A 57,466-nucleotide genomic window follows, 5' to 3' on the forward strand; every position below is an offset into this window, starting at 1 on the left:
ACTCATGATGGTCTCGGATGATTCACTTTTACCCCCTCAATCTGCCTATGTGCCAGTTGGGGTGCGGAATGTGGGTTGATACATGGGTGAATATTGAAAGTTACAGGCGAGCTAAATACGAATGGTTAAATAAAATTTTATAATTACCGAATGGCATACCTTCACATGGCACAATTGCGCGAGGATTTTTTCGCCTAAAACCGGAGCAATTTCAGAAATATTTTTTGAGCTGGATTCAATGTATTAGTTGCTTCAATCCAGGAGAAGTAATCGCAATTGATGGCAAAAGTCTTCGCCATTCTTACGAGCGGGGAGGAGATAAAAAAGCAATTTATGTGCTCCTGGGGGGGTGACGAAGAGGTCTACGAGATAGAGTTTATAAGGGTTGCAGCCCGCATACCTTGTTGATAAAAGCGGCGTTTAGAAGGAGTTAACTTCATTAACTGTTCCACCTCTAAAGAATATTGTTCTAGATAATTAACCCACTTTTTTCCATCCTTACCAACACCAAATGTACTCCGTCTGCGATATTTTTTCTTGGGTTCTTTGCGACGAGATACATATTTTTGTACCTGCTTTTTCTTCAGTTCAGTGCCTTGAAATATTGCCCAAGTGTACGCCAGTGTCATGAGCAGAATCATGTTAATAAGTCGGTTCCCTTTGAGGCTTGTTCCTTCCAGATCGTAGCCTCCTGTTTTACAATGTCGAAACATTTCTTCGATACCCATCCGCTGCTTATAAGCATTGAGCGCTGCTCGCAATGAGCTTAAGTCCGTGAGAATAAACCAGGCTTCTTTAACTTGATATTTCCCATAGTTCCTTTTCCACTTACAAGCAAGCTCAAACCCGGTAGTAGGCAGAGTTTTCCTCACTCTTTTCCCTTGCACATACAAACAAGTTCCGGGTACTATTCCTAATTCATCCAACCGTTGCCAAACTAAATGTTCTGTTTCGATACAAAGATTCTTTTTCAGTCTTAAGCAAAAAGACACACCCTTTTCCTTAAGCCAGTTTGCCAAATCAACAGAACAAAATTCACGGTCTCCTAAAACGATGAGTTTATATTGTGAAAATAATGGTAAAACTTGCTGTAAATTGGTAGTCTGTGACTCGAAGCTACTGTTTCCCAATTTGGGCAACAGTGACCAGTATAATGGAATTGCTCTTCGCTCCCAGATCAGGCTAACCATAAAGAGATTTATGCACCCCCATTGACTGCGGTCGATGGCGATTGATAAACGAGTACCAATGGGGCAATAAGTGGTCAACCAATAAGTAATTAATGGGAACCAAATTAATGAGATAGTTAAATTCGGTAAATCCAGAAATCTTTGTAGTTTTCTGCGCCGACTTTCCGTTGTAATTGGATAAGGGAATACCCGTGCCAGTCGTTCTAATCTCACTTGTTTTTCTGATTGCATCACCGATAGCAAAGTTGTCATTACAAGAAACTGAGCTGATGTTAGTTGTTTTTTTAAATGAGTCTGGTAAAATGTTGGTATCATTATTTTTTGGATAGGCAAGCGTGTAACAATTATGCTGCCTATCTTTTTTGAGCAGCGGATTGGCTCAATCCTCACCACCTCTCGGTTTCAGGCTGGTTGCCACCCCCCCAGGCGATCGATCTTGTTTCTAATTTAGCCTCGCTCCGCCTCGCATCCCCCTTAAGTCGGAGATGGCATAAATCGCTCTCTTGCGTTTCGTGATTCACGCAGACACCAGACAATCTAGGATAGCCTACAAAGCTTAATTCGCCTTTTTTTGCATCGATTTTTGTATCGTTCGTGTTCCTTGGGCAGTTTCAAATTGCGGCGCAAAGAAAAGAGTTGTTACTTATTGACTAAAGTTGATTTTTGGGATATCATTTAAATAATGGGAGTGGTGACAGAAATTTAAATTTTGCTATAATTCCCATTATTAAATAATACATTATCAAAATAGCCAAGTCAAGCTTTTTACCCAAAAAAAAGGGGAATCTTTAATATTTTATTAAAAAATAATTTGTTGGAGGCAGGGAGAAATTCACAGAGGGGATGACGCGGGTGAATAGTATCAGAAATCAGAAATGCGAGCGATCGGGTAATGGGGAAGAATTAATGAATTGAAATTAGTTGAACATCAGAATGATATCTTTTTGCGAGCGAGACGCTCGATCGCACTCGCAAAGAGATACTCGCCCTGCACTGAGAAAAATATGCTTCCGAGTGCAGTGCAGAAACAATATAATTACATAATCGCAGCCGCTGCTTTCATCGCCAAAATGCGATCGATCGCATCTTCAACAACCTTATCCGGGGTAGAAGCACCCGAAGTCACGCCGACTACAATTTTACCATCCGGTAGCCAACCTTCAGTTACGATCAAATCTCCCCCCAAAGGCTTGTGTTCGATCCGATTTCCCGGTAAAATGCGCTCCGCACAATCAATGTGATAAGAAGGAACAGTTTTGTCGATCGCAATTTCCTGCAAATGCGTAGTATTAGAAGAATTAAAACCCCCAATCACCAGCATCAAATCCAGCTTTTCCTCAACCAAACTCAACATAGCATCTTGCCGTTCCTGAGTCGCATCGCAGATAGTATTAAAACTCAGAAAATGCTCGCTCAAATTCTCCGGCCCGAACTTCCGCATCATCGTTTTTTCAAACAACTTGCCAATATTCTCCGTCTCAGTTTTGAGCATAGTAGTTTGGTTAGCAATACCAACGCTTTCCAAATCCACATCTGGGTCAAAACCAGCAGAATAAGCCTTGCTAAATTTAGCAAGAAACTCAGCGCGATCGCCCCCATGCAAGATATAATTGCTGACATATTCAGCTTCTTGCCAATTCAGCACAATCAAATACTTATCAGCAAAAGAACTCGTCGCTACAGTTTCCTCATGCTTATACTGACCGTGAATAATCGAAGTGTAATCCTTTTTTTTGTGCTTTTCAACAGTATTCCAGACCTTAGAAACCCAAGGACAAGTAGTATCAACAATCTTGCAGCCCTTATCATTAAGCAACTGCATTTCTTGGACACTGGCCCCAAAAGCCGGTAAAATTACCACATCGCCGCTATCAACAACCGAAAAATCTTTCTGCCCCTTCTCAACAGCAATAAAACCAACTTCCATATCGCGCAAATGCTGATTGACAGACGGATTATGAATAATCTCATTAGTAATCCAAATCCGTTCCGAGGGGAAATGCTGGCGAGTCTCGTAAGCAATAGCTACAGCACGTTCCACCCCCCAGCAAAACCCAAAAGCCTGAGCCAGCCGGATCGTAACTGCGCCGCGTTCCAGTCTGTAATTATTGTCACGAATTTGCTGGATCAGACTGCTTTGATAAGCCGTCTGCATCACCCCAGCTACCTCAGCTTCGTGTCCGAAACCCTTGCGGTGGTAGTTTTCCGATTGTTGGAGCGATCTTTTAAAAGCTTTAGTATCCATGCGGTATCGAGTAGAAATCTAGGTTAATTACCTTTGATTTTAGAATGCCTGGGGTGCGATCGGGCTTATTGGCTCAGTAGGGAAGAGGGGATATGCTATTTATACGATTTATACGATCGACACCTTGAATTGAGAGCCAAGAAAGAATGAACGCGCCTTCGCGGTTCGTTAAAAAAAAACTTAAAAAAAGCCGAGAGACCCAGATAGCTGAGTCTCTGCACGATCGAACTTATTCAAATAATCAGCTTCAAATCTTCTTAGGCGCAAAAGGAGAACTCGATTCAAACGAACTGAAACCGCCGGCAAAATCCTCACCGTAAGCTTCTTCCCCGTGCAGGTCAATATCCAAACCTTTGTCTTCAGCAGATGACGGCACTCGCAGTTCCATAAACTGTTCCAAAATTTTCAGGATCACAAAAGTGCCGACAGCCGCAAACACGTAAGTAGCTAGAATGCCTACCAACTGGGTGACGATTAGCCCCGGATTCCCGGCAAACAGCCCATCATTTCCGGCAGCGTTAACCGCTTTAGTCGCAAACACGCCAGTCAGAATCGCACCCACAGTTCCGCCTAAGCCGTGAATCGGGAAGGTATCCAAAGAGTCGTCAAATCCCAGCTTAGCCCGGAAACTAACGCCAAAGAAGCAGCAAACCGAAGTGATCGATCCGATCAAAAGCGCCCCCACTGGCAGCACGAATCCAGCCGCAGGTGTGATGCCCACCAATCCCGCTAGGAAACCGCTAGCAATTCCCACTGCTGTCGGTTTGCCTCTGAGCACCCATTCGAGGATTGTCCAAGTTAAACCGCCTGCTGCTGTTGAAATCATGGTGGTGACAAAAGCCACTGTTGCTAAAGAACCAGAGCCCAAAGCACTACCACCGTTGAAGCCAAACCAGCCGAACCACAGCAGCCCAATTCCCAGCAAGACGTAGGGTACGTTGTGGGGGGTGTGGGGCTTGTTCAAGTGGTCTTTGCGGGGCCCGATTACCCAAGCTGCGACAACCGCAGAAACACCGGAACTGATGTGCACGACTGTGCCGCCGGCAAAGTCTAAAGCTCCCATCGCCCCCAGCCAGCCTCTACCCCAAACCCAGTGGGCTAAAGGAGAGTAGATGAAGGTAGACCACAGCAGTACGAACCAGAAATAGGTTTTAAATGTTACCCGTTCGACGATCGCCCCTGAAATCAAGGCCGGAGTGATGATGGCGAACATCATCTGGTAAACCATGAAGACTTGGTGGGGTATGGTCGGTGCGTAGCCGATCGGATCTGGTTTGTCGGCCGTGACGTTGTTCAAGAACATCCAGTCGAAACCGCCGATGAAGGTTTCGATCCCTTTGCCAAAGCCTTCGGACGCTGGAGTGGAAACATCAAAGGCTAAACTGTAGCCCCACAGCGTCCAGGTGACGCCGATCAGTCCCATCATGACTAAGCTCATCATCATGGTGTTGAGGACGTTGCGCGATCGCACCAGTCCCCCGTAGAAAAACGCCAACCCCGGTGTCATCAGTAATACCAGTGCTGAGGAGATTAACATCCAGGCCGTATCGCCGCTGTCGATCGGATTCGGCGCCACCGCAGTAGCGGCACCAGCATCTTGAGCTATGGCATTGCCTGTCAGCGGTACGCTTAACAGCCAGAGTGCAATGATGCCGATCGTTAAACTTTTTTTGATCACGTTAGTTGTACCTTTTCATACTCACCAATTTTCAGGGAAGACCGAGCCGATTTTAGATGTGAGGATTTTAGATGCAATAGTTATTTGGTTTTAAGTCCCTGTTTTAGCGGAACAAATCTTCAATAGATAATTCCCCAATCCTCAACCCCCCGACTTCGTATAGCCGGACTCATCTAAATTCGTCAACTATCAATCTAATGGTCTATGCCTTTTGGATTGCACCATTTGTACAAACAGTTATTCTGTATCACCCTATACTAAATAGCTAAGTATCATATTTCTTAATCTATCACTGGATACTTGACATAGCCAGTGATCGCAGAGTAATCAAAGAGGGGGAGTTGAGGAGAGGGCGGGAGTTTTGAGTTGGGGAGAGTCGGAGGAGGAGAGTTGGGGAGAATGTTACTTTATCCTTTATCTTTCTAACTAATGACTAATAACTAATGACTAATAACTAATGACTCATGACTCATTTTTCAACTGCATCTGATCGAACAGTTGCAGGGCTGATCGCCAAACCAGATAACCTTGATCGTTAAGGTGCAAGCCGTCTGTGCTGAGTTCTGTTGGCAAATTGCCGTCAGCATCCGCAAACAGCGGGTACAAATCCAGATACAAAACATTTTCCGAACTAGCAATTTCTTTCAGCCGTCGATTTATTGCCCTAATCCGACTGTTAGGAATCGCCAACAGGCGATCGCGATTTTCCCAAGTAGCTTGTTCCCCGCTATGGGGCAAAATCGACTGCACAACCACTTGTGCTTTGGGGTGAGCCCACCGCAAATCGCGAATAATCTGCCGCTGGTTGTCCAAAATCCCTTCGTCGGTGCTTCCCCGTAACAAATCGTTAATCCCAATCATCACAAACACAGTATCCGGGGCAGTTCTATCGAACAACTGCAACCGCTTCAGCAAACCCAGGGAAGTCTCCCCCGAAATCCCTTGATTCAGCCAAATTCGATCGACTGGTAACAGCTTAGTCGGGAACCACATACTTAGAGAATCCCCAGCCAAAACACTCAGTCTTGAGGGTCGATTCGCCGCCGCCGCCTCAGCTTCGCGACCTAACTGCGTCACCCACTGCTGGTAAGTCCATTTATGTCGCGGTCCTGGAACGGGCACGTCTAGCACTGCCTTTGCAGAGATCACCGGTTGGCCCATTTGTTCCTGGGCCGCTTCTGCCGTCACCGCATCATTCGCCTGGAAGCTTTCTGTCAAGTTGTGTCCCCGCAGCAGTAGTTGAGCGACTGTAAGTATCAGTACCCCGTTCGTCACCAAAGATAGCAAAGCCCAAACCGGAACAGCTTTCGATCGGCTAACTTCCATCCCTAAGAGGGATTTATGAGTTCTACTTCTGCTACCTCCTCCAAACTTCTCCATAAACTCAAGCTATTTGCAGGCTTCACACCGAATAATTTGCACTGATTGCTGCATCAAATTTTACCGCTCAATTCAAGCCTCAATTCTTGTAGTAATCAAGCACTGTGCTGTGTTGGGCAAGGGCGGCGATGCAGAAGTTTGCTTTTTCGCACTACTTTACCATAAAAAATCTGCCTACCAAACTTTCTGGCACCGGAATCGGATTTGTCAAAGCCGCTGCTGTGCACAAAAATATATCTAAAACTTACCGAAATTACCCATTTCTGATGCTAAAATCCAAAAATGAAAAAATTAACCATAACTGAAGCAGCCAAAATTAAAGGTGTGAGTGCTTCCACCTTACGCAGGTGGGAAGCCGAAGGCAAGCTAATACCGGAACGCACCGCTAACGGTCACAGACGCTATGACCTAGCTCATCTTCTGGGCTTAAAACGCGAGGGCGCTTTAACCGTTGCTTACGCTCGGGTTAGCAGTCACAACCAAAAAGATGATTTAGACAGACAAAAACAAGTTTTGGAATTGTTTTGTGCATCTCAGGGGTGGCAATTCCAAATCATTGAGGATATAGGTTCTGGAGTTAATTACAGTAAGGGGGGTTTACAACATCTAATTCGGGCGATCGCAGACAATCAAGTAGAAAGGTTGGTATTAACTCACAAAGACAGACTGCTGAGATTTGGTTCTGAACTAATTTTTAATTTGTGCGAACAATTTGGGACAGAGGTAGTGATTATAAATCAAACCGAAAATACTAGCTGTGACGAGGAGTTAGCTAAAGATCTACTAGAAATAATCACTGTTGTCTCCGCCCGCCTTAATGGTAGCAGGGATCCCAAGAACAAGCGCATCGTTGAAGAACTGAAAGCAATTGCCGGTAAACTCTAATCAATACACCAGCTTGCAAAGTTCGTTAGTTACAGATTCTCAATTCCCAATTATCAATTATCGGCGCACATCTCATGCAATCGGAAAATACTATATGTAAGGCGCTGCATAATAGCGGCATAATTTTGATTTTTTTGTCAGATGGGATCTCTTCGCCCGAAGGCGTGTATTTTCACAGCAGGCGGGACACCCCACAATAATCATCATCAAATTGTGCAACGCCATATGTCAGCCATTAAAGGTCAACTAAACATAAAATTATGCCCGCGTTCGCATGGAAGATTGAAACGCGAGCACAACGATAGACAGCAATAAGTAGGCGGATTTCAGATTGTGGTTTTTCTGAATAAAGGCGTGAATTAGCTGATAAATAGCTAATGTAGGACACGAAAGCTGAATTGGTCGCTCTCTTTGCACGCTCTACAGTTTGGTAGTCTTGCCTCCAGAACCCCCACCATAACCGCCGTAGCTGGTCTCACTTCTGTTATCCAAGCTCGTTTCCTTCACAAACCCAGTGTAAGCTTCCATCCCGTGTTCGCCGATATCCAAACCTTCAGCCTCCTCTAAAGCAGAAACGCGGATACCCAGCAAAGCTTTGAGTGCCAGCCAAAAAATCGTACTCAGCAGCACGGTCATCCCACCTACAGAGATAATGCCGACCAACTGCGCCCAGAGTTGACCGAAACCTCCGCCCACAAGCAATCCGGCTGCCGGGCCTGCGGTATAAATTCCCGTTCCAGGCCCGTCAGCAAACAAGCCCACTGCCAGAGTTCCCCAGATGCCACAGACTAAGTGAACTGAAGTTGCCCCTACAGGGTCGTCAATTTTCAAGTTGTCGAAGAAAGTTACGGCGAAAACTACCAGGATGCCCGCGATCGTGCCAATAATGGCAGAGTTGGGCACGTTGATCCAAGCGCAGCTAGCTGTTACGCCGACTAAGCCGGCGAGGATGCCGTTGATAATCATCGAAAGGTCGGGTTTGCCCAGGTACAGCCAAGCAGTAATGGTTGCAGCAATTCCCCCGAAGGCGCCGCCGGTGTTGGTGGTGATCGCAATGTGGGCGATCGCATTTGGATCGAGTGCCATTGTCGAACCGGGATTAAACCCGAACCAACCCAACCACAAAATCAAACAGCCCAGAGTGGCAATGCTCATATTGTGTCCCGGCATCGCCACAGTATCGCCGTCGCGGTACTTGCCGATCCGCGGCCCCAACAATGCCGCTCCCATCAAAGCAGCCCAACCGCCTACCGAGTGAACCACTGTCGAACCGGCAAAATCCCAGAAGCCTGCTTTTGCCAGCCAGCCACCGCCCCAAATCCAGTGTCCGGTAATCGGGTAAGCAATTCCTACTAGCAGCAAGCTGAAAATTAAGAATTCAAGGAATTTAATTCGCTCTGCAACGGCTCCAGAAACGATCGTCGCAGCAGTTCCCGCAAAAACTAATTGGAAAAAGAATTTAGCGTTAAGAGGCACTCCCGTCCAGTTTAATGAGCTGAAAATGCCTTGATAAGCGTCTCCTGTGGCGGGGCTGTTGTCGGCTACATTCCACAGAAAAAATCCGCTGCTGCCGATAAAATCGTTGCCGTCGCTGAACATTAAGGCAAAGCCGATCGCCCAAAATGCGATCGTAGAAAGCGCAAAAACAATCAAGTTTTTGGACAACACGTTAACCGCATTTTTCTGACGGCAAAAACCGGTTTCCAACATACCGAAACCGGCGTTCATAAAGAACACTAGCATCCCCGCCACCATGACCCACATCGTATCCAGCCCCACCTTAAGGCTTGCTAATTGTTCCTCGGTGGTTGGCGTGGCAGGGGTTTGGGCTACCGCCGCATATCCCCACACCAAGACGATGATTACAGCTAAAGGTATGCAGGCTTGCCAACTTGGAGTGAGGCGGGCGATCGCCCGTGGTAACTTCTTCAACCTGTTGACTTTCGTAAAAAATTTAGCTGCTGGCAAATTTAAAGCCTCGCGCCTGACTTGTTTCGACTTTTTCTTTCCGACAGTCATTTTAATCACTTTTACCCTCTTTACGGCTAGTAAGCTCAGCAATATTCGGAAAACTTTCCAATCTTACTACAAAAGTTTATGGATTATTTGTTGAGATTGAGATAGTTATGATAGCCTAGCTCTTCTAGTTGATTTTGTTTTTTCAGTACAGATTCGGACAAAGTTTTGCGGTAATGCAAAACTCGCTCTAGCAATTCTGGCTGATGAGCTGCCAGTATCTGAACTGCCAGCAAGCCAGCATTCTTAGCGTTGCCGATCCCCACTGTTGCTACGGGTATCCCGGCTGGCATTTGCACGATCGAGTACAGCGAATCTACCCCTTGCAGGTGGCGGCTCGGTACAGGCACCCCAATTACGGGCAAGGGGGTTAAAGATGCTACCATACCCGGAAGGTGCGCCGCTCCCCCTGCTCCTGCAATAATGACTTTCAAGCCTCGTTGGTGCGCGGTTTGGGCGTATTCCACCATGCGCTCAGGGGTGCGGTGCGCCGAGACGATCGCCACGGAGCAAGCAACACTGAATTCTTCGCAAACTGCGATCGCATCTTTCATTGTTGGCAAATCCGAATCGCTACCCATGATAATTCCAACTGTCGCTTGATTCATAAAATTTTCAGATTTGAGATTTCAGATAAATGCTAATTTTAAATGATTGCGTTAACTCAAATTTAGATATTTTGTACCAAAACTGACCCTTCAAAGCAATTTTGCCACAAGCCCCCGTCTGAGCAGCCCTGGAGCCAGCAAAAAGCAAAAAGCTCCCCATCCTCATCGCCAGCCACCGGATTTATCCGTAGCGAATATTAAATCTAAAATCTAAAATCTAAAATCTAAAATCGGATGACTGAAGCCACAACCCCAACTGCCACACCCACAGATATTCTCAATGCTCGCCTCCCCGGTTGCAAGGATTTGCAGATGCTTGCTGTTGACGAAACGGGAATAATTCAAGAAGTTTTACCGATGGACGCCGTATTTAAACGGATTTGTCCTCCCCATTTGCACGTGCTTGATATAGCAGGCGATTGGCTTTCTCTGGGCGGTGTTGACTTGCAGATTAACGGGGCCCTCGGTTTTGCTTTTCCCGATTTAGAAAGCAAGCATATTGAAATTTTGCCAAAAATTTGTCAATTTCTGTGGAATCAGGGAGTGGATGCTTTTTTGCCGACTTTGGTGACAACTTCGGTGGATAAGTTTAGGCGATCGCTCTCGACTATAGCTGATTATATCCGTACTGCAAAAACTACTGTTGCCGCAACCAATAAAGCCAAAACAGCGGAAATTATCGGCGTTCACCTCGAAGGCCCTTTTCTCAACCCCCAGAAGCGAGGCGCTCACCCAGTTGAGTTTTTGCTACCGCTAACTATAGAAAATGTCAAGCAAGTTTTAGGAGATTGTGCCGATATTGTCAAAATAATTACTTTAGCGCCGGAGTTAGACAGCACTGGCGAAGTCATTTCCTATTTGCAAAGTTTGGGAATTTCCGTCAGTCTCGGACACTCCCAAGCGACTGCAGATCAAGCCCAACAAGCATTTGAGCGGGGAGCTTCAATGGTAACTCACGCTTTTAATGCGATGCCGAGTTTGCACCACAGAGAACCGGGTTTGTTGGGAGCGGCGATTGTTTATCCGGGCGTAAAATGCGGTTTAATTGCCGACGGGAAGCACGTTTGTCCGACAATGATAGATTTTTTGCTGCGCGCTGGTAGGTATCAAAAAGGCGTTTTTTTAGTGAGCGATGCTTTGGCTCCTTTGGGTTTGCCTGACGGTGTTTATCCTTGGGATTCCCGACAAATTGAAGTCAGAAAAGGTACAGCTTGGGTAAGATTAGACTACCACTCGCCCCTGGAATCTGCTACTTTGGCAGGTACAACTCTGCCGCTGTTGGCGGGAGTTCAGAATTTGGTAGAGTGGGGAATTTGCGATGCCGAAAGTGCGATCGCCCTGGCAACTGAATCTCCGAGAAGGGCGATAGGAATTTCGGGAATTATTGGCAAATCGGCAGCTCAATTGTTGCGCTGGAATTTAAATGTGGCGACAAAGGAATTGACTTGGCATCGACTCTTTTAGCCTGTTATCCCATTTTAGATTAAAGAACCTAAAATGGGGGAATGGGAGAACTGGTATTATCACATCGATTTGAGATTTTAGATGTGCCATTTTAATCTAAAATCTCAAATCGCAAATTTAAAATCGGTTGTGGCAAGTTCCACATTTTCCGAACCGAATTGCTATATAATATCTAACCGTTGGCAATAACTCAGCAGCAGGCAGATCGATGAATTTGGTAGACGACAAGACTATAGTTAGACAGTATTTTAACTCGACGGGATTCGATCGCTGGCAGCGAATTTACGGCGAGGGCCAAGTCAATAAAGTTCAGCTAGACATCCGCACCGGGCACCAGCAAACGGTGGATACAGTCATCAAATGGCTGCAAGCTGACGGCAATTTGCCTGGGCTTTGTGTTTGCGATGCTGGCTGCGGTGTAGGCTCTCTGAGCATTCCTCTGGCTGACGCTGGGGCAATTGTTTGCGCTAGCGATATCTCTGAAAAGATGGTAGCAGAAGCTTATGATCGATCGACAGCAGTTCCCGGCAAGCTCTACAACATCTCCTTCGCCGCCCAAGATTTGGAAGCTTTAACCGGCAAATTCCACACAGTGATTTGTTTGGACGTGCTAATCCACTATCCTCAAAATAAGGCGGCAGAAATGATCGCACACCTAAGTTCGATCGCCGAATCGCGACTAATTCTTAGTTTTGCACCCAAAACTTTAGCACTCACCGCCCTCAAAAAAATTGGTGAACTTTTCCCCGGCCCCAGCAAAACTACCCGGGCTTACCAGCACCGCGAAGCTGATATTATCAAAATCTTAGAAAACAATGGTTTTGTTATTAACAGAACAGCGATGACTAGCACTAGCTTTTACTATTCTCGCTTGCTAGAAGCTGTGCGGAAATAGGTTAAAAATATCTGCAAAAAAGCTAATTTCTCATCAGCATAGGGTGCGCCCCGCGCACCTTCCCTTCCCAGAGTTAGGCCAGTGAACCTCCATACTATGCGATTGCTTTGCGGACGTTCGCAATTACAAGTAAAACACGCACCGCGCACCTTCGACATCAAAAATCAGATGTTTTTCTATCTTCCTTCTTCCTCCTTCCTTCTTGCCTCTTCCTGACATCCGTTACATCCGTTACATAATCCGTTGCCGAACTTCCTTCTTCCCAATTGAATAAATATTATGTCAACGCTAATTTTAATCCGCATTTTCATAGCAGCCGCGGCCCTCTTTGGAGGTTTATCCGTTGCAGGCGGTGCTTTCGCCTCCCACGCTTTGAAAAATCAATTGAGCGATCGAGCTTTAACCATTTTTGAGACTGGCGCCCGATATCAAATGTACCATGCCCTGGCTTTATTACTCGTCGCTTTACTCTTGAGCCGCGCCCAAGAGTCTCAAACCTTTTTTGCAGTGGCTGGATGGGCTTTTATTGCCGGCACAATCATCTTTTCAGGCAGTTTGTACGCCCTGAGTTTGAGCGACATCAAATGGCTGGGTGCAATTACGCCGCTGGGGGGAGTGGCTTTTATTATTGGTTGGGGATGTTTGGCAGTTGCAGCTTGGAGTTTTAAATAGAGATTGGCAATTCCCAATGCCAAATCCCTCGGCGATAGTTCCGCTTTTTGACCCCATGCCCTATGCCCTATGCCCAATTCCCTATGCCCTATGCCCAATTCCCTAATTATCAAACACATCCCTGGAAAACATCTCTGTCAAAGTACGCAAGTAAGGTACAAATACCGTTAAATCTTCAGCAGGAAGCCGCTCACATATTTCCCAAAACAAAATCAGTAGCATATCCTGCACTAGCTCCCAACTTACATGAAGTTTCGGGTACAACATCACGCAAATTGGAAACAATTCTTGCTGTACCGGGTGAATGCTACCTTCCAAAACGCACCAGCACAAATAGCTTTGAAAAATCTCGACATCTCGAATACCAGAAATTTTTACCTCGTGATCGCTCAAATACCCGCTGCTGCTGCGGTATCCTTGATGCTGGGCACTAGCTCGATCGTACACTGCACTAGCAATTTGAGTCGTGTGCTGCAACAAATGCTGAACCGCTAATAGAGCTCTTGAATTCGGGGGCTGATTCGCCGCAGCCTCGTTAATCTCTCCGTAGGGAATGTGCAGGTAGTCGTCTACAACTTTTAAGTAGGGCGCAAATTCGGCTCTCTCTGACTCCGAAAGACATCCTAACAAGATTTTGCTAGTGTATTGAAATTCCATTGTCACAAATCCCAGCACTAACGGATCTGTCTCTGAGTATTTTCGCCTCACTTTGATAATATCTTTTCCCACCAGCACTGACAAGCGGAAAACAGGTTCTCTATCCGCATAAGCGTCTATTGCTTTCCGATATAAGGTGCGAGCATCGGCGGAAATTTCTAAAGAATTAATTAAGCTCTTATCGATCGCGTGCCGCTGTATTTGTTTCCCTAAAAGAGCTTCTACTCTACTCCAAGCTATCTCGCTGGCTAATTTCAGGGTATCTGTCAATTTGTCAACTATTGGGGCTCTATTTCCCTCAAAATTAATTAAATCGAGGCTTGGGAGAATTTGGCGTGGCGCTTGGTTCTCTCGTGCCGCAACTGTACTGTAATATTTTTTTGCCCAGCTAACTGCGAAGGAAGAAACGCTGACACATTTAGCTTTTAGGAGTTGGTCAGTGTCCGATCCGGTAACACCTTGAGACGCCTGACTTGCGGTCTGTTGAAGTTGCTCTGCTGCTGGTAAAGATTTTGAAGATATTTGTGAAATACCCATCATGATAAACCTCGTTTTTTTATTAAGTCGCACCCGATCGATTCCCCTAATTTTTAACGTTGTTAACTACAATTTTCTGCATTTGTACGCTGACAGTCATCAGCCATTACGCTTAAAGCTATAAGCTATTTGGCTCGACTGCCTGCATCTTTTATAAACTGCACGTTAATAACATTATTGATTGTGCGCTCGATCACCATCACCCTGTGATCGCGACAGTTATTTATTTTTTTGACCTATAAAGAGGACGGGAAATAAATTTAATTTGTCTTAAAACCTGATAATTAAAGTCAAATCTGCCTCTAAAAAACTGTTGCTTGAAATACTTTATCTTTCTTTTGGATCGCTTTGGTTTAGCGCCCTAATCTCTTAAAGAAGCTAGGCTACAGCACGATCTAGCGATGACTTTGGTTAATTTATTTCTATAGGTGAATTAAAAATGTATTTTGAGCCTGACGATTGTTATGAAACCCTAACAAATTTAACGCTCGGCTTTTCTAAATAAAAAATTAAATTTGAGATGAGAATCAGATTTATGTGCATTTAGTTAATGCCATTGCCAGGGCAGTTTTTTGTGATCAGTTGTTTAGCCGTGAAGCGAAGCTATCCCGTAGGGAATCGCCCGCAATAGATCGTCGTCCATTCGATCGACAAACTACCCTTCAAAACCGGAATGAGCGAGTGACTCGCCCGGTAGCCCGCACATTTTGCCAAATCTGGCGGGATCGAGTCCTGCCGGAGGCGGAACCCTGTCCCTACAACGATAGGATTAGGTTGATTGGACACCACGGGCGATCAATCCTCACAAACAGCACGGCCAGTACGTCTTTAAGGCTATGGCTTCGGGTAGGATTAGTAGGACGAGAGGAAGTGGATAAAATGAGCGCTAGCAGCAATTCAACAGAAATTAAGTTCGGAACCGATGGGTGGCGGGGATTGATTGCCCATGACTTTACTTTTGCCAACGTGCGAAAAGTCACCCGGGCGATCGCCAGTTACCTAGAAACCGCTTACACCAAAGACCGACCAGTTCTAGTCTCCTACGATACCCGCTTTCTGGCAGACGAGTTCGCCCGCACCTCGGCGGAAGTATTGGCAGATTTGGGATGGACTGTGAAAGTGGTCGATCGAGATTGCCCCACACCAGTCATCGCCTACAGCGCCAAGCATCTCAACTCCGCAGGAGCCCTGATGTTCACGGCTTCGCACAATCCCGCACCTTACTGCGGCATCAAATACATTCCCGACTACGCGGGCCCGGCTACCCCGGAAATTACCGATACAATTGTGGCAAATATTGCTGGTGCTTCTGATGCCCCAGCCAAAGGCAGCCACAACGATAAAATATCCAGTTTTGACCCGAAACCCGAATATCTGAAGTTTCTTTATACTTTGATCGATGTGGAGCGGATTCGCTCTGCTAAGTTGAAGGTGAAGTACGACGCTCTCTACTCGACTTCTCGCGGCTATCTCGACGGCGTTTTGGAACACTGCGGCTGCGATGTCGAAAGTTTTCACACCTACCGCGACGTGCTGTTTGGTGGCGGAATGCCCGAACCCAAGGGGGAACAGTTAGTTGAGTTGGTGGAAGCTGTTAAGAAGGATTCGGCGGATTTGGGTTTAGCTACCGATGGCGACAGTGATCGCTTTGGTATTGTTGACGAGTTGGGAAATGTCTTGACTCCAAATACTGTACTGTTGCTGCTGGCGCGTCACTTGGTTAAGAATAAAGGATTGACTGGGGCGATCGTCCGTACAGTCGCAACTACCCACTTGCTGGACAATTTGGCCGCCAAGTATGGTTTAACAATCTACGAAACCGCAGTCGGTTTTAAATACATCGGCGAAAAAATGCGGGAAACTGCAGTACTCATCGGTGGCGAAGAGTCGGGCGGTTTGAGCGTTTTGGGTCACATTCCCGAAAAAGACGGGATTTTGGCTGATATGCTAGTTGCTGAGGCGATCGCCTATGAAGGCAAACCGCTTTCTCAGCTAGTCGAAGAAGCCATTAAAGAAGCCGACGGCCCCCTGTACAACAAACGTTTGGACTTGCACCTAGAAGAAGCCCACAAAGCAGCCGTTTTGGAATCTTTTACCAAGAATCCCCCCACAGAAATAGCAGGTATCGGCGTTAAGGAAATCGGCCGCAAAGACGGGATTAAACTTTATCTTGAAGACGGTGGCTGGGTACTGCTGCGACCTTCGGGAACCGAACCCTTGATGCGCGTTTACATGGAAACCAATTCTGTGGAAAAAGAAAGCCAAGTTGCCCAACACATGGAAAAAGTAATTTCCCAGTTAGAACCTGTTTAAGTTTCTACCTATTCCAACGGGGGTTTTTCCCCTAGCGCTTGGGATTGTGAGGTGCGCCGAAGCGCACCTTACGTATTTTTGATAACTGCTGGGTCAGTTATAGATTTGCAATACACTTGGATTTGTTTAAGTTTGGGAAGTGTCAATTTGTTTATGTTTGTTAAATTTTTAATTAATTAAAAAAATCCTCTATTTTTCCGCATCTACTTGACTTTTCCCCTAATCGTATTTTAGACTATTATATAATGGGATGGTTGCAAAAATAAAAATTTTACACGTATTGGAATTATAAAAAAAGTATACAAGTTAAATTACTAGCCTGTCAACCGGTTTATGAAAACAATTCCTCTGCTCGCCATTAGTTTTTTAGTAGCAATTTTAGTAAGCGCGATCGGCATTATTTCAGTGCAGAACGCTGCCCCCGTATCCTTAAACTTTATCTTTTTTCAATCGATACAAATGCCCGTAGGAGTAGTATTGGCAATGAGCCTGAGTGCAGGACTTATCGGAGGTGCGCTACTGCAACCGCTGTGGAACCTTTCAGATTCCCAAAACTCGCGTCCTAAATTTCAGGCAAATCCAGAAGAATCCGACACCGCACAATATTAAATAAATTTGATCCCTTAGAGGGAATATACGTGACCGTCAATCAGCAATCGAGTAATTCCCTTAGCTCGCAAATAAGGCGCTGCTTTTTGCAGCATACTGCTGTCAGGAATCTTGAAAACTCTTTGATTGCGAGTAGCAAATCGGCGGGCCACTCGGTGATTGTCAAACACTGCCAGGGTTTTCTCGCGAATTTCCGCCGCCGGAATTTGACCGAGTTCGCCAAAAGCTTTTAGAGGTCTAGTGATTAACTCTGCCGCACGATCGACCACCAAATAACAAATTTTGGGCAGAGATGCTTCGCTTAAAGGCAAAACTTGAATCAGTCCTGTACCCCGAAGCTCGTTAGCGAAGCCCTCGAAGAGGATCGACTCGCCCGACGATAGTGAACCCAGGAGACTGCCTTCAAACAGAGAGTCTTCATCCTCTACATCTTCGTCGAAGTCGTCATCTAAATCGTCTTCATCCTCATCATCATCCTCATCATCCTCGTCGTCGTCCTCGAAATCCCTAAAGTCTTCACCTGCCAGCAGCCCTTCTGCTGGCAGCATTGCCTTTAGTTCACCAGTCACAACAGCGCGGTGGCTTCGATCGGCAATATTGGCTGCTTGGGCATCTGGCAAATCAGAAACATCTAAATCAGACTCTACATTGCCTCGAATTTCTGGTTCTGCAACTGGTTCAGGGACTGAGTTAGAACGCTTTCGGATTGTCGGTCTCGAATTTGAGGCTGACGGCAGGACAGGGACTGACTCCGACAGGGGGACAGCTACAGGATCGGTTTCGCCATCTGCCGGCGACTCAGTAGTCGCCTCTGTCGGTTCAGAAACACTGCTGCGATCGGACAAACGCTTTTGTTTTTGCTGCACTAGAAATTCGTATTCCGGCTCCGACAAAGCCCCCTGAATGATGCGCCTCACAGTCGAACTGCTCACTCCGTAGCGCTTTGCCAGAGTGATAGTATTCTCGTTAGACTGTCGGTACAGCCTGATGAGTTCGCGTTTATCGGAATCGGAGAGTTTTGTAGGCGTCATGCCAAGTTTTCCAGCAAAAAGACGTGAAAAGACGCAGGCTAGCAGTCAGCGAACTATGATTTTTGATTTTCGATTTCAAGCCCAGAGATGCCGACAAGGGCAAAAAAGCTGTCGCGTCGCCATCGCTTGCCAAAGCAACCCTAATCTCAAATCGCTAGGCTGCGCGACGACTGCGTCTGCTCTGGCGAGAACGGGTTGAGATGTCATGTTCCAAGATAGCTCCAATGCCGAACAGGATGGCGCTGAAAACAAAAAAGACTTCCAGCAAACTGCCGCTTTGATAACTACCCTCAGCCTGAGTATCGCGCCATTTAAAGTACATATCTGCGATGTAAAGCGAAAAAGTTGCAGCCGCAATCATTCTCCAAGATTGGGAAAAACGTCCTCCCCAAAACGCCAGCAGCAATGCAGTAGCAATAATCAGCAGAAAAACATCCCCAACGATGTAAAACAAATTGATTGCGTTTTTGTGAGGCGCCAGTTGCTTATCAAGTGCCATCACCCATGCGGGAGCTTTGATTTCTGCTTCTTCTTCGGGTGCTGATGCAGCATCATCGGTCGCGGCTGCTTTTGCCTGTAACTTAGACGAATTTTCCAAAGCAGGCGCTCTTCCTGTGGCAGCGGTTGCTGGTGCAGATGTCACTACTTCTTCTTGAGTGGCTGCCGGAGCCATTCCTAGCTGGGCCCTCCAAGAGTCAGGTGCAGCAACCCAAATAGCTACAGCTATCCCGAAGGCTGCAATTCCCGCTAACAAAGCCCACTGCCAAATTTCTAGATTCAGCCGCTTGGAAGTCACAGCTACAACCATGCCCCCGATAAGTACCACATAGCTGGCCAGATAAAACGCATCTGCTGGAGACACGTCCGGGTCTAACCCGAAATAGAGTTCCCAAATCCCGAACAGCACGCCGGCTATGAAATAGAACAGCATCCCCAGACCTATGCCCAGCCAGACGTTGCGCCCACTGACCATGTGGGGGCTTTGCCAGTTTCTAAAACAGACTAAAGCCGCTCCCAAGTATGCTCCGCATTCAAAAATATAAGTGCCGATCGAGTACCACAGAGGTAAACCCTCTTCTGCAGAGAGGGGGACGCTGAACAGCAAAAAAAACAGCAGCGCCATGACAGCCCAGACAATGCCTGCAATCACTAGGGTCTGAGCTGACAGTAAAGATGAAGATGTAGATGACTTTTCTGAAGTGCTACTCATAGGGATTCCACGAGACCTAACTAGCGGTTGAACGGACCCCATCTCAATCTTTGATTGTAGATGAGGATTCTTTCGCCAAAAAAACTTAAAAAACCTAGATCTGACGCTTCCGGAATAACTGGCGTCCTCAGTGTGTCGTCGGGACTTTTGCCCTCGTACACTATAGAAAGACTAAGCAAGAATAATCTCTATTTACTAATTCAATAAATTAGTCGTTAGTCGATCTTTTACCCGGAAATATAATGATAGATATACGGTAGATGTCTCCACCATTAAGGTTTTTACAGTACCAAATCTATCTCTGAAATTATACCCTCAAAGGTTGAGGGAGCTGTTTTTTTGCTTTCACTCTTCCCCACTCGTATCAATGATTGTGAGTGGGAAATGCGATCAAAACTGAGTTAAATTGCCAGACCATAGGTGGCATCCAAACCGAATCAACAATTTGGTTGTCAATACAAGTTGGCAATCCAACTTGTATATCGCGTACCCCCTACAGTGCAATTATCTAAGCTGAATTATCTGGACCCAATTGTCTGAGAAATTGTCACAGATTTTCTATCCTGCGATCCACAACTTGTTGAGGGCTGATTGTTTCAGCCAATCTAGAAACTGAGTCCGATCCGGTGCTGGCATATCTTGCAGCACATCGCTCACTCCCTCCGCGAAGTCCGTATTGCCAAAATATGATTTGCCCAAGCGGTGGAGTTCTTGCAATAAGGTTTTGAGATGCTGCTCTTGCCAAGGAGGCACCTTGTGAGTTTGCAAGGGACTAACGGTTAGCCAGTTTTTTATCGCATCAGGGGAGTCTGCCTGGGGGAAGTTTCCCTGCTGAAATACCTTGGCGATATCTTTCTGAAACGATGTGGCTTGCCTTGCGCCTAAGAGGTCTTCTACATCGAAGTAAACAGCTTGGAGTAGCAGCAGACAAGCCTGCGCGAACAGTGGCGCTTTGGCTGCTTCATTCCCTGCCGGTTCTTCACCGGCAAGCTGATCTAAACGGACTTTTCCCCAGACGCTATATCGATCCGGCTCTTCTAGCAGAACACAGGCTTTGCCTCGGTTGTCGGTTAAGTCCCGCCACAAGGCTCTGGCGTCTTCTGCTTGTTTGCCGTTGAAGGCGCTGATCAGGCGAAAAGTCTGCCCCTGATAATTGAGAATGGGAATTTGTTGATCCCGTTTTGGGTGTTGAAAATTGGTTATTTCAACATCCTGCCGTTTCAGAATAAACATGACACTGCGATTTGACTCCTGTCATGGCCGAGGTGCTGTGCTTTTGACACTCCCGATGCCTAGAGGCGAGGGGATTCTTGATTCAGCGAGTCCACTTAAATTAGCAGGATTGCTCCCGATCACCCAGAGATGGTTCTCTTCTCAAGCGTTCCGATACTTTTTTGCTAACAAATGTTAACAATTATCTAAGCTGAGATTGTCTCTCAGCCTTGGCGTATAAATCAATGCACGAAGGAAAATCCCCCGCGCACAATTTACGACTGCTGTACTGGCAACGCTTGATTTTCGCGCTCGTGCCGAGCAGGCGATTGACTGTTTTGCTTTGATGCCGTAGAGGAAGCTTATATAGAGGCTCCGTACCATCAGGGATTTTCACCTGAGTCTTTCAATCCTAGTTCTACCACATTTTTATCAAATATCAAGTCGAGCAGAATGTTAGCCAACATAACTCAATATCAGCAAATTAGTCATTCTGACTCAGCTCATACCTCAAATCAGGGGACGAGTTCTGGTTTTTCGGTAATGCGGTCAGCGTTTTAGGCTTTGCCACTAGGCGAGGTTAACATAACCCATAGACATCTGGGAAAAAGCACCTGTGACTCTTTTGCTGTCTGAGTTCCATCTTAATTTGGGGAGAGATATCCGATCGACCAAATATTGGGGTTTCAACTCGACCTCTAAATACTTTACCCGAGTTTACGTCCTACCTAGTTTTGATTGTAAATTGACAATTATGCGGTTTGCAGGTGAGTCCCTCCAGCTTTTGTCAGATACAGTCTTGAAGGCAAAGGCACTCTCATCATCTTGGTTTTTTTCCCGAACCATCGCGCTGCAAGCCATATTTTTCTAGATAAAAGCGGTTTCTGCGTAAGTCATCAAATAATTTACTTGCTCGATCGCACACTGCACCGATACAATAATGTTGTTAGCAATTTTTGAGTTGGGTGCGTAACTCAGTTGGATAGAGTAGCTGCCTTCTAAGCAGCGAGCCGCAGGTTCAAGTCCTGCCGTACCCGTTACACAAATTTAATGATATCAAGGGTTTCAGCAGTTTTCTCCTGCCAAGAAAAGAGAGGCTGAGATATTATTTGCTTCGGATTTGTTTTGGATGACCGAAATCCAAAACAAATCCGAAGCAAAAGCCCCACCTGCCAAACTGGGCGAATCTTCCTGCTTCTGAGCGATCGACACTGCTACCTTTCTGAGTATAGGTTTGACACAGCCGATGCTTTATCATAAAAAGTCTATTGTGTCAATAGACTAGATCCTGCGAGGTTCAAACAGCACCAGCAGCAGGTTGTGGGCCGAGTAGCCCTCAGAGGTTATCCTTAGTAATCAGGCTAGTTTCCGACAGGTTTGGATATGTTCCCAACAACTCTATTTAATGTTCCCCAAAATTTAATGCTATTACTCGACCGCAGCGCGATCGACCGATTAAAGCCCCTATTGGCGCAAACAACCGGAATGCCTATAGTTGCATCGGAAAATACGGCAACAATTGCGCTCGTATTGGTTGCTCTGGGAATTCTGGGTTGGGGATTTTATCGCGCCAGACCTTTTGGCAAACTGGGAATTTTGGCTTGGTTGCAGTCTGTTGCCCTGATGAGTCCCTGGCTGTTGTTCTTTGGTTTGTTCGCTGCCGGAATTTACCTCAATCTAGTTGCGGTATTGTTGCTGCTGGTGGCATCCACGGGATTATACATTTATCTGGGCCGGCAATTGCGTAAGGCTGCATCTGAGACAGTGCTGCCGCGACCGGATGCTGCTGAGGTAAAGTCCCAAAGCGATGCTTTCTCGGACCCTGACTCGCAGCCGACACCAGCCAAAGAAACCATAAAGATCGTCACCTCCTCGCCTGGGAATAATGAATCAGAAATAATTCCCGTTCCGGTGGAAGATCTCAAGGCAATTAAAGGCATCTTTGGAATTGATACTTTCTTTGCCACAGAGACGATTCCCTATCAAGATGGGGTAATTCTCAAAGGCAATCTTCGAGGAGACCCAGAACAAGTACACTCACGTTTGACGGCAAGTTTGAAAGAAAAATTAAACGATCGCTACCGTCTATTTTTAGTAGAAAATCAGGACGAGAAGCCCGTAGTTATTATCTTGCCCAGCACCAACGACCCGCAGCCCACAACCGTGTCTCAAAAAATCCTAGCAGTCGTCCTGCTGCTGACAACAATTGCTACTAGCTTAGAGACAGGCGGTTTGCTGCTAAGTTTCGATTTCTTTAACTCGCCGGCTAGATATCTAGAAGTTCTGCCAATTGCAGCGGGAATTTGGGCGGTTTTAGGATCTGGGGAAATTGCTCGCCGAGTGCTGGCAAATCGGTACAAGGTTGGCTTGAGTTGGCCGTTTTTTATACCAACTTTGCAGATAGGTTGTTTTGGAGCGATCGACCGTTTTGAGTCGCTGCTACCCAACCGTAAAGTTTTGTTTGACATCGCTTTTGCCGGGTCAGCGGCTGGGGGAATAGTTTCTGTGCTAATGCTGGTAACGGGTTTGCTGCTGTCTCACCCCGGCAGTTTGTTCCAAATTCCCGCAGAATTTTTCAAGGGCTCGGTTTTGGTGGGAACTTTGGCCAAAGTGGTTTTGGGTTCGGAGTTGCAGCAGCAGATTGTTGACGTTCACCCGCTGGTAGTTATCGGTTGGTTGGGCTTGGTAATAACGGCGATTAATTTGATGCCGGCGGGACAGTTGGACGGGGGTAGAATCGTGCAAGCCATCTACGGTCGGAAAATAGCCAGTCGCACTACTTTGGCGACTTTTGTGGTGCTGGCTATCGTTTCTTTAGTTAATCCTTTGGCTCTGTATTGGGCGATCGTGATTCTGATTTTACAGCGGAATCTGGAGCGGCCGAGCCTCAACGAGCTGACTGAGCCTGACGACGCTCGCGCGGCTTTGGGTTTGCTAGCTTTGTTCTTGATGATTGCTGCCCTGTTGCCTTTGACTCCGGCTTTGGCTGGCCGTCTGGGAATAGGGAATTAGCAGTAGTCGGGCATCTTTGGTAATAGGCTCTTGGGTTGCGGTAAATTAGTGGAATATAGGAATTGAGCGATCGAACTGGGAACTGAAGGGCGATCGGGTTCCTAACTACTAATTTCCCATTAATACCCGCGCCCAGGGCAATTTATCTACTACCAAAAGTTGATTTTTTTACAACCCAAAATTTGTTTAAACTCGATCAATTAAGTTTAAATAAGTTATCTGAGCCTATAGGATACAGTCATGGCTAATCAACTTCCTCCTGTATTGGTAACTTTTGATGCAGATGTTTTAATGACTGGCCGAACCCAAGTTTGGCAAGAATATGCGAAGGTGGGAACTTGCTATATCCCAGAAGTAGTGTACGACGAAATAGATCGTCTGACAGGGCAAGCGGTGGAAAAAGCTCAAGAGCAAGTAGCTAGAGAGTTTATGCGATTTTTTGCCGACAGCGGCTGGATTGCAACTGACGCTCAGGAAACACACCGCGCTCTCGAACCTTCGATCAAAAATCAAAGCAAGCCAGCAATGCTGGTGGTGGCGACGGCTCAGTGCGTTTACGGTTTGGCTCAAGAACACCCGGACGCATTGGTGATTTTTGTGTCCAACAGCCAGCCTCTGCTGAAGCGGCTGGCTTCTGTAGGCGCTACGAATCTCTGCGGGATTACCGGGGCGATGCTGTTAAATTGGGCGAGGAAAGGGGAACGCCCGCCGGCGGCGACTCAGCAATTGCAAAGTTTGATGCGTACCCTCGCCGAACGCAAATCGACTCAGCGCCATAACAGCAGAATTCAGGATGCTGCTGTTGGCCACACGGGGGCTTCTGCTAGTAAGTTAACGGGAACCCGCGGCGCTTCTGAGCTAAACTCGCCCAGCAGTTTTACTAAAACTAATAAAACGGGTTTGACTGAGAGCCGCAGTGCGAGTTCGCGGCCCAAAACACCGCGGCGTAATCGCGAGGAGGCGAGAGATTACGAGCCGGCTGTATATCGCATGAAACATATTACACCTCCGAAAAAAAGGGACAGCGGTTTTCTGTCTACTGTGTTCAATTTTTTGGGAGCGTTATTTTTCTTGACGGTAGCGGTAGGTATTTTGTGGCGAGTGTTCGATGTTAGGGGTTTTAGAAAGACTTTTGTGCCGGCTCTACCACAGCCTGTGCAACAATTTGTTAAGTCGATCGACCCTAAATAATCTGGTTTTCTGAAAATTTCACCTTCTGATGTGGCTGATTGGTGCTTTCGATCATCGTTAATCCTGCACCTTGGGAAACTGGAATAGCACGCTTGGTTCAAAAATGAGTTCCCTCCCCTAAATATAGCGGTAAGGTTTTTGTGGCGCACCCTACGGTTAGAATGTCTGGCATTAGTCCGCTGGGAATTTTCAACGGCTACTATCACAACAGAAGGCGAACGCTTCAATTTAGTGCTCTAAAAATTCCTTGCCATGCTGAACGGGAACGAAATAATTAGTGGATTAGCATTGGCTTTTGGGGGTTTTGCGTATGCTTTAGTATTTTTTGTTCTTCTTCCCTTCAGACAGTACGATTATGCAGCACCACTTGGGGCAATAGCAATGGCGATCGCCCTTACTGTAGCAATGAATTGGCTACTATCTGCATCGTTGCTAACCGGCTGGAGTTGGGTGGCTGCATTATTTGGTTTTCAGGTAGCCCTCATATTTTTTGGTAGCGTGTTTTTGGAAGATGGGCTGTACCTGCCAAATTTGTTGTTTTTGGGAACTATGATCGTAGGATATGTGAGCGTTTATACCAGTTTTTCACAACAAAAAACACTGGTAATTGTGGGTTTATGTACAGTATTTTTCCTAGCTTTAATGTACTTCTCTTTCATTGGTGGCTATGTGATCAAAGGCAAAAATCCGTTTCAGGGTTCTTCTACCCAGATGCTGCCACTGTTGAATCAAAGGGTAGAAATTATCACCGACAATCCCAAACAATTTTATTTGAATGGTAAAACTGGCGAACTCACGCATATTTACCGTTATGAGGTGACTGTGAAACTAGATTCGGGAGGAGACGAGAGATTGATGTGGCCCTATGTTGATGTTTGGTGGCAGGATATTAAGGCTGCTAGCGAACAGAAATCGCAGTAATTTATATCATTTCCGGTGGCACCGAAATTGATATCATTCACTATTTAAAGCTGGTGCTGTTCCTTCTACAGGTCGAATAATGACCGATTTATTAGTAGATTGTTGCTGAAAAAGTGCCTTGAGTGCCAATTCAAGATTTTCTGCCATGACTATGCGGTTTTCGTAGACAGCAATAACTCTGACTAAAGTTGGCAAACTATTGCGCTCTGCTTCTAGGTAAAGAGGTTCCACATACAGTAAAGATTGTTCAATGGGAATTACTAATAAGTTTCCTTGAATTGCTTTTGAACCCTGGCGATTCCAGAGAGATATTTGTTCGGAAATAACTGGATCTTGGTTAATTAAAGCTTCTATTTGTTCTGGACCGTAAACTAATCGCTGTTTGGGAAACAAGTACAAAAGCAATTTTCCGTAATTGCCACCATCAGATCTACCTGCAATCCAAGCAATTAAATTGTTGCGACTGACTGGTGTAAATGGAAGCAGCAAAATAAATTCTTCTGCTGTTTCCGTTGGCAGCTTCATAATCAAATAATACGGTGCTACGGGCTGCTGTTCGCTGCCATAAATTTCATTGGGAACTCGCCACAAATCCTCTCGATTGTAAAATACTTGCGGGTCTTCCATATGATAAGTTAGCAAGCGTTCGGATTGAATGCTGAACAAATCTACTGGATATCGGATGTGTTTTCTGAGAGCCGGAGGCATTTTGTCAAGGGGTTTGAAGAGTCCTGGAAAGATAGCCATCCAACTGTTAATAATCGGATCGGAGGGATAGGCAACGTAGAAGTCAACAGAGCCGTTGTAGGCATCAATTACTACTTTGACAGAGTTACGGATGTAGTTAAACTCATGCTTTCCTGGGTCAGAATATGGATAGCGATCGCTCGCTGTATAGGCATCGATAATCCAGTAAAGATAGTTGGGAGATTTATCAGTAGCCGAGGGTGAAGGTTTAATCTTGTTGCTAGTTTTATCTTTTTGTTTTTCTATATCATCATGGCTAAGATTGGCGTTAGCTACTACTAAATACGGGTCAGAATCGTAGCGCAAAAAAGGAGCGATCGCCCGGACTCTTTTATTAATATTTCGGCGGTACAGTAATTTAGTTTCTGGGGTAAAATTGCGCGTCAGCGCCATTTGCCAATTTTTGAGATAATTAGCAAACAGCCAGCGCCGCCACAGAGAACCGATCGCAATTCCGCCCCTACCGCTGTAAGTATTGTAAACATTGTCTTCGCCGCTAGGATAGTCGAATTCTTTGACTTTCGTGGGCGTCATCGCGTCTGTATCGGTGATTTCGCCGTAGTAAATGCGCGGGTAGCCGATCGGAATACTAGCCCGAATTCGATCGCTAGTGACTTCCAAAGCAGTCTCTCCTTTCTGGGCTGCAACTCCAATATCTTTGACAAAATAATCCGGTAAACCGCCGACACCGACTCTGTTTACGGGAGAAAGAGTAAAGCCGTAACCGTGAGTGTAAACTAGGTGTTCGTTCACCCAAGTTTGAGCATCCGGGGCAACTGCTGTGTAATCTAATTCTCGCGCTGCCAGAAAAACTTGTTGGCTTTCTGAATCTCCCTTTTGTGCTTTTTCATTTCTGATTGTGTAGCGATCGATATCGGCATCAGGAAATGTATAATATGGTCTAATTTGCTGTAACTGTCGGGTGGTTTGCAGCAGCGGCCTCTTGTCCCATAGCCGGATGTTGCTAATAGTAAGTTGATTTTTTTCTAAGTCGGCATAAGTAAGTTTTCCGGCGGGATCGAATGTTTTTATTTCGATTGTGTTGAGGTCAAAGGCTTCTTTAGTAAAGGCAATACTGCGCTGAATATACGGCTGTTCTCGTGCTAGTTCGTTGGGTTGAACTATGAGTTGCTGCACAATTTGTGGCAGCAGCCAACCTCCCACAAGAGTTAAAGTCACCCATGCTAAAATAATTTTTTTTAGTAGTTCATTTTTAATTTTGAATTGGTAAACCTGGCACAGCATCAAAACGGCGATCGCCCCCGCCAAAATACTCAAAAATCCATAGACGGGTAGTCGCACTGTCACGTCAGCATAATTTGCCCCGTAAGTAACGTCTCCCCGCGCATACAGCAATGCGTAGCGCCCCAGCCAATAGCGGAAAGCAACGGCTAGCATGGAAGCTGCACCCAACCCGTACAAGTGCCGCTGCTGCGATCGAGAAAACCCCAAAAATCTCCCTTGACTCAGGCTATTTCCCGACAGCAAATATGTTAAAGCACAAGATACTAAACTGTACCAAAATAAAACTGTCAGCCAGAATCCTAGCAAATCTAAAATTGGCCAAATAAATACATAAAAGCTAATATTGTGATTGAAAATAGGGTCTGTTTTATTAAAATTAGTAGGGTTAAAATATTGCAAAACATTTGTCCAGCGACTGGTGGCAATAAGCCCGATCGCTAAACTGATAAAAATGGCGATCGCCCGCAGCCACAAATCAGGCTTAATTACCACAGCTAACATTGTCCCCAGCAACAAGCCTAACTGCCACCAGCGAGAAAATAGCTGCACCGCCCCATGCTGGATTGACTCAATTCCCAACTGCACGGGCGGTGGAGGTAAATTCCCCGCTATACCGAAATAGGTGAGGCTATTTGCAGCTAACAGCCCGCAGTGAATTATTATAAAAGTTGTGAGCGAACTCAATCCGAATACTGCTAACAGCAGCCAGGAAAAGGTAATTTGGGATTTAGCAACAGGTATTTCGTAATTCCTCCCGATATTCTTCCCCGTTTTGTTCGCCCCCAGTGAAGTGAATAGCGCCTCCACAACCGGCGATTTCATTTCCTCTGCGGGATGTTGCAGGCGGCGGGCTAAAGCCAAATTTCCCAGCAAAAAGACAGAAGAAACAGCAATTGCGATCGTCCCCAACAACCCTTGAGTTTTCAGCTTTAACAGAAAAACCTGAAGATATCCAACTTCCTGAAACCAGAGAATTTCTGCTGCAATGCGGGAGGCTAATTCAAAAACCAGCCATAGCCCCGCAATCAGTAGGATTATTTGACAAATTCGCCTATTAGTCATTAGTTATTAGTCATTAGTTATTGGTTGAATGATAACTGATATCAGGTTCGAGCAATTTACCCTCCCGAATGATGCTTTAGCCGCAAGGGTTGGAGGCATTTTTATTCATGGTAATTGACCGGGCATAATATGACTCCTGCTTTCCAGTCAACGGCTAACTGCTTTCCTGTCAACTGACTAATGACTAATGACCAATAACTAATGACAAACTAGCTGTACTGCTGATTGACATCCACATCCAAATTAAACAGTGTTTGCAAAGTTTGCATCGCTTGCCGCCGCGCCTCAATATCCTGCTGAGCGCGCAACTGTACCATCGGATCGTGCAAAATCTTATTCACAATCCCCCTTGTTAAAGATTCAATCACGTCTTGATGTTTCTCCGAAAATTCCGAACCCAGACGCGATAAAGCTTTTTCTAACTCTTGTTCCCGAATCAATTCTATCTTATCCCGCAAACAGCTAATAGTAGGAACCGTTTCCAGACTGCGCCACCAGAGATCAAAAGCCTCTACTTCCTGTTCCAGCAAGCCTTGAGCTTCCATTGCCATTTTGCGACGGCTTTCGTGATTTTGAGCTACCACTGCTTTCAAGTCGTCCACATTAAACGATCGCACATTAGCGAGTTCGTTCGCATCCGAGTCAATGTTGCGTGGCACAGAAATATCCACCAACATCAAAGGGCGATTCGTATCTAAAACCGCTTCCAATTTAGCTTTATTTAACAGTGGCTCGGTAGCTGCCGTACTGGTAAAAACCAAGTCAGAACTGGCAATTACCTGCATCATTTCCGAGAGCTGATACAGGTGCAATTGAGCATCTTTAAACTGACCGGCCAACTCTAGAGCGCCCCGCACAGAACGGTTGACGATCGAAATATGGCTAGCTCCTTTTGAGAGCAAATGCTGTACCAAAAGCCGCGACATTTTGCCAGCACCGATAATTGCAATTTTGCTGCTTGCTAAATGCTGACCCTTCATTTGAGCCAATTCTGCCGCCGCCGAACTTATCGAAACTGCACCGGTACCGATGCTAGTTTCCGTGCGAACTCGCTTCCCCGCTGTGAGAGCTTGCTTGAACAAGCGCTCTAAAATTCTGCCTACACCTTTGTACTGCTGGGCGAGTTTGTGAGTTTGTTTCACCTGAGCCAAAATTTGTCCTTCTCCGAGCACCAAACTGTCGAGGCCAGAAGCCACTCGCATCAAGTGCATCACCGCATCTTCGTGCAGCAAAATAAACAGGTGAGGGCGCAAAGACTGCAAAGGAACTTTACTGCATTCTGAAAGGAACTGAATAACCTCTCGCACACCAGGCTCGGATTCGCTGGTAACAATATAAATCTCTAAGCGGTTGCAAGTGCTGAGGATGGCAACCTCTTGAATGTGCGGGTAGCCGCGCAATTGGGCGATCGCTGCTTCAACTTTCTGTTCTGGAATGCTCAGTTTTTCGCGAACTTCTACCGGCGCTGTTTTGTGGCTGAGACCTACGACTGCAATATTCATATCTGTGATTTGTCACTATTTCTTTCTTAGTTGTTAACAGTCACCTGTTATTAGTTCTTAGTTTATCGCTAATTGCTAATCATCGGTGACTGTTAACCGTTAACTGTTAATTGTTAACATTTAACTGTTAACCACTAACTAATCACTAATTCAATTGCAGAGATTTCGGCTGGTCAAACATATGGATTGTATCCACAAAGCGAGCTGTTTTCGACTGAGAAGAAATTACCAAACTTTCAGTGCGAGCGCCGCCGCCAAAGAAGCGAACTCCATCCATCAGCGTTCCGGGAGTAATCCCGCAAGCTGCAAACAGAACTGTTTCTCCCGATGCCAACTCTTCAGCATTGTAAATCTTGTCAGGGTCTGTGATGCCCATGTCTTTAAGGCGAGCGATATTGCTCTCTCTGCTTTCACCGATCAAACCAGTTTTTACAACAGCCGGATCGTAAATTAACTGCCCTTGGAAGTGACCGCCCAAGCAGCGCATTGCTGCTGCGGAAATCACACCTTCGGGTGCAGCGCCAATACCCATAAGTGCGTGGATGTTGGAACCAGAAAACGCGCAAGAAATTGCTGCAGAAACGTCGCCGTCGCTGATCAGCCGAACTCTTGCACCCGCTTGCCGAATTTCATTAATTAAATCTTTGTGTCGGGGGCGATCCATGACCACCACCACCAAATCTTCAATACTGCGGCCGAGGCAATCAGAGATAATTTTGAGGTTTTGAGTGGGCGTTTTGCGAATATCTACATGATTCTTAGCAGCCGCAGGAGCAGCCAATTTGTTCATGTAGAAATCCGGTGCCGCAAACAAACCACCTTTTTCAGAGATTGCCAAAACTGCCATCGAACCGTTTTGACCGTAAGCAACCAGGTTAGTACCTTCGCAGGGGTCAACAGCGATGTCAATTTCGATCAATTCATCTATGTTGCAGACATCTTTGGCATCTTCGCGGGTACAAATACCTACTTGTTCACCGATGTAAAGCATGGGTGCGTCATCGCGTTCGCCTTCGCCGATCACGATGCGGCCGCGCATATGAATTTTGTTCATGCGCTCCCGCATGGCTTCTACAGCCACTCTGTCGGCTTCATCTTTCTCGCCTTTGCCCATCAAGCGAGCGGAGGCGATGGCTGCCTGCTCAACTACTTCGATAATCTCTAAACCGATTACATTGTCCACGAACTAGATCCTCCCAACTGCTGATGCGTGCCTTGTGCTCTTTTGCACTCCCAGCCATCAAGTTTATCAGAGGCGGGGATCTGTGCGAGCGCAAGCAGTTGCTTAGTTTGTGTTAACTTTTGCTTCTTTGATACTGGGGCTGGAAAATCTGATCCCAACAAGCTCAAAGATGGATCGCCCCAATACTTCACTCTTGCTCGATCGATTGCACGCGGGCCCCCAGGGAGCGCTAAATCGCGGACTCCAGAGGTTCCGGGGGAGCGAGTGGCTGTTTCAGGCAACTTGTCATTCCGAGTGCCGTTAAAGGTTTTATGATTAGTTTGCGATGCACGATTTCTCAGAAACCTGGTTGCTAACCCGGAATTTATCGTTACTAAACCCAAAATTTTGGTAGAAACCGGGTTTGTGAGGGTAAGTCCTAATGATGATCGCAAATCAAATGGACAGCCCCAAATCGGGACGTAGTAGAGTTTATCAGCAGGAAGGAATAAAAAATGATGATGAAAGCCCAAGATATTATGACCACAGATGTTGTTACTATTCGCGGTTCGGCAACTGTGGCTGAAGCGGTGGCGATGATGAACGATTTGTGTTTGCGCGCTTTAATTGTGGAACGTCGCCACGAACAAGACGCCTACGGGATTGTCACCGAAACGGATATTGTCTATAAAGTAGCAGCTTACGGAGTAGACCCCAAAAAAGTCCGCGTCTTCGAGATTATGACCAAACCGTGCATCACGGTGAATCCAGACTTGGGCGTGGAATACGTGGCTAGGTTGTTCGCGAATACCCGCATCCGCCGGGCGCCGGTGATTAAGGACGAGCTAGTGGGCATTATTTCGGTCACGGATATCTTGACAAAAAGCGATTTTCTTGAGAAGCCGAAGAGTATTTTATTTGACGAACAAATCGAACAGGCGATCGCGGATGCCAGAACTATCTGTGCCGAGAAAGGCGCTACCTCTAGAGAGTGCGCGGTAGCGTGGGATATTGTAGAGGAAATGCAGGCTGAGGCTTCTCACCAGCGATCGATGAAGCTTGAAAAAACGGCTTTTGACGAGTATTGCGAGGAAAATCCCGAGGCGGCTGAAGCGCGGATGTACGACAGCTAATTTAGTCATTAGTCATCAGTCATTAGTTATTAGTTATCAACTCTTATGTATGGATTGATAACTAATAGCTAACGATCGGAAATAGCTTTTTTTAGGCGAACGTCACGAAAAATAAAAATCTTAAGTGTTTGGCTCAGTCATACAAAACACGTTCAGCTTATTCCCATCTAGATCCCGAAAATATCCCACATAAAACCCCGGTAACGTGCCTCTTGACCCCACTGCTCCTTCATCCTTAGCGCCAAGTTCGATCGCTTTGTTATAAACTAAGTTGACTTTTTCTGGACTGTCAACTTGAAGTGCGATCATTACGCCATTACCAACAGTTGCTTCGTTGCCATCAAAGGGTTTTGCAACAGCAAATCCTGGCATCTCTGGAGAAACGCTCCATGCGATAAATCGGTCGAATTCCATGAATCGTTGAGCGCCAATTTCCGCAAGCAAAGTATCATAAAACTTGGCTGCACGTTCAAGATTGTTGGTGCCGACTGTAACGTATCCAATCATATTTTTTGTCCTCTAACTGATGTTAAGATAAAAAAATGTTTGAGCAAATAACAACTGAGTTAAACTGATCCTTAGAAAACCAAAGCTACAACTCAAACATCATTTTACATCATAACTGACACTATCTCGGTGTTGTCCGCTCCCATCATTTATTGCCGATCGCTAATACATTCGGGACTGTCTCTAGTTGGACTGTTGACGATCGCACTTACCGCCTTTGCTTTCATCACTTCGGAAGCATACGGTTTTAACAATGGCAAAACTTCCTGAGCATTTTTAACAGCAGGATCGAGCCACTGTTCCCAATCGCTGTCGGGGAGAATCACAGGCATTCGATCGTGCATCGGCTGCACTGTTTCGTTAGCAGCGGTAGTAATTATACAGCAAGATACAATGTTTTCATTTTCTGGAGATTCCCAATTTTCCCACAAACCGGCAAAAGCAAAAGGTTCGCCGTCTACCTTTTGAAAATAGTAAGGCTGTTTGTTCTTTCCCTGCTGTTGCCATTCGTAGAAACCGTCAGCGACTATCAAACATCGCCTGTGCTTGATGGCGCTGCGAAAAGCAGGTTTTTCGGCTACGGTTTCCGATCGCGCGTTAATCATGCGACTGCCTATTTTCATGTCTTTTGCCCAACTTGGAATCAGACCCCAGCGCATAAATTGAAACTCTCGCTGCATTTTTTCTGGTTCAACTGTTACTGTGGCAACTGATTGAGTTGGGGCGATATTGTATCGCGGTTTGATATCGGGAACTGCCGACAGTTTGAAGAATTCGGCGATGATTTCACCTGAAGTAGTTAAAGTGTATCGTCCGCACATAATTTATAATTGGTATTAACAAAAAGGTAGATTGCGATTTACCGTTGGACCGGGCGGTTTTCGAGATTATTGGTGTTAGGCAAAGATGGTTTGTAAAACCCCACCCTACGAGACATTGCTAAATTGTGGAACATTCCCAGACAACCATTCGGCGCGCAACTTTTCAATCGCTAATTCTTTAAATTTAGCTTCTACTTCAATCCAAGGAGCCTGATAATAGCAATTAGGCATTTCTGTAATTAAATCACTGTGGCGCGGATCGGCAAAAAATTCTCTGCCATTCGATATGTGTACTAATTGCCATTCAGGAACAGACCAAGTTGTGCGGGCTGCTGCGAGCATTTCGGCAACGCTGGGATCGTCGTAAGTTTCTAAATGTTCGTGAATGACGTGGTGGTGGGCGTCAAAAACCATTGGTACGCCGGTATCGAGACAAACTTCTAAAATTTCCGAGGAACTGTAAGCGTATTCGTCATTTTCAAAGGTTAAGCGCGATCGAATTGATTCGGGTAAATCGCGGATGACTGATTTGAGCTGCGAAATGCGATCGCTCTTGCCGCCGTGAATGTTCATCAGTGCCAGGGGCGATCGGGGCTGTCCCAACATATCTAAAATTAAAGCATGAGTCGCGAGAATTTTAATGCTATTTGCAACGACATCAGACTTGTCGGAACTGAGGACTACAAATTGATCCGGGTGAAGTACCAAACGGATGTTGAGGGAAATTGCGCGATCGCCCGTAGTCCACAATTCCTCAGTCATGGAGTGTAGCACTGCTTCCCCCAAATCTGTATCTGCAAAAGGGAACAGTGCAGAAGTCATGCGGTAGAGCTTAATCTGATTAACGGAACAGAAGTCGATCGCTTTGTCAAGGCGCTTTAAGTTGTCTGTATAAAGCTCGAGCAATACAGTTTCTTGTTCAGTTTCCGAAAGCTGTAAAAGTCGTTTCCGCGTGACAGTGCGAAAGCGAACTTCATTGGATGTTGTAATGCAGACTAACCCCAATTCCGGCAATTTGTCTTTTTGAAATAGTTGGTTAATCTCGCTCATTTCTCAATAATTCCTAACTTGAATTTTAGAGGTTAAATAGTTTTGTAGTAAGGACTTTAGTCCTTGGTTATGAAGCTGTGATATCAATTCCGGTTGTATCGGAATGATTAAACCACAGAGGGCACAGAGGACACAGAGAAAGAGAAGAGAGAGATAATAATTCCGATGTCAACGAATGTGATATGAGGTACTACTGAACCTGCCCAAATAGTCCGCCGAAGATTCTAATCCCTGGCGGACTATGGAAGTGCAAGATGTAATTAGTACAAACCTGATTTTTCTCAAACATCTAATCAACCGCGTCGCAGATAGCATATCGATGACAATTTAATCGATATAACTATTGCTGTTCTTCGCCAGACTCAGCCTCTTCGTCGGGTCGCGCGGTGGCAACAGGATTTTCCATTGCTTCGTTATGGAACGGATAACCGGATGTTTCTTGATTTAGCGGGTCAGCGGGTTGGTCTTCAGGGGATGTAATTTGACCGTTAGTGTTGGTATTGGGTTTTGTGGAAGAGCCTTTATGGCTGGCGTGACCGCTGCTCATCTTTTTTTCCTCAATTAGGTTTATGGAACAATTTCTAGCTTAGACTTAGCGGCTGCGGGCGATCGCCTATCTTAAGTCAGAGATGTTGCTTAATAGTTGAGGATGCTATAGCTTTTCTTGGCAACAGTGCGGTAGATAGGAAAACCGCAGATTAAGGCAGATAAACACAGATTAATGCCGATAAATTCAAGATATCTCTGCGAATGGCAATCCGATCGGGAATTGGTCGCCTGTGTACCTCACGAAAATTGAGAAAGGCTATATATCTCATGATTTTCCCTATTTCTCCTTGACAATTAACTCCGCAAACGGCCGGATCGCATAATGCTAATAACTAACCACAAACCCAAAAAACTCGCCGCCCCAAACAAACCCGTGCTCAGAAAAGATAGCTGAGGAGTTTGTGCGTTAGAAGAAATAATTGCAGCCCCCACAATCAGCGAACCCACGACAATACTAAAAGAAAGTCGGTTCGCAGAATCCCCCAGAGTGCGGCGTAGCGGATCGAGTTCTTTTAGTGTCAAGTTCCACTTCAAAGTTTCGGAAGTAACTCGGTCTAAAAGCACTTCCACCTGTCGCGGAGATTGCAAAGATAAGCTTTTGAGATCCAGGGCAGTTCTCAGCAGAGCTTGGATCGGATCATCTCCTAATAACTGACGCCGAAACATATCGGTCATCAGCGGTTTAACCTGCTCTACAATATTAAATCGGGGATTAAAAGAGCGCGCCAGTCCTTCCAAATTAGCTAGAGTTTTTGCATACAAACCGAGATTGCTGGGCAACCGAATTTTATTTTTGCGGGTGATTTCCAGCACCTCATAAAAAATTTCCGACAAGTTCATTTGCGACAAGCTCACATTGTAATACTTGCGGAGCATTCGAGCTAAATCGTTCTCTAGATTAACTAAACTTGTCGGCTGAGCAAATTCGGCCATTTCTAAAGTTAATTGAGCGCAGCGCTGAGCGTCTAAATCGACAATTGCCAGCAACATTTCTGTCAAATTCTGCTGAGTTCGCGGGTCTAATCGGCCGACCATGCCGCAGTCCAGCAAAGCTATCCGGCCGTCTTTGAGATAAAATAAATTGCCGGGATGCGGGTCGGCGTGAAAGAATCCGTCGATATATAACTGCTGGAAGAAAACGCGGCAAAGCAGCGTTGTAATTTCTTCGCGTTCGGCATTTATATCTCCTTTGTGGCGAATTCCTTGCAAATCGCCTAACAAAATTGGGACTCCGTTCAGCCACTCCATTACTAAGAGTTTTTTTGTAGTCAACTCCCAGTTAATTTCTGGTAGGACAACTTGTGTGGGGTCAAACCATTTACTTTTAGATAAATTGCGGCGCAGTTCGTCTGTGTAGCTGGCTTCTTGAATGAAGTCGAGTTCTGCACGCAGGGCGATCGCAAATTCTTCTGCTAGGGCGACAATATCGTATTGTTGACCGAAGTCTGTGAGCATGACAAGTTCTGCCAAACCTCGGAGCACGGCGATGTCTTGTTCGATGACAATCTCAATACCGGGGCGCTGAACTTTGAGGGCGACTTCGCGACCGTCTTTTAAAGTAGCTTTGTGGGTTTGGGCGATCGAACCTGCAGCGACGGCTTGAGTGTTAAATTTAGCGAAGGTATTTTCGAGAGATTGTGTGAGTTCCTGGCGGACGATTGCTTCTACTTGCGACCACGGTACGGGCGGCACTTCCGCTTGTAGCGTGGAGAGAGTTTCGATGTAGCTGGCGGGTAAAAGGTCGGGACGGGTGCTCAGCAATTGACCCAATTTGACAAATACTGGGCCTAATTCGACGAGGATATTGCGGAGAACTGCTGGAGTCGGGAGACTGGGTGCGTCGGTTTTGCGGCCGGTTAGGAGGCTTTTCATGTAGTCCCAACCGTTGCGGAAGACGACCTCTAGAATTTCTCCTTTGCGAGAAGTGTTTTGAACTAGGCTAAACAAGGGGCCTCCGGGTCGATCGGGTTTAAGGGCTATATAACTACTAGGATAGCGCTGTTGACCGGGCTGACCAGTGTCTTGGGGAATAACTTGGGGAAAAGGGTGGGAATGGGCGTGAGAGTTTTGGGGGGTGGGGCGATCGGTCTTTGGCCGTGGCATTAATCCTCATGGTAATATACTGTTAAAGCAGACATGATATTTTTATAATTAAATTTATTTACTTGAAAACTTGAAAACTTGTGTCAAATACTGGAATGAGTAAGTTATTAAATAACCCGATTTTAAATGTGTTTAAAACCGTATAAGAGACATGATTGCCATCCAATTTCCTACCAACTCGATCGAATTATCCATCAACTTAACTGACGAGCAATTTTTTCAGCTTTGTCAGCACAACCGCGATTATCAATTTGAACGTACAGCTTCCGGGGAATTAATTATTATGCCACCGACAGGCAGTGAAACTAGCAGGCGTAATGCCGATTTAACATCTCAACTCCGAGTCTGGAACCATGAAACTAAACTGGGAGTAGTTTTCGACTCTTCTGGAGGCTTTACACTCCCCAATGGTGCCGATCGCTCTCCTGATGCCTCTTGGGTCAAAAAAGAACGCTGGGATGCTTTAACACCGGAACAAAAAGACTGTTTTGCTCCTTTGTGTCCCGATTTTGTTGTTGAGTTGCGTTCTCGGACTGATTCCTTGAAGAAACTTCAAGAGAAAATGCAAGAATATATAGATAACGGTGCTAAATTGGGTTGGTTAATTGACAGGCAAAATCAGCGTGTTGAAATTTATCGCCCCGGTCAAGATGTTGAAATTATCCAAAATCCTCGCACTCTATCAGGGGAAGAGGTACTGCCAGGTTTTGTCTTAGATTTAGCAGAAATTATGTAACATTCCTGGACGCAAAAACTGAATAGCAAAACTGTTGGTAGCGGTAAGGTACGCACTGCGTACCCTACAGAATTAGTTACAATAAATCTTTCAACTTCTCATCTTCTCCCAACACTTTAATCACCTGTTTAATCTCCTGCGTTCTATCTTTTTTCACAATCAAAGTCACATTGCCATCTCTGACAACTACCACATCTTCTAAACCAATGGTGACAATTACTTCGTTCTCATCCGCTGCATAAAAAATGCCACCTTTCGTATCAATTCCGACGTGTTTTGCTAACTCCACATTCGGCTTGTCTCCTTGCAGCAAACGACCGATCGCATTCCAATCTCCCAAATCGTCCCAGCTAAACCCTACGGGCAGAACACAGGCTTTTTGCGTCTTCTCCATCAGTGCGTAATCGATGCTAATTTTGGGTAATTCCGAGTAAGCCTGCGCGCCTTTTGCTTCCAAAGCTGCCATCATTTCCGGTACATGATTTCGCAATTCTGTCAAGACAGTTCCGACTCGAAATACAAAAATTCCACCGTTCCAACTAAACTTGCCGCTGGCTACAAATTCTTCCGCAGTTGTGCGATCGGGCTTTTCCGTAAACCTCGCCACCCGATAGGCCGGAAAACCCCCAAAACTGCCAATTTCCTGACCTTGTTCGATGTAGCCGTAGCCGGTGGAAGCATAACTCGGTTTTACTCCCAAAGTGGCGATCGCATCCTGATTTTTCGCCAACTCGGCCGCCGCCTCCAAAGTCTTGACAAACTCCTGTGGTTCCCCAATCCAGTGATCCGCGGGGAAAAAACCAACAACCGCATCCTCACCGTAACGCTTGCCAGTTTCTATAGCAGTCCAGGCCACAGCCGGCGCCGTATCCCGACCCTCCGGTTCCGCCAGCAAATTCTCCGGAGGTAACAGCGGCAACTGTTCGCGAACCCCCGCAGCCAACATTTCCGACGTTACTACCCACAAATCGTCCCAACCGTTACCTAATGTTAATAGTCGATCGGCAGTTGCTTGCAGCAAACTCTTGCCGCTACCGTCGAGACTCAAAAACTGCTTGGGTCGCTGTTTGCGACTCAGTGGCCAGAAACGTTCGCCTTTACCGCCGGCGAGAATTACGGGAATTAAGGTTTTGGTCATGATTTGAAGTTAAACGGTTCTGATCTATTTTGCCTGACACTTGAGGGATTGAAACGATCGTGATATAATTGATAAAACTTATTAATTGTTGGCAGCGTGGCGTTAAGGCGCTAAGTTTTTTATTTAGTAGAAATTTTAAAAATTCCTAGGATGGATTTTGGGTCATTTTGTCAATCCAATTAGCATAAAACGATACCCGCGTGTCGCCGGAAATTTCCCCGAAACTGCCATTGTCCTCAATTTTATCAATATCGGCGATGTTTGTTTTGAAAAATCCCCGATCGCTATAACCCCAAGAACTAATCCCCGCAATCTTGCCCTCGACAAACGAAGGCCCGCCGGAATCTCCGCTAGCCGTAGCGATCTCATTTTTCCCCAAACCTCGATCGCGCAATCTTGGAAAATGCCTCCCCAAAGCATCGTGTTCGCTAGTTCCCGCATCAAAATCAAAGATTAATTGACTTCCCAAAACCAATTCCGACATATCTGATTCTGTAGCATCTTTCAAAACATCAATTAAAGCATCATACCGATTCTGTCCGCTATATCTTTTCGCCTCAGAATTAGAATTTTCATCTTGTCCCTTTGCACCTAAACCTATATACCCGTATCCAACTTTTGTCAATACTTTCCCGACTTCATTTTTGTTTCTATTTATCTCGTACTGTTCGATCCTTGGCGGCGCGATCCTTTTCAGCTTTAAAATAGCAATATCGTTGCCAACTTCCGATTCGTAACCAGTCCAGCCCGGATGGATATAATATTTGCTAACGGGGATGCTAACTTCACCCCTAGGCAATTTAAAAATTGCTTTAATTGCCGTTTCAGCAGAAACCTTAACTCCGCCTTCATTCAGACAGTGGGCCGCCGTGAGAAGGTACAACCCTCCCGTTAGCAGCGAACCAGTACAGGAAGCCGAATCGAGATAGGCGACGCCTGTATATTGATTTAAAGCTAAAGGTTTGCGGGAACTGCTGTCAGGAAAAGCGCTAATTATCGATCGCCCGATTTCTGCTGTTTCTAAAACTAACAACACAGTCAAAACTGCCATTAATAAAACTTTGATTACTGACTGCATTTTTGATATTGAATTGATTTAATCGCTGTTATATCAAATCCGATACTATTGGAATTAATTTTACCCAGAATCAGGACACGGCAGTGCAGTTTCCATACAATTGATCCGGGTATGGGCACGGCAATACCGTGTCCTCTTATTGCAATATTTTACTTCGACAATTCGACGTTGAGTTCGTTCACAACACGGCGTTTGAGGGGGATTGATTTTTCTCTGGGCAGCAAGTCAAATACTTTCCGAAAAGCATCATCTACCTGTTCAAACGGTATTTGTCCTTTCTCATTAAAAACTACTTTCCCCGATTGGTCTAGGATTACGGTTTGAGGTACAAAACCTTCGTAATAATGGCTTGGTTCGGTGATTTCTGGTGACGGTTGCGGAGGCAAAGAGTCAATTGTTATGGGCATAAAATCGGCTTCGCGCCCGTAAAATTCCTGGAGTTGAGAGACGACGATCGCGTATTGCTTGGAGTCGCTGCTGTCGTCAGTGTAAAACACTAACAATACGGGTTTATTTCGTTTGAAAGAATCTGTGAGTTTGACTTTAGGAGGAACTAGGGAACCGTTGCCGGCGTAGAGGGCAAAAATTGTACCGTCATAACGATCGTCGGTGAGAGTTGCCAAGGCTGGTGGGGTGCCGCTTAGCAGTACGAAGCTAAGTGCGATCGCCACTGTTACAAGACTGGCCGACAAGATTCGCCTCAGCCAGCGGATTCCAGAAGCAGCAGTAACAATTGAATTTTTGTTCTCAGGAAATATCATAGGTTGTGGGCAGTTGCTGTAAGGAAACCGAAATCAGATGCAAAAACTTTCCTAAGTTTATCAGCAAAATGTAGGCAAATGTTGTTGAGTAGGTTAAAGTAGTTTCGGCTCGACGATCATAAATTGCTGATAGTGGCGATCGACAAGGCGATTCTACAGACCGAAGATCACTATTTGCGATCGGCTTTTCAGGGGCGGACTGGAACAGTCCGCGCCACAATAAAATTTATTTGTGGTGGGGTGGGCTTCTAGCTTCCCAGAAGGGTGCAAGATATTCAATTCAACTGATTACTAGAAACTGACAACTGGGAATTTACAACTAATGATAGCTTTGCTTGACGCACTCCTCGCCCAAACGCCGGCTGCTGATGTTTCCGGGCCGGCTCAAATCAATCTGGTGCAGGCTCTTGTTTTAGGAATTGTACAAGGATTAACAGAGTTTTTGCCCATCAGCAGCAGCGCTCATTTAAAGGTAGTGCCGATCGCCCTGGGATGGGGCGATCCGGGAGTTGCTTATACTGCTGTGATTCAGTTGGGCAGCATTGTTGCAGTGCTTTGGTATTTCTGGAAAGACTTGACAAATATAACTTTTGGTGCCGTAAAAGCCTTGGTGCAGCGTAACTACAAATCCCATGAGTTTCAAATGGCGGTGGCACTTGTTTTGGGAACAATACCCATAGTCTTTTTTGGGCTGCTAATCAAGGCATTGGTTCCAGATTTTGACAACTCGCCACTTAGGAGTTTGGCCAGCATCGCCATTGCTTCGATCGTCATGTCGCTACTTTTAGCAATAGCAGAAAAAATTGGCAAGCGCAATCGCACTTATGAAAAGTTAACTGTCTTAGACGGTATTTTGATGGGATTAGCTCAAGCAATCGCATTGATTCCGGGGTGTTCGCGATCGGGTTCCACCCTAACAGCAGGATTGTTCATGGGATTGGAAAGACCTGCCGCCGCTCGGTTTTCTTTTTTATTAGGAATTCCGGCAATTACTCTGGCTGGATTAGTGGAATTAAAGGGTGATTTGGCACAAGGAATCGGCGATGCTGGAGTTGCAGCTTTGATAGTGGGAACGATTTCATCATTTGTGTTTTCTTATTTGTCGATCGCGTGGCTAATGAAGTTCCTGCAAACTCAAAAGACGTGGATATTTGTGTTGTATCGGCTAGCTTTTGGTGTGGCGATTTTAACGGCGATCGCAGGTGGGGGGCTGAGAAATATCTAAAACAGGACTGACTTGAACCTAATTATAGCTTTTCTCAAGGGCGGTGAGGTATGTCCGGTAATGGGTAATCGGTAATGGGTAAGAAAGCAATCGCTCGCCCTCGCACCTTACTCACACTTTTTTGCCCCATATATGCCGTAAAAGCTGCAACTTGACAAGCATGAGAGTTTAAGGCTTTGACAAAGGGATATTCGGCTCTCAACGCTGTATTGTGACGATGTATTGTGACGATACATATCTTTTTGTTCAACACCTCGGTTGCCCATCCAAAAATGGACACATTTGTTGCGGACAAACTGAGCGGTTTTAATCGCTTCGTCTGCAGCAGCGTATTGAGTTGTTTTTGCCTTAGCCTTAAACTCTAAAACTATCATTGACGTGGAAAAACTTTACAAAAGTAGCAGTATTTGGCAACGCTGGAGGCGGTAAATCAACTCTCAGCAAGAGATTATTGGACATCACTGGGTTGCCGCTTTACGTCTTGGACAAGATTAAATATTGATCGGGCGGCGTTGAGGTGTCACAGGAAGACTACAAGCGCGCCCATCAAGAAATTTTGCAGACTGACAGATGGATTATTGACGGGTTTGGTTGCATGGAAACCGTCTGGCTGCGACTTGATGAGGCGGATACTCTGGTTTATGTCGATCCACCGCTATACGTGCATTTCTGGTGGGTGACTAAACGACCGATCTCAGGTATGTTTAAAGCGCCCGAAGGCTGGTCTGAAAACCGCCCAATATTAAAGAGTTCGATTAGCAGCTACCGCGTGCTTTGGTTGTGTGACAAATATTTGACTTCAAGATATCGCGAATATATCGATCGGGCGCGAAGTAGCAAAAGTGTTTATCACATCATATCTACCGAACAGATTTCGCAATTTGTGGTAGCGATTGAAAATGAAACGAACTTTGAAAAGGGTGCAACAGCTTAATAACCCAGTTGAACTAAACCTGTTTATCAAATTTGAACCGGAAGGTGCTATAGTTGCCGTTAATATTGATGTAGAACCAGGAAATATACTACACCAACTACGACGATTCGGCTTTCGCCGACGCTAAGCAATGTCTACCGAAACATTAGTTAACTGGCTCGAATCGAGCACCGAATTAGGCATATTATCCCGCGAGATTTTACAGGCGATCGCGCGTGAAATGGAAATGGCAACTTTTCCCGCCGGATTTCGAGTGGTAATTGAAGATACGCCTGTCACTAATCTCTATATCCTAGAACGAGGACAAGCCGATCGCTACCGCCGGAAACAACCGGGATTAATGTGGGGGAGTAGTTTATTGCCGGGGGCGATCGTGAATTTATCTGCCCTCCAGCGATCGCAACCTGCCGATAGTCGAATTATTGCTCGGACCGAGTGTCAATTTTGGGTAATTAGTGCCGATCGCTGGCGTGGTTTGCTAGAAAGATATCCACGGATCGCCGAAGCCTACGCTCAACGTTTGGCGGCGAAATTAGAGCAGCTAGAAGCAGAAATTGCCTACGAACGAGAGCGTCAAAATGCCCTCCGCAGCTATCTAGTACCTAGGGCGAAACGAGGAGTCATTGGCAATAGTCGTTATGCAGTGAAATTGCGCCAACAAATTCGCACGGCATCGAGTGACAGCCGATCGGTATTAATCTCTGGCGAACCTGGTTTAGAAAAGGATAATTTAGCTGCTTTAATTCATTTCGGTTCCCAGCGTCGCAACGAGCCAATTATTCAGATTAAAAGTGCTTTACTTCAGAGCAATGGAGCGGAATTATTCGGGCGGTTGGGCGGCAAACCGGGGCTGTTGGAATGGTTGGGAGAAGGGACGTTAATTTTAAATGACGTGCAAGAATTACCCGCTCAATTATGCCCCCAAATTCAGCAATTATTAACCGAGGGAACCTATACGCCAGTTGTCAAGGAAGGACAAATACCGCGACCACCGCGTTCTAGTAAGGCCCGGATAATTTTAATCTCAGAAATTGTGCAGCCCAAGCTAGATAAGCTGACCCAACACAAAATTACAGTCCCATCCTTGCGGGTGCGAAAAACAGATTTAGAGGCACAAGTCAACTATTATCTCAATATCATTGGTCGCAAAAAGAAATTAGTCAAGCCCCAAGTTACACCGGAAGCAATTCGCCGCTTACAAGCCTACGATTTTCCAGGTAATTTGCAGGAATTGCAGGGAATGGTCGATCGCGCCTTAGTTCAAGCACAAGGGAGTCAGGTATTAACGGAAGAAGTGTTTTGGGCCCAGGCAGCGAAGAAACAAAAGTTTCGACTGAATTTATTAAATATTTATCCAAAATTTCGGCAATTTTTACGGAGCGATTGGTATCCCGATCGCGTGAATTATTGGTTTACCACCTGGGTGTTTGCATTGGTGGTAATTATCCTGTTTGTTGCTCCCCAAGATCGACAACATAATTTTGCCCTAAATATCTTTTGGGCGTGGTGGTGGCCGTTAATTTTATTATTATTCCCCATCATCGGACGATTGTGGTGTGCTTTTTGCCCTTTTATGATTTATGGGGAAATCGTCCAAAAACTATCGCTAAAAATTTTCCCTCGAACTCTCAATAAATGGCCACGCCAACAAGCGGAAAAATGGGGTGGCTGGCTTTTATTTGGACTATTTACTCTGATATTTCTGTGGGAAGAGTTGTGGAATTTAGAAAATACCGCCTATTTATCCAGTTGTTTGTTGTTACTCATCACCGCCGGAGCGGTAATTTTTTCCCTAATCTTCGAGAGGCGATTTTGGTGTCGTTATTTATGCCCGATCGGGGGAATGAATGGATTATTTGCTAAACTCTCAATTATCGAACTTCGCGCCCAACAAGGAACCTGCGGGGCGGAATGCAGCACCTACCAATGTTACAAAGGCGGCCCCGGCTTGGGGGAAGGATTAACTACTAATGGCTGTCCGATTTATTCCCATCCCGCCCAATTAACCGATAATAAAGATTGCGTGTTGTGCATGACTTGCTTGAAAGCTTGTCCGCATCGATCGGTAGAATTAAATCTGCGCCCTCCCGGCATCGAATTATGGACTACCCACGTTCCTCACAGTTATGAAGTTGCCCTGTTATTTCTATTATTAGGCGGTATTTATCTGCATCGCTTGCCGGAGATAAATAGTTGCTTGGGGCTGGGCATCAATTTAGAGCAATTTTTACCTCATTTAGGACTGTCGATCGCAGTGTTAATTATCCCGCCCATGATTCCCCTAATTGCCTACGCAATCATGCAGGCAATTTATCGATTGGGACAAGCAGAAACCATGCCATTTACAACCTACAAACCCCTCTCATTTGTCTCTCTCGCCTACGGTTATTTACCCTTAGTCTGGGGCGGTAGTTTGGCTCACTATTGGCGATTTGGTTTGCAGGAAGGCGGTCGAGTGATTCCCGTAACTTTTGCCACTTTCGGACAAATGAGAGACGATTTACCGAGTTTTATTGGCGATCCAGCGGTGATTAGTTTCTTGCAAGGTTTAACTTTGATTGTATCATTATTAGTTACAATATTTGTAACTCAAAAAATTGCCAAGCGCTCAATTAAATCTTTGATTCCGCAACATTTAGCGAGTTTGTGCCTGATGCTGAGTTTGTGGTATGCGATCGTAGGAACCTGAGAGGGAGTATGCGCGATATATTACTTTGAGTTTTAATTTTTTACTCGCTCTGACCAATTTAAGAGCAGGCTTCTTGCTGACAGGTAAAGCAAAACACCATTACAAAGATGCCAGAGGAAATGAGTACCAGTTGAAATGAAAGGGCAAATTGCCCGATCGATAGTACGGAATGCAAGGGCTAATAGGAAGACAACTGTTGCTGCTAATAGAATGAATGGTTCGCGCTTTTGCTGTCGATAGTGATACAGTCCTAGTCCGAGCAAAACCAAAAATGCAGGAGCATACGAAAGAGAACCATTGAGAAGATTTATAAATTGCTTGCTAAAATCGCTAACAAAAAAGAATGCTGCAAGTAATACTCCTGCATATCCTGAATTCATCCTAACTACCCGACGACTGTAAAGCCATATAAAACAAAGTTGAAAGAGCAGAATAGGAATCACATCTAGTAAATTTGCCCATCGCGTTGCAAATGTATGAAACAGGAAACTTCCGATACCAATACTGGTGGCTAAAGCAATCAGTATCCAAATACCAGGTGATATTCTGTGGTGTCGCTGAGCTAATTGCCAAATAGCCCATGCTGCAATAATGAAAGACACATTGGAAATAGCATTCAGTGGCTCGCTCCATAAACCAGGAATGAGCCGCTCACAGTAAAAATCGATATAATCATTCATAGCTCTACCATTTATTTTTTAAAGGTAACTTATAATTGTGTCGCAGATGCTGTACAATGCACTATCTAATCTAGAATACCGCAAGTCGCTGATGTATGTAAACCCCTTCTTACTCGCCTTCAGCATTTTAAACTAAACTAAACCTGTAGAATTGAGGCAGGTGAATAAGAGATAGTACGAGGGTTGTTTTTACACATAAAAACCTCAAAAAACTCTACAAAACTCAATCTAACCCAATAATTAATCCCGAAATCATGAGCGAATTATCAACCCGACCAGCCCTAATCACCAAAGTTATCCCCGACAGCATCTGTGCCGAAATGGGATTTGGACCCGGAGACTCAATCGTCGCCGTCAACGGTCAAAAACCCCGCGACTTGATCGACTATCAATTCCTGTGCTCCGATGAATTTCTCGAACTAGAAGTATTAGACAGTAAAGGCAAAACTCACAAGTTAGAAATCGAAAAAGAGTACGACGAAGACTTGGGAGTGGAATTTGAAACTGCTCTATTCGATGGACTAATTCAGTGCAACAATCGCTGCCCTTTTTGCTTTATTGACCAACAGCCTCCGGGAAAGCGCGAAACTTTGTATCTCAAAGATGATGACTACCGCCTCAGCTTTCTTTATGGTAGCTATCTGACTCTCACAAATCTGACTCAAAAAGAGTGGGACAGAATCGAAAAAATGCGGCTTTCTCCTCTTTATGTTTCCGTACACGCTACCGAACCGGAAGTGCGAATTAGACTGTTAAAAAATCTTCGGGCTGGCCAGATTTTAGAGCAAATAAAGTGGTTTCAAGAACGCCGCTTGCAAATTCACGCTCAAGTAGTTGTTTGTCCTGGTATTAATGATGGCGAACATTTAGAACGTACTTTGTTAGATTTGGCAAAGTTTCATACTGGAAGTATTCCCGCTGTAGCATCGGTGGCTGTAGTGCCAGTGGGTTTAACTCGCTTTCGCCCTCCCGAAGATGAACTAATCGCAGTAACCGCGGAAAAAGCGCGAGAAGTAATCGAACAAGTGCAGAAAATTCAAGGGATTTTGAGTACAGGAAAAGGCGGACGAAAAGCTAAAAAGCAGAATTCAAAATCGCGCTGTATTTGGCTGGCTGATGAGTGGTTTTTAATAGCTGGTTTAGATTTGCCGTCGGCTGCTGATTACGAAGATTATCCGCAAATTGGTAATGGTGTGGGTTCTATCCGCCAGTTTATCCAGCAGTTTGAAACGGCTTTTGAGAAGCTGCAACCGATGCCAGTCGAGCCACAGCGCAAGTTAGTTTGGGTGGTGGGGAATGCTGTCGAAAAAGCTTTTGAGCCGATCGTACAACAGCTAAACCAAATTCCAGGCTTGTCCGTCAACATGGCAGCACTGTGCAGCCACTACTGGGGACAAAGTATGACCGTTACGGGTTTACTCACCGGGCAAGATTTACTCGAAGCTTTGCAGGGGCGAGACTTGGGAGATGGCATCCTGCTGCCGTCGGTGATGCTAAAACAGGGGGAACCGCGTTTTCTCGACGACATGACCCTCGAACAGCTCGCCAGCTCGCTGAAAACCCGGATTTTGCCGGTGAGCGGAGTAGAGGAACTAATCTCGGCGGCGATCGGTCTGGCAACTGCTGAGGTTGAATTCTAAATTTAGAATCGAACATTCAAAAGCTAAGATGAGTAGGGTAATTCTGACTTGTAACCGTCGAGTTCAGGCTACAGACTAGAAACTTGAGACCTCAATCTTGCTCTAAAATTGTCTCTAGGATTGCAGAGTAATTAAAAAATTATGCGTGTTTTTCGTCAAATCATCGTAGTCGGAGTGGGCGCTGCAATTACTTTGGGCAACGCCGCACAGAGTGCTTCAGCACAGTCTCCGACTCAATCTCAGGACAGTTTGGCCCTTAGCAATCAGCTCGAATTAGGGCAGAATGTTCGATCGACCTCGAACAAAGCGGCAGAATCAGCGTCAGAGGCCGAACAGTCGATCGCCCTTAACCCCCCAGCCGGGCCGGAGCAAGCATCAAAGCCTCAACAGGCTGCTCCGGCTTCCCCATCAACTCTGTCTCAGGCCGGTTCGACGCCTCTAAGAGGGTTGGAACCGACACAGACTCAGCAGCCTTCCCCGAACCCTCCCAACAATGTTCCTGTGCCCAGTTCCCCAGTACCAATTCTCCGGGGCACTCCGAACGAAAGTTTCCCCCCTGTCCCTCCGAGGGGCATTTTAGACACCAAGCCTCCGACTTCCCTGGAACCCAACCCGAATCCGCTGCTGTTTCCGACAAACCCGGAGGATGTCAGGATCGAGCAAACTGAGTCAATTACCTTGCAGCAGGCGATCGACCTCGCCCGCCGCAACAGCCAAGTTTTGCAAATCGCCGGACAGCAAGTGGAACAAAGCAGAGCAGCTTTGCGCGAACAGCAAGCTGCTCTTTATCCCGACCTAAATTTTCAAATGGACGCCAGCCGCTCTGTGACGGCCGGCGGAGAACTCGGAATCCGGGCTGGGCAGCGCCGCCTCAACGCTCTGGCTAACCGAACCGGGCAGCCCGCCGAGCAAGCCGGCACAAATTTCGGCAACAACAGTCTCAACAGCACTTTGCAGTTGAGCTATGACATCGATTTGTTCGGAAGGCGACGGGCTAACATCCGCGCGGCAGAGGAACAGTTGCGCCTTCGGGAATTGGATGTGGAACGCCAAGCCGAGGAACTCCGCTTCGACACTGCTGAGGCTTACTACACCTTGCAAAACGCGGACGGACAAGTTGCCATCCGCCAAGCTTCCGTCAGAAATGCCCAGCAAAGTTTGCGGGATGCCGAAGCCCTAGAACGGGCAGGGGTGGGAACCCGGTTTGCTGTGTTGCAAGCTCAGGCAAATTTGGCTAACGAAGTGCAACAACTGTCAGTGGCCCGCCGGGATCAGCGGGTTGCCCAGCGGCGACTGGCTGAGATTTTGAATATCAGCCAGTCGGCGAACTTGACAGCGGCAGATCCTGTAGAACAAGCGGGCTCTTGGAGGCTGTCTTTGGAAGAGAGTATCGTGCAGGCTTTTAAGAATCGCCCCGAGTTGGAACAGCAGTTGGTGCAGAGGGATATCAGCAAGCAGCAGAGGCGATCGATTCAGGCGGGGCGTTTGCCTCAACTGAGTGTTGGGGGTAGTTACAACGTACTGGGACAAGACCCTGATAACCCCGATCCGTATACTGCTCGCGGCTGGGCCGATGGTTATTCGATCCGGGCGAGTCTGACTTGGAGTATCTTCGATGGGGGCGCGGCGAACGCGAGGGTAAAACAGCGGGATGCGGATATTACGATCGCCGAAAGTCGATTTGACCAACTCCGCAATCAGGTGCGCCGGGAAGTGGAACAAGCTTATTTTGGCTTAGAGTCGAGTTTTGAGAATATCGAAACTTCTGAGGCGGGGGTTTTGCAGTCGAGGGAAGCTCTGCGTCTGGCGAGACTGCGGTTTCAAGCTGGTGTGGGTACTCAGACGGATGTGATTCAGGCGGAAACTGATTTGACTAGGGCTGAGAGAAACCGATTGTCGGCAATTGTTACCTACAACCTGGGACTTTCGTCTCTTCAGCGGGCTGTGAGCAATCTGCCCACTAATAACCTCTCGGATGCTCCTTGAGATTCGGTTGGGGGGAGCTTTAATTACCAGATCAATTGGACATCCTGTATTAAACGTCCGACACATTAGTTAATATTTTGTAATAGAGTTCCATGTCAACTGCGTTAAGGGATCGGCAATGGCCAATATCAAGTTTGTGAAGGAAAATCAGGAAGTCATCGCAGCAGACGGAGCCAATTTGAGGCTCAAAGCTCTAGAAAACCGCATCGATTTGTACACATTTTCGGGAAAGATGATGAATTGCGGGGGCATCGGTCAATGCGGCACCTGCATTGTGGAAATTGTCGAGGGTAGTGAAAATCTGTCGCCCCGCACTGACTTTGAGAATCGCAAGCTCAAGAAGAAGCCCGAAAACTATCGGTTGGCTTGTCAAGCTATGGTCAATGGCCAGGTGAGCGTGAAGACTAAACCGTGACTCTCAGAAGGCAGAAGGTTGATTAACAGAAAGAAAATGCAGAATGCAAAAATTGTGTTTTTTTTCCTATTTCACTGTATAATCACGCTTTTTGCTCGCCTAGGAAAAGAAACTTGGTTTCTAGGACAAATAAGAGATGGGGCAGCGAGGCATCCAAGCAGAAAGAGGGTTTCGACGCTTGTCGGTAAGCTCTTCTTCTGTCTTCGAGTTTGCCTTTTGCCTTTGAGTGATATCCTAGTTGTGTGTGTTTTTCTATTTTCCGATAGAGGCGAGCGTCTTCATGGAAGTTAACGATTTAGGGTTTGTGGCAACCATTCTGTTTGTATTGGTTCCCAGTGTTTTTCTAATCATTCTGTACATTCAAACTGCTAGCCGTCAAGGTAGAAAAGATTAGCAACTGCTGCTATTTTTATCTGGCTTTGCTGCTTGCAAAAAAAAGCGCCAACAGCTTTTTGCTGAGGCGCTTTTTTGATTAACTGTTGAGTGTTAGCTGCTAACTCTTAACAATAAGATCCTAGCCGACTGTGCGGGCTAGCAAGACGGGACAGTTGGCATAAACTCGCACATAGTCTGATAGCGAATTTCCCAGGAGTCGATCGATATCCACAAAGTTTTTGGCAACGCTGGGTCTCCGATCCGGGGAACCGATTACCAACAAGTCGGCATTCAAGTCGTCTGCAATCCGACAAATTTCTTCCCCTGGCTTGCCTGTAGCACTCACGCAGCGGTAGCTAACTCCCATTTGTTTCGCTAGTGCTACTGCCGGAGCTAATACGGGGTCTTTTTCAGCACTTCCTGTTAAATCTTCGCTGGCTTTTCCCGTCAAATCTTTGGTGACGTGTACTAAAATTATCTCTCCGCCGCTGACTTCTTTAACCAAAGATAGCGCAAGCTCTAATGACTGTTTGGCAGCTTCTGATTTGTCTACCGCCACCATGACGCGCTTGATTTTTTTGACGTAGATGTCGTCTTTTACTAACAACATCGGTCGGGATGTTAGCTGGAAAACGTACTGGCTGACTGAGTTTTCCAAAATCGATTGCAGCCGTCCGAGTCCCCGGGAACCCATAATTACTAAGTCGGATTGTTCTTCTTCTGCGACTTGGCAAACCGTGGTTTTCGGGTCTCCCTGTTTGAGCCGAGGGTTGACTTTGCTGGGATCTATTTTCAAAGACTGGACTGCTTGTGCTAAAATCTTCCCTCCTTCTTCCAGTTTCTCGGCCATGCCATCGGAGGTTACTTGGGGCGGCACGACGTGCAAGACGGTGACAGAGGTTTGTTGCAAGGAAGGGATGTCCATCAACATATTAAACATCTCTTCGCACAAGCCGCGACCGGCGACGGCTACTAAAATTTTTTCTATCATGGTTTTGGCGGTAAAAACAGTTGAGTTTTCTTGTGCGACGTTAAACTAGGCCGTTGGTACTCTAGTTCGTTAATGTTAAGCATAGACCTGAAGTTTGTCTTATGATTTGTAGAAATGTAGCGTTTTGGAACGATTTGTAAAGTGTTAGAGAACGATCGAACTCAACCAGAACTCGCACCGGCTGGTGCTATTCAAAATCGGCGGGGGATGGACTCTGAGGGCTGGTTTGAATATTTGGTGCGAGTGTACCCTCACCATACTGACTACAGCGGTGTGGTTTGGCACGGGACTTATATTGCTTGGATGGAGGAAGCTAGGGTGGAAAGTTTGCGCTCTCTCGGCATCGAGTATGCAGACTGGGTGGCGCAGGGTTTGGAATTGCCCGTGGTGGAACTTTCGCTGCGCTACCACCGGGCTGTACAAATGGGTCAATCTGTGGCAGTCAGAACGCGGATCGCTGCTACCGAGGGTGTGCGGCTGCTTTGGGATTACGAAATTCGATCGGCTGATACTCAGGAGTTATATGTGACAGCACAGGTAACTTTGGTTGGTGTCGATCGTGACAAGAACAAGATTATCCGGCAATTGCCACCGGCGATAAAGGAGGCTTTGACAAAGCTTTCTGTTAAACCTTCAGCCTAAGCTGCTGTTAACTCTAAAAAATAGTTTTTGCAGCCCTAGTAAGTAGAGTGCGTGACTTTTGAGTCACTCCATTCGTCGCCCAAATTTTCTTTTGTCACGCACCCTACACAACTGCATTCTGCCTTCATTGGAACTTTTAATAATGTCAAAAAAACTGGGATTGCCAGAGCCAAATATTGAACTTCAGCGCAATATTTTGGAAAAAACCGAGTTACACTCTGCCTTAACACCTGAAAACAAAACTCTTGTTTCGGGAAAGCCAGACAGTTTAAAAAACGGTGACTTAGCTGACAGTCAAGGCAAAATTTGGGCGATCGTTTCGCTGTCGGCGGCGCTGCTAGCGGTGTCGCTGGCTGCGATTTTTATTAGGTTGAGCGAACGGGAAATCAGCCCGAATGCTACTGTTTTTAACCGTTTGTGGATAGCAACTGTAGTATTTGGACTATGGAATGGTGCGGGTGTTGCGCGTCGCCGAATGTCTGGGGCCCAAGTTGAAGAGCGATCGAACTACACTCTGCAGGATGTGATGCTGTTAATAGCCGTAGGCGTGGTTTCTTCTGCTTCTGTGGGTTTCTGGGCCTGGTCACTGAGTCAGACTAATGTCGCTAATTCTACTGTACTGCGAAACTTAACTCCTTTATTTACTACTTTGGGGGGATGGCTGCTGTTGGGGCGACGCTTTGACAACAGGTTTTTGGTGGGACTGGCGGTGGCTTTGTCTGGCGCAATTGCGATCGGAATCGACGATTTGCAAACTGCGGGAGACAATCTTGTCGGCGACGTTGCTGCTCTTTTATCGGCGATGTTTTATGCAGGAAATCTGCTAATTTCCGAACATTTGCGAACCAAGTTTCCGGCGACAACTATATTGATGTGGCGCTGTTTTATGGGCAGTATCTTGGTTTTGCCACTGGTTCTCCTTGCGGGCGATCGAGTTTTCCCTTATTCTTGGGAGGGATGGCTGACTGTAATTGCTTTGGCCGTGGTTTGCCAAGCTTTTGGTCAGGGACTGCTTATCCACAGTCTCGGTCGTTTTTCGTCGGAATTTGTAGCTTTTTTCCTGCTCCTAGAACCGGTAATTACGGCTATTATGGCTTGGGTGCTGTTTTCGGAAAGTTTAAGCTTGTTTAATTGGTTTGCTTTTTCTGTGGTTTTGGCGGGAATCTACTTGGGAAAATCTAGCACTTCGGTGGCTAAAAAATGAAACAAAAAGGAAAAAAATACTTAAATGACTCCAACATCAATCAGCCTGAATAGCTGGCATTATGACTTTAGTTTGCTGCCTCAATATTTGGAGGTGCTGTTTGCTAAATTGCGGATTGCTGTGGTGTTCGGCGGCGACTGCGATCGCCCCGGCTCAGTGATTTACAAAACTCACAATCCCCGCGCTTGGAAGAGTTACGAAATCGTCGCCCGCGAGATTGCTACAGCATTAGCAGAAATTGGCTTTAAGCACGTTTTTGTCCTACCTGATGACATGAATTTGCCGGAACAACTCAAACAAAATAATATCCATTTAGTGTGGCTGAATACTGGCGGAGTCCAAGGCTACAATCCTGTTTGTCACACTCCCGCATTGTTGGAAATGTTGGGAATGCCTTATGTGGGTCACAATCCTTTAAACAGTTCAACTTTAGATAACAAACACGCTTTTAAACGGGAACTGCAATCAGTCGGAATTAAAACCGCTCCGTTTATGACTTGGCATCCTTCTCAAGGGATTTTGCAGCCTAATTTGCATCAGCGTTTTGCCATTGCTTTTGGTGACTATCAAGGGCCGTTTGTTGTTAAACCAGTATCCGGCCGCGCTTCATTACACGTTCATTTTGTAGACAATATTGAGGGTTTGTCTCAGGCGGTTTCGGACGTTCACCGAGACACTCACAATACTGCTTTAATTGAAAAATATTTGCCGGGAAGAGAATTTTGTGTAGCGGTTTGTGGCTATGTTACTTATGCTAAAGGCATATTTGATAAAAATACCAAACCCTTTGCTTTTTCGACTGTTGAGCGGGTGCTGGAGCCGGAAGAACGCATCTTTACTTCTATGGATAAAAAGGCGATTACGGCCGACCGAGGACGGTTGATGGGCGGTGAGGAACCGGAACTAAAACAAGAGTTAATTGAGTTAGCTCGAAAAATTTATTGGGAGTTTAGTTTGAACAGTTTGGTGAGGATTGATGTCCGAAGTGATGCTGATGGCTCACTTTATGTTTTGGAAGCAAATCCCAAACCGGATCTGAAACATCCAGGGGAAAATGTGACGAGTTTGGTAGCTTTAGGTTTGGCGGAATACGGAATGAGTTACAACGATTTAATTTTTAGTTTACTGGCGGATAGGTTGGATTATTTGTTGACTCAGCATATCGAAATTATTCCTCATATTGTGGATTTGCTTCATTAATCGGACTTGCAGGGTGCGCTGCACCTTACCTGTAAACAAAACGGATTTGTAAAGAAATATAAATTGTTGAGCCAAGTGAACACAAGCTGGCAAGTTGTGATAGCTTTGAGTAATATCAATTTCGGTTGCACTCCTCATGACTGTTGACTGTTAACTGTTGACTGTTGACTGTTGACTGGCGGGTCGCAAAACTGAATGGTTGATTGTTAACTGTAGGCTCGATTTTCTTATTCCGATGCAACCGGAAACGATATAAGATAGCGAGTTGTGGATGTCCATTTTTTTGGTCAGCATCAAAATCACTCAATTTATATTAATTAGATAAAACAAATGGAAGCATTACTTTTATTAATAGGATTTGGAGGCGGGGCATTAGTCTGCTGGCTAATTTTGAATAAGCGAAATTCACGCAATTTGGTGCGGATGCAGGGTTCGCAGGAGGCTATATCAAATTTGGCTGCTCAGTTGGATGCCCGAACTTCGGAATTGCGACAAAAGGTACAGAATGAAAATCAGCTAAATTCTGAATTGTCCCAGTTGCAAAGTCGGTTGGAAACTGTGACTCGCGAGCAAGATTTCTTAAAAAATCAAGTGTCAGAAATGGAAGAATTTTTGACAGGAATTGCCCAGGATCGATCGCAAATTGATGCTCTGATTGCTGATTTGCAGTTTCAGCTAGAAAATGCTCAACAAGCTGAGTCGCAGTTAGCAGGAGTGGCAGAACTTAAAGAGCTGTTAGAAGTTGCGGATCAGGAGCGATCGCAACTTAACGCTCAATTGCTGGAAATGCAAGCAGAGTTAGAAGCGGTTGATGCAGAACGTTCTCAATTTCACACTCTGCTGTCGGAATTTGAGAGTCAGTTGGAAACGGCTAGCCAAAGCCGATTGCAGGTACAGTACCAGTTGTCGGAAATTCAAATTAAGTTCGATCGCTCGATTGAAGAACGGCACCAACTTCAGTCTCAACTGTCGGGTTTGCAAACTCAACTGCAATTAGTCGAAGCAGAGCGATCGCAATTTACTTCGGAATTGTCAGAGTTACAAGCTCAATTGGAGAGTGCAGAGCAAGAGCGCGAAATACTCAACTCTCAATTGCAAACAGCTCGCGAACAAGCACAGCAGCCTCCATTTGAATTATTAGAACTGCAAAGACAGTTAGAAGCTGCTAATCTGGAGAAAATGCAGTTAAACTCTCAAGTTCATGAACTACAACTTCAATCCGAAATGGTGGTTTTAGAGCGAGAAAGACTGCTGTCTGAGTTGTCAGAATTGGAGTCTAAGATACATCGCAAGGAGGAAGATAGCTCGCAACTCCAGTCTCAGTTATCAGAACTGCAAGCTCAATTAGAAACAGCTAACACAGAACGATCGCACCTTTATTCTCAACTCTCGGAATCCCAAAGTCAAATCGAGACAGCCCATCAGAATCAAACTCAACTTCAATCTCAAATCTCCCAGTTAGAACGCCAGTTAGAAAGTGTGCGTCAAACTCGCTCTGAATTAGAATCTCAGCTAGAAATTGCTAAAACAGAACGATCGCAACTTTATTCTCAACTCTCGGAAATTCAAAGTCAAGCCGAGACAGCCAACCAGAATCAAAATCAACTTACATCTCAAATCTCCGAGTTAGAGCACCAGTTAGAAAGTGTGCGTCAAAGTCGCTCTGAATTGGAATCTCAGCTCACTTCTCAACTCTCGGAATCCCAAAGTCAAATCGAGACGGTCAATCAGAATCAAACTCAACTTCAATCTCAAGTATCGGACTTAGAAAATCAGCTAGAAAGTGTGCGTCAAAGTCGCTCTGAATTAGAAGTTCAGCTAGAAACAGCTAACACCGAACGATCGCAACTTTATTCTCAACTCTCGGAAATTCAAAGTCAAACCGAGACAGCGAACCAGAATCAAAATCAACTTCAATCTCAAGTATCGGACTTAGAAAATCAGTTAGAAAGTGTGCGTCAAAGTCGCTCTGAATTGGAATCTCAGCTCACTTCTCAACTCTCGGAAACTCAAAGTCAAATCGAAACAGCTAATCAAAATCAAGCTCAACTTCAATCTCAAGTATCTGACTTAGAAGCTCAGCTAGAGAGTGTGCGTCAAAGTCGCTCTGAATTGGAATCTCAGCTCACTTCTCAACTCTCGGAAACTCAAAGTCAAATCGAAAC

At 45.8% G+C, this 57,466-nt stretch carries 44 protein-coding genes, 1 tRNA gene and 1 pseudogene; 23 read left to right on the forward strand and 23 right to left on the reverse strand.

The genetic code is table 11. The features are described from left to right. Positions 1-362 precede the first annotated feature (362 nt). From QUA03_RS05355 to QUA03_RS05370, 4 genes are all read right to left on the reverse strand, one after another. Positions 363-1,505, reverse strand: a complete 1,143-nt coding sequence (locus QUA03_RS05355) for an IS4 family transposase (RefSeq protein ID WP_333210333.1) — start codon at positions 1,503-1,505, stop codon at positions 363-365. A 721-nt stretch (positions 1,506-2,226) separates the two neighbouring features. Further along, positions 2,227-3,435 carry a 4-hydroxy-3-methylbut-2-enyl diphosphate reductase gene (locus QUA03_RS05360; RefSeq protein ID WP_333210335.1) on the reverse strand — a complete coding sequence of 403 codons (1,209 nt, stop codon included), beginning with the start codon at positions 3,433-3,435 and terminating at the stop codon, positions 2,227-2,229. Between the two features lie 247 nt (positions 3,436-3,682). After that, positions 3,683-5,110, reverse strand: coding sequence for an ammonium transporter (locus tag QUA03_RS05365; RefSeq protein WP_445304838.1), 1,428 nt, complete (start codon positions 5,108-5,110; stop codon positions 3,683-3,685). Between the two features lie 465 nt (positions 5,111-5,575). Continuing rightward, positions 5,576-6,493 carry an SGNH/GDSL hydrolase family protein gene (locus QUA03_RS05370; protein WP_333210339.1) on the reverse strand — a complete coding sequence of 306 codons (918 nt, stop codon included), beginning with the start codon at positions 6,491-6,493 and terminating at the stop codon, positions 5,576-5,578. A 282-nt stretch (positions 6,494-6,775) separates the two neighbouring features. Between QUA03_RS05370 and QUA03_RS05375 the strand changes: the two genes are divergently transcribed. Continuing rightward, on the forward strand, positions 6,776-7,378 hold the full coding sequence (locus tag QUA03_RS05375) for an IS607 family transposase (RefSeq protein ID WP_333210340.1): 603 nt from the start codon (positions 6,776-6,778) through the stop codon (positions 7,376-7,378). A 420-nt stretch (positions 7,379-7,798) separates the two neighbouring features. Here the strand turns inward: QUA03_RS05375 and QUA03_RS05380 are convergent, their stop codons facing one another. Both QUA03_RS05380 and purE read right to left on the reverse strand, forming a co-directional pair. Continuing rightward, positions 7,799-9,397, reverse strand: coding sequence for an ammonium transporter (locus QUA03_RS05380; RefSeq protein WP_333210453.1), 1,599 nt, complete (start codon positions 9,395-9,397; stop codon positions 7,799-7,801). Positions 9,398-9,480: 83 nt separating this feature from the next. After that, a complete protein-coding gene (gene purE, locus QUA03_RS05385; protein ID WP_333081709.1) occupies positions 9,481-10,002 on the reverse strand; it encodes a 5-(carboxyamino)imidazole ribonucleotide mutase in 522 nt (173 codons plus the stop codon). A 234-nt stretch (positions 10,003-10,236) separates the two neighbouring features. Between purE and nagA the strand changes: the two genes are divergently transcribed. From nagA to QUA03_RS05400, 3 genes are all read left to right on the forward strand, one after another. Further along, a complete protein-coding gene (gene nagA / locus QUA03_RS05390; RefSeq protein WP_333210342.1) occupies positions 10,237-11,466 on the forward strand; it encodes an N-acetylglucosamine-6-phosphate deacetylase in 1,230 nt (409 codons plus the stop codon). 208 nt (positions 11,467-11,674) lie between these two features. After that, the gene (gene bchM / locus QUA03_RS05395) at positions 11,675-12,361 is read left to right on the forward strand and encodes a magnesium protoporphyrin IX methyltransferase (protein ID WP_333210344.1); all 687 of its coding nucleotides are present in this window, start codon (positions 11,675-11,677) and stop codon (positions 12,359-12,361) included. A 279-nt stretch (positions 12,362-12,640) separates the two neighbouring features. Beyond that, entirely contained in the window at positions 12,641-13,033 is a 393-nt protein-coding gene (locus tag QUA03_RS05400; protein ID WP_333210346.1) for a DUF423 domain-containing protein, read from the forward strand. A 102-nt stretch (positions 13,034-13,135) separates the two neighbouring features. Here the strand turns inward: QUA03_RS05400 and QUA03_RS05405 are convergent, their stop codons facing one another. Then, positions 13,136-14,230, reverse strand: coding sequence for a hypothetical protein (locus tag QUA03_RS05405; protein ID WP_333210347.1), 1,095 nt, complete (start codon positions 14,228-14,230; stop codon positions 13,136-13,138). Positions 14,231-14,908: 678 nt separating this feature from the next. Here QUA03_RS05405 and QUA03_RS05410 point away from each other — a divergent pair. Together QUA03_RS05410 and QUA03_RS05415 are read left to right on the forward strand one after the other, a co-directional pair. Next, positions 14,909-16,540 carry a phosphoglucomutase/phosphomannomutase family protein gene (locus QUA03_RS05410; protein WP_445304835.1) on the forward strand — a complete coding sequence of 544 codons (1,632 nt, stop codon included), beginning with the start codon at positions 14,909-14,911 and terminating at the stop codon, positions 16,538-16,540. Positions 16,541-16,873: 333 nt separating this feature from the next. Next, the gene (locus tag QUA03_RS05415) at positions 16,874-17,149 is read left to right on the forward strand and encodes a LapA family protein (RefSeq protein ID WP_333210349.1); all 276 of its coding nucleotides are present in this window, start codon (positions 16,874-16,876) and stop codon (positions 17,147-17,149) included. A gap of 14 nt (positions 17,150-17,163) precedes the next feature. Here the strand turns inward: QUA03_RS05415 and QUA03_RS05420 are convergent, their stop codons facing one another. From QUA03_RS05420 to QUA03_RS05430, 3 genes are all read right to left on the reverse strand, one after another. Continuing rightward, the gene (locus QUA03_RS05420; protein ID WP_333210350.1) at positions 17,164-18,180 is read right to left on the reverse strand and encodes a hypothetical protein; all 1,017 of its coding nucleotides are present in this window, start codon (positions 18,178-18,180) and stop codon (positions 17,164-17,166) included. A 154-nt stretch (positions 18,181-18,334) separates the two neighbouring features. After that, on the reverse strand, positions 18,335-19,390 hold the full coding sequence (locus tag QUA03_RS05425; RefSeq protein ID WP_333210352.1) for a hypothetical protein: 1,056 nt from the start codon (positions 19,388-19,390) through the stop codon (positions 18,335-18,337). 558 nt (positions 19,391-19,948) lie between these two features. Then, the gene (locus QUA03_RS05430; protein WP_333083534.1) at positions 19,949-20,623 is read right to left on the reverse strand and encodes an Npun_F0813 family protein; all 675 of its coding nucleotides are present in this window, start codon (positions 20,621-20,623) and stop codon (positions 19,949-19,951) included. Between the two features lie 942 nt (positions 20,624-21,565). On the opposite strand from QUA03_RS05430, the gene QUA03_RS05435 reads away from it, so the two are divergent. From QUA03_RS05435 to QUA03_RS05450, 4 genes are all read left to right on the forward strand, one after another. Continuing rightward, positions 21,566-21,639: transfer RNA gene (locus QUA03_RS05435), tRNA-Arg, on the forward strand. A gap of 346 nt (positions 21,640-21,985) precedes the next feature. After that, complete coding sequence (locus QUA03_RS05440) at positions 21,986-23,614, forward strand: site-2 protease family protein (RefSeq protein ID WP_333210354.1); 1,629 nt, start codon at positions 21,986-21,988, stop codon at positions 23,612-23,614. Between the two features lie 240 nt (positions 23,615-23,854). After that, positions 23,855-24,805 (forward strand): hypothetical protein, encoded by a 951-nt coding sequence (locus tag QUA03_RS05445; RefSeq protein WP_333210355.1) that lies wholly within the window; start codon positions 23,855-23,857, stop codon positions 24,803-24,805. A gap of 252 nt (positions 24,806-25,057) precedes the next feature. Continuing rightward, positions 25,058-25,726 carry a hypothetical protein gene (locus tag QUA03_RS05450; protein ID WP_333210356.1) on the forward strand — a complete coding sequence of 223 codons (669 nt, stop codon included), beginning with the start codon at positions 25,058-25,060 and terminating at the stop codon, positions 25,724-25,726. 33 nt (positions 25,727-25,759) lie between these two features. Here the strand turns inward: QUA03_RS05450 and QUA03_RS05455 are convergent, their stop codons facing one another. The 3 genes from QUA03_RS05455 to glpX form a co-directional block, all read right to left on the reverse strand. Then, positions 25,760-28,780, reverse strand: a complete 3,021-nt coding sequence (locus QUA03_RS05455) for a UPF0182 family protein (RefSeq protein WP_333210358.1) — start codon at positions 28,778-28,780, stop codon at positions 25,760-25,762. Between the two features lie 209 nt (positions 28,781-28,989). Then, positions 28,990-30,282: a glutamyl-tRNA reductase gene (locus tag QUA03_RS05460; RefSeq protein ID WP_333210359.1), complete on the reverse strand. Its 1,293-nt coding sequence runs from the start codon at positions 30,280-30,282 to the stop codon at positions 28,990-28,992. Positions 30,283-30,427: 145 nt separating this feature from the next. Then, on the reverse strand, positions 30,428-31,465 hold the full coding sequence (gene glpX, locus QUA03_RS05465; protein ID WP_333210361.1) for a class II fructose-bisphosphatase: 1,038 nt from the start codon (positions 31,463-31,465) through the stop codon (positions 30,428-30,430). 494 nt (positions 31,466-31,959) lie between these two features. Between glpX and QUA03_RS05470 the strand changes: the two genes are divergently transcribed. Then, positions 31,960-32,577 carry a CP12 domain-containing protein gene (locus QUA03_RS05470; RefSeq protein ID WP_333210363.1) on the forward strand — a complete coding sequence of 206 codons (618 nt, stop codon included), beginning with the start codon at positions 31,960-31,962 and terminating at the stop codon, positions 32,575-32,577. Positions 32,578-32,697: 120 nt separating this feature from the next. On the opposite strand, the gene QUA03_RS05475 is transcribed toward QUA03_RS05470, so the two are convergent. The 5 genes from QUA03_RS05475 to QUA03_RS05495 all read right to left on the reverse strand — a co-directional run bounded on the left by QUA03_RS05475 (position 32,698) and on the right by QUA03_RS05495 (position 37,451). After that, the gene (locus tag QUA03_RS05475) at positions 32,698-33,084 is read right to left on the reverse strand and encodes a VOC family protein (RefSeq protein WP_333210365.1); all 387 of its coding nucleotides are present in this window, start codon (positions 33,082-33,084) and stop codon (positions 32,698-32,700) included. 149 nt (positions 33,085-33,233) lie between these two features. After that, a complete protein-coding gene (locus QUA03_RS05480; protein WP_333210366.1) occupies positions 33,234-33,905 on the reverse strand; it encodes an SOS response-associated peptidase in 672 nt (223 codons plus the stop codon). 105 nt (positions 33,906-34,010) lie between these two features. After that, positions 34,011-34,955: a UV DNA damage repair endonuclease UvsE gene (gene uvsE / locus QUA03_RS05485; protein ID WP_333210368.1), complete on the reverse strand. Its 945-nt coding sequence runs from the start codon at positions 34,953-34,955 to the stop codon at positions 34,011-34,013. A gap of 340 nt (positions 34,956-35,295) precedes the next feature. Further along, positions 35,296-35,502 carry a hypothetical protein gene (locus QUA03_RS05490; RefSeq protein ID WP_333210369.1) on the reverse strand — a complete coding sequence of 69 codons (207 nt, stop codon included), beginning with the start codon at positions 35,500-35,502 and terminating at the stop codon, positions 35,296-35,298. A 296-nt stretch (positions 35,503-35,798) separates the two neighbouring features. Then, positions 35,799-37,451, reverse strand: coding sequence for an AarF/ABC1/UbiB kinase family protein (locus QUA03_RS05495; protein WP_333210455.1), 1,653 nt, complete (start codon positions 37,449-37,451; stop codon positions 35,799-35,801). A 307-nt stretch (positions 37,452-37,758) separates the two neighbouring features. Here QUA03_RS05495 and QUA03_RS05500 point away from each other — a divergent pair, with 307 nt between their 5' ends. After that, positions 37,759-38,343 (forward strand): Uma2 family endonuclease, encoded by a 585-nt coding sequence (locus tag QUA03_RS05500; protein ID WP_333210371.1) that lies wholly within the window; start codon positions 37,759-37,761, stop codon positions 38,341-38,343. A 76-nt stretch (positions 38,344-38,419) separates the two neighbouring features. Here the strand turns inward: QUA03_RS05500 and QUA03_RS05505 are convergent, their stop codons facing one another. From QUA03_RS05505 to QUA03_RS05515, 3 genes are all read right to left on the reverse strand, one after another. Beyond that, positions 38,420-39,481 (reverse strand): mannose-1-phosphate guanylyltransferase, encoded by a 1,062-nt coding sequence (locus QUA03_RS05505; protein ID WP_333210373.1) that lies wholly within the window; start codon positions 39,479-39,481, stop codon positions 38,420-38,422. A 145-nt stretch (positions 39,482-39,626) separates the two neighbouring features. Beyond that, complete coding sequence (locus tag QUA03_RS05510; RefSeq protein WP_333210375.1) at positions 39,627-40,559, reverse strand: trypsin-like serine protease; 933 nt, start codon at positions 40,557-40,559, stop codon at positions 39,627-39,629. Between the two features lie 149 nt (positions 40,560-40,708). Beyond that, the gene (locus QUA03_RS05515; protein WP_333210377.1) at positions 40,709-41,320 is read right to left on the reverse strand and encodes a thylakoid membrane photosystem I accumulation factor; all 612 of its coding nucleotides are present in this window, start codon (positions 41,318-41,320) and stop codon (positions 40,709-40,711) included. Positions 41,321-41,642: 322 nt separating this feature from the next. Here QUA03_RS05515 and QUA03_RS05520 point away from each other — a divergent pair, with 322 nt between their 5' ends. The 3 genes from QUA03_RS05520 to QUA03_RS05530 all read left to right on the forward strand — a co-directional run bounded on the left by QUA03_RS05520 (position 41,643) and on the right by QUA03_RS05530 (position 46,168). After that, on the forward strand, positions 41,643-42,545 hold the full coding sequence (locus QUA03_RS05520; RefSeq protein WP_333210378.1) for an undecaprenyl-diphosphate phosphatase: 903 nt from the start codon (positions 41,643-41,645) through the stop codon (positions 42,543-42,545). 517 nt (positions 42,546-43,062) lie between these two features. After that, positions 43,063-43,479: an adenylate kinase gene (locus QUA03_RS05525; protein WP_333210380.1), complete on the forward strand. Its 417-nt coding sequence runs from the start codon at positions 43,063-43,065 to the stop codon at positions 43,477-43,479. A 130-nt stretch (positions 43,480-43,609) separates the two neighbouring features. Continuing rightward, positions 43,610-46,168, forward strand: a complete 2,559-nt coding sequence (locus tag QUA03_RS05530; protein ID WP_333210382.1) for a sigma 54-interacting transcriptional regulator — start codon at positions 43,610-43,612, stop codon at positions 46,166-46,168. Between the two features lie 32 nt (positions 46,169-46,200). Here QUA03_RS05530 and QUA03_RS05535 read toward each other — a convergent pair whose 3' ends face one another. Then, entirely contained in the window at positions 46,201-46,848 is a 648-nt protein-coding gene (locus QUA03_RS05535) for a ceramidase domain-containing protein (RefSeq protein ID WP_333210383.1), read from the reverse strand. 254 nt (positions 46,849-47,102) lie between these two features. On the opposite strand from QUA03_RS05535, the gene QUA03_RS05540 reads away from it, so the two are divergent. From QUA03_RS05540 to psbM, 4 genes are all read left to right on the forward strand, one after another. Next, positions 47,103-48,488: a TIGR03279 family radical SAM protein gene (locus QUA03_RS05540; RefSeq protein ID WP_333210385.1), complete on the forward strand. Its 1,386-nt coding sequence runs from the start codon at positions 47,103-47,105 to the stop codon at positions 48,486-48,488. A gap of 141 nt (positions 48,489-48,629) precedes the next feature. Then, the gene (locus QUA03_RS05545; protein ID WP_333210386.1) at positions 48,630-50,474 is read left to right on the forward strand and encodes a TolC family protein; all 1,845 of its coding nucleotides are present in this window, start codon (positions 48,630-48,632) and stop codon (positions 50,472-50,474) included. Between the two features lie 118 nt (positions 50,475-50,592). Further along, entirely contained in the window at positions 50,593-50,889 is a 297-nt protein-coding gene (locus tag QUA03_RS05550; protein ID WP_333083505.1) for a 2Fe-2S iron-sulfur cluster-binding protein, read from the forward strand. A gap of 280 nt (positions 50,890-51,169) precedes the next feature. Beyond that, positions 51,170-51,283 carry a photosystem II reaction center protein PsbM gene (gene psbM / locus QUA03_RS05555; protein ID WP_015177760.1) on the forward strand — a complete coding sequence of 38 codons (114 nt, stop codon included), beginning with the start codon at positions 51,170-51,172 and terminating at the stop codon, positions 51,281-51,283. A gap of 120 nt (positions 51,284-51,403) precedes the next feature. Here the strand turns inward: psbM and QUA03_RS05560 are convergent, their stop codons facing one another. After that, complete coding sequence (locus QUA03_RS05560; RefSeq protein ID WP_333210388.1) at positions 51,404-52,255, reverse strand: universal stress protein; 852 nt, start codon at positions 52,253-52,255, stop codon at positions 51,404-51,406. Between the two features lie 141 nt (positions 52,256-52,396). Here QUA03_RS05560 and QUA03_RS05565 point away from each other — a divergent pair, with 141 nt between their 5' ends. From QUA03_RS05565 to QUA03_RS05580, 4 genes and pseudogenes are all read left to right on the forward strand, one after another. Then, entirely contained in the window at positions 52,397-52,897 is a 501-nt protein-coding gene (locus QUA03_RS05565; protein ID WP_333210390.1) for a thioesterase family protein, read from the forward strand. 142 nt (positions 52,898-53,039) lie between these two features. After that, positions 53,040-54,101 carry a DMT family transporter gene (locus QUA03_RS05570; protein WP_333210392.1) on the forward strand — a complete coding sequence of 354 codons (1,062 nt, stop codon included), beginning with the start codon at positions 53,040-53,042 and terminating at the stop codon, positions 54,099-54,101. A gap of 24 nt (positions 54,102-54,125) precedes the next feature. Continuing rightward, positions 54,126-55,301 carry an ATP-grasp domain-containing protein gene (locus QUA03_RS05575; RefSeq protein ID WP_333210394.1) on the forward strand — a complete coding sequence of 392 codons (1,176 nt, stop codon included), beginning with the start codon at positions 54,126-54,128 and terminating at the stop codon, positions 55,299-55,301. 330 nt (positions 55,302-55,631) lie between these two features. Continuing rightward, positions 55,632-57,466, forward strand: a pseudogene (locus QUA03_RS05580) (hypothetical protein); the annotation flags it as partial.

Source organism: Microcoleus sp. S36b_A4, from assembly GCF_036700645.1.
In the GTDB taxonomy this organism is placed as follows: domain Bacteria; phylum Cyanobacteriota; class Cyanobacteriia; order Cyanobacteriales; family Microcoleaceae; genus Microcoleus.

Coding starts and splice junctions, on each gene's coding strand:
- QUA03_RS05530 (WP_333210382.1), top strand. CDS start 43,610: ATGTCTACCGAAACATTAGTTAACTGGCTCGAATCGAGCACCGAATTA.
- QUA03_RS05415 (WP_333210349.1), top strand. CDS start 16,874: ATGAAAACAATTCCTCTGCTCGCCATTAGTTTTTTAGTAGCAATTTTA.
- uvsE (WP_333210368.1), bottom strand. CDS start 34,955: ATGAGCGAGATTAACCAACTATTTCAAAAAGACAAATTGCCGGAATTG.
- QUA03_RS05535 (WP_333210383.1), bottom strand. CDS start 46,848: ATGAATGATTATATCGATTTTTACTGTGAGCGGCTCATTCCTGGTTTA.
- QUA03_RS05450 (WP_333210356.1), top strand. CDS start 25,058: ATGCTGAACGGGAACGAAATAATTAGTGGATTAGCATTGGCTTTTGGG.
- QUA03_RS05360 (WP_333210335.1), bottom strand. CDS start 3,435: ATGGATACTAAAGCTTTTAAAAGATCGCTCCAACAATCGGAAAACTAC.
- QUA03_RS05475 (WP_333210365.1), bottom strand. CDS start 33,084: ATGATTGGATACGTTACAGTCGGCACCAACAATCTTGAACGTGCAGCC.
- QUA03_RS05520 (WP_333210378.1), top strand. CDS start 41,643: ATGATAGCTTTGCTTGACGCACTCCTCGCCCAAACGCCGGCTGCTGAT.
- QUA03_RS05455 (WP_333210358.1), bottom strand. CDS start 28,780: ATGACTAATAGGCGAATTTGTCAAATAATCCTACTGATTGCGGGGCTA.
- QUA03_RS05545 (WP_333210386.1), top strand. CDS start 48,630: ATGCGTGTTTTTCGTCAAATCATCGTAGTCGGAGTGGGCGCTGCAATT.
- bchM (WP_333210344.1), top strand. CDS start 11,675: ATGAATTTGGTAGACGACAAGACTATAGTTAGACAGTATTTTAACTCG.
- QUA03_RS05560 (WP_333210388.1), bottom strand. CDS start 52,255: ATGATAGAAAAAATTTTAGTAGCCGTCGCCGGTCGCGGCTTGTGCGAA.
- QUA03_RS05550 (WP_333083505.1), top strand. CDS start 50,593: ATGGCCAATATCAAGTTTGTGAAGGAAAATCAGGAAGTCATCGCAGCA.
- QUA03_RS05480 (WP_333210366.1), bottom strand. CDS start 33,905: ATGTGCGGACGATACACTTTAACTACTTCAGGTGAAATCATCGCCGAA.
- QUA03_RS05510 (WP_333210375.1), bottom strand. CDS start 40,559: ATGCAGTCAGTAATCAAAGTTTTATTAATGGCAGTTTTGACTGTGTTG.
- QUA03_RS05490 (WP_333210369.1), bottom strand. CDS start 35,502: ATGAGCAGCGGTCACGCCAGCCATAAAGGCTCTTCCACAAAACCCAAT.
- QUA03_RS05405 (WP_333210347.1), bottom strand. CDS start 14,230: ATGATGGGTATTTCACAAATATCTTCAAAATCTTTACCAGCAGCAGAG.
- QUA03_RS05575 (WP_333210394.1), top strand. CDS start 54,126: ATGACTCCAACATCAATCAGCCTGAATAGCTGGCATTATGACTTTAGT.
- QUA03_RS05440 (WP_333210354.1), top strand. CDS start 21,986: ATGTTCCCAACAACTCTATTTAATGTTCCCCAAAATTTAATGCTATTA.
- QUA03_RS05540 (WP_333210385.1), top strand. CDS start 47,103: ATGAGCGAATTATCAACCCGACCAGCCCTAATCACCAAAGTTATCCCC.
- psbM (WP_015177760.1), top strand. CDS start 51,170: ATGGAAGTTAACGATTTAGGGTTTGTGGCAACCATTCTGTTTGTATTG.
- QUA03_RS05460 (WP_333210359.1), bottom strand. CDS start 30,282: ATGAATATTGCAGTCGTAGGTCTCAGCCACAAAACAGCGCCGGTAGAA.
- QUA03_RS05375 (WP_333210340.1), top strand. CDS start 6,776: ATGAAAAAATTAACCATAACTGAAGCAGCCAAAATTAAAGGTGTGAGT.
- QUA03_RS05445 (WP_333210355.1), top strand. CDS start 23,855: ATGGCTAATCAACTTCCTCCTGTATTGGTAACTTTTGATGCAGATGTT.
- QUA03_RS05500 (WP_333210371.1), top strand. CDS start 37,759: ATGATTGCCATCCAATTTCCTACCAACTCGATCGAATTATCCATCAAC.
- QUA03_RS05470 (WP_333210363.1), top strand. CDS start 31,960: ATGATGATGAAAGCCCAAGATATTATGACCACAGATGTTGTTACTATT.
- purE (WP_333081709.1), bottom strand. CDS start 10,002: ATGAATCAAGCGACAGTTGGAATTATCATGGGTAGCGATTCGGATTTG.
- QUA03_RS05515 (WP_333210377.1), bottom strand. CDS start 41,320: ATGATATTTCCTGAGAACAAAAATTCAATTGTTACTGCTGCTTCTGGA.
- QUA03_RS05400 (WP_333210346.1), top strand. CDS start 12,641: ATGTCAACGCTAATTTTAATCCGCATTTTCATAGCAGCCGCGGCCCTC.
- QUA03_RS05380 (WP_333210453.1), bottom strand. CDS start 9,397: ATGACTGTCGGAAAGAAAAAGTCGAAACAAGTCAGGCGCGAGGCTTTA.
- QUA03_RS05355 (WP_333210333.1), bottom strand. CDS start 1,505: ATGATACCAACATTTTACCAGACTCATTTAAAAAAACAACTAACATCA.
- QUA03_RS05430 (WP_333083534.1), bottom strand. CDS start 20,623: ATGTTTATTCTGAAACGGCAGGATGTTGAAATAACCAATTTTCAACAC.
- QUA03_RS05420 (WP_333210350.1), bottom strand. CDS start 18,180: ATGACGCCTACAAAACTCTCCGATTCCGATAAACGCGAACTCATCAGG.
- nagA (WP_333210342.1), top strand. CDS start 10,237: ATGACTGAAGCCACAACCCCAACTGCCACACCCACAGATATTCTCAAT.
- QUA03_RS05370 (WP_333210339.1), bottom strand. CDS start 6,493: ATGGAGAAGTTTGGAGGAGGTAGCAGAAGTAGAACTCATAAATCCCTC.
- QUA03_RS05570 (WP_333210392.1), top strand. CDS start 53,040: ATGTCAAAAAAACTGGGATTGCCAGAGCCAAATATTGAACTTCAGCGC.
- QUA03_RS05425 (WP_333210352.1), bottom strand. CDS start 19,390: ATGAGTAGCACTTCAGAAAAGTCATCTACATCTTCATCTTTACTGTCA.
- QUA03_RS05505 (WP_333210373.1), bottom strand. CDS start 39,481: ATGACCAAAACCTTAATTCCCGTAATTCTCGCCGGCGGTAAAGGCGAA.